The sequence below is a fragment of the Streptomyces sp. WMMB303 genome, from assembly GCF_029351045.1.
Lineage (GTDB): Bacteria > Actinomycetota > Actinomycetes > Streptomycetales > Streptomycetaceae > Streptomyces.
On sequence record NZ_JARKIN010000001.1, the window covers coordinates 3,839,113 to 3,896,783 of the forward strand.

At 72.2% G+C, this 57,671-nt stretch carries 48 protein-coding genes and 2 pseudogenes (2 of these 50 only partly in view); 17 read left to right on the forward strand and 33 right to left on the reverse strand.

Going from position 1 to position 57,671, the window contains the following annotated elements; translation table 11 throughout:
• Positions 1–1,090 carry the 3' portion of a BadF/BadG/BcrA/BcrD ATPase family protein gene (locus tag P2424_RS17095; RefSeq protein ID WP_276476603.1) on the forward strand. It extends 56 nt beyond the left edge of the window, so the window shows 1,090 of its 1,146 coding nt (coding positions 57–1,146); the start codon falls outside the window, past its left edge; its stop codon occupies positions 1,088–1,090.
• Between the two features lie 194 nt (positions 1,091–1,284).
• Positions 1,285–2,256 (forward strand): hypothetical protein, encoded by a 972-nt coding sequence (locus tag P2424_RS17100; RefSeq protein ID WP_276476604.1) that lies wholly within the window; start codon positions 1,285–1,287, stop codon positions 2,254–2,256.
• 100 nt (positions 2,257–2,356) lie between these two features.
• On the opposite strand, the gene P2424_RS17105 is transcribed toward P2424_RS17100, so the two are convergent.
• Both P2424_RS17105 and P2424_RS17110 read right to left on the reverse strand, forming a co-directional pair.
• Positions 2,357–3,484: a lactonase family protein gene (locus P2424_RS17105; RefSeq protein WP_276476605.1), complete on the reverse strand. Its 1,128-nt coding sequence runs from the start codon at positions 3,482–3,484 to the stop codon at positions 2,357–2,359.
• 159 nt (positions 3,485–3,643) lie between these two features.
• Positions 3,644–5,209: an FUSC family protein gene (locus tag P2424_RS17110; protein ID WP_276476606.1), complete on the reverse strand. Its 1,566-nt coding sequence runs from the start codon at positions 5,207–5,209 to the stop codon at positions 3,644–3,646.
• 113 nt (positions 5,210–5,322) lie between these two features.
• Between P2424_RS17110 and P2424_RS17115 the strand changes: the two genes are divergently transcribed.
• On the forward strand, positions 5,323–6,051 hold the full coding sequence (locus P2424_RS17115; RefSeq protein ID WP_276476607.1) for an HAD family phosphatase: 729 nt from the start codon (positions 5,323–5,325) through the stop codon (positions 6,049–6,051).
• Positions 6,052–6,292: 241 nt separating this feature from the next.
• Here P2424_RS17115 and P2424_RS17120 read toward each other — a convergent pair whose 3' ends face one another.
• Positions 6,293–7,126 carry a hypothetical protein gene (locus P2424_RS17120; RefSeq protein ID WP_276476608.1) on the reverse strand — a complete coding sequence of 278 codons (834 nt, stop codon included), beginning with the start codon at positions 7,124–7,126 and terminating at the stop codon, positions 6,293–6,295.
• Between the two features lie 293 nt (positions 7,127–7,419).
• On the opposite strand from P2424_RS17120, the gene P2424_RS17125 reads away from it, so the two are divergent.
• The 3 genes from P2424_RS17125 (at position 7,420) to P2424_RS17135 (ending at position 10,864) form a co-directional block, all read left to right on the forward strand.
• The gene (locus P2424_RS17125) at positions 7,420–8,685 is read left to right on the forward strand and encodes a VWA domain-containing protein (RefSeq protein WP_276476609.1); all 1,266 of its coding nucleotides are present in this window, start codon (positions 7,420–7,422) and stop codon (positions 8,683–8,685) included.
• Positions 8,685–9,530, forward strand: a complete 846-nt coding sequence (locus tag P2424_RS17130; protein WP_276476610.1) for a hypothetical protein — start codon at positions 8,685–8,687, stop codon at positions 9,528–9,530. Before P2424_RS17125 ends, P2424_RS17130 begins: the two co-directional genes overlap by 1 nt.
• Before the next feature lie 653 nt (positions 9,531–10,183).
• Positions 10,184–10,864: a phosphatase PAP2 family protein gene (locus tag P2424_RS17135; protein ID WP_276476611.1), complete on the forward strand. Its 681-nt coding sequence runs from the start codon at positions 10,184–10,186 to the stop codon at positions 10,862–10,864.
• Positions 10,865–10,871: 7 nt separating this feature from the next.
• On the opposite strand, the gene P2424_RS17140 is transcribed toward P2424_RS17135, so the two are convergent.
• The 21 genes from P2424_RS17140 to P2424_RS17240 all read right to left on the reverse strand — a co-directional run bounded on the left by P2424_RS17140 (position 10,872) and on the right by P2424_RS17240 (position 38,443).
• The gene (locus P2424_RS17140) at positions 10,872–12,197 is read right to left on the reverse strand and encodes a glutamate-1-semialdehyde 2,1-aminomutase (RefSeq protein ID WP_276476612.1); all 1,326 of its coding nucleotides are present in this window, start codon (positions 12,195–12,197) and stop codon (positions 10,872–10,874) included.
• Between the two features lie 7 nt (positions 12,198–12,204).
• Complete coding sequence (rfbC, locus tag P2424_RS17145; RefSeq protein WP_276476613.1) at positions 12,205–12,756, reverse strand: dTDP-4-dehydrorhamnose 3,5-epimerase; 552 nt, start codon at positions 12,754–12,756, stop codon at positions 12,205–12,207.
• Positions 12,753–13,982, reverse strand: coding sequence for a polysaccharide pyruvyl transferase family protein (locus P2424_RS17150; protein WP_276476614.1), 1,230 nt, complete (start codon positions 13,980–13,982; stop codon positions 12,753–12,755). The genes rfbC and P2424_RS17150 overlap by 4 nt, the downstream gene beginning before the upstream one ends.
• The gene (locus tag P2424_RS17155) at positions 13,979–14,926 is read right to left on the reverse strand and encodes a glycosyltransferase family 2 protein (protein WP_276476615.1); all 948 of its coding nucleotides are present in this window, start codon (positions 14,924–14,926) and stop codon (positions 13,979–13,981) included. The genes P2424_RS17150 and P2424_RS17155 overlap by 4 nt, the downstream gene beginning before the upstream one ends.
• A complete protein-coding gene (locus P2424_RS17160; RefSeq protein ID WP_276476616.1) occupies positions 14,923–16,242 on the reverse strand; it encodes a hypothetical protein in 1,320 nt (439 codons plus the stop codon). Before P2424_RS17160 ends, P2424_RS17155 begins: the two co-directional genes overlap by 4 nt.
• Positions 16,239–17,549, reverse strand: coding sequence for a DUF4910 domain-containing protein (locus P2424_RS17165; protein WP_276476617.1), 1,311 nt, complete (start codon positions 17,547–17,549; stop codon positions 16,239–16,241). Before P2424_RS17165 ends, P2424_RS17160 begins: the two co-directional genes overlap by 4 nt.
• The gene (locus tag P2424_RS17170) at positions 17,546–18,577 is read right to left on the reverse strand and encodes an SDR family oxidoreductase (protein WP_276476618.1); all 1,032 of its coding nucleotides are present in this window, start codon (positions 18,575–18,577) and stop codon (positions 17,546–17,548) included. The genes P2424_RS17165 and P2424_RS17170 overlap by 4 nt, the downstream gene beginning before the upstream one ends.
• 3 nt (positions 18,578–18,580) lie before the next feature.
• Positions 18,581–19,228: a PIG-L family deacetylase gene (locus P2424_RS17175; protein ID WP_276476619.1), complete on the reverse strand. Its 648-nt coding sequence runs from the start codon at positions 19,226–19,228 to the stop codon at positions 18,581–18,583.
• Positions 19,225–20,058 (reverse strand): glucose-1-phosphate cytidylyltransferase, encoded by an 834-nt coding sequence (locus tag P2424_RS17180; protein WP_276476620.1) that lies wholly within the window; start codon positions 20,056–20,058, stop codon positions 19,225–19,227. Before P2424_RS17180 ends, P2424_RS17175 begins: the two co-directional genes overlap by 4 nt.
• Positions 20,055–21,299, reverse strand: a complete 1,245-nt coding sequence (locus tag P2424_RS17185; protein WP_276479008.1) for a class I SAM-dependent methyltransferase — start codon at positions 21,297–21,299, stop codon at positions 20,055–20,057. The genes P2424_RS17180 and P2424_RS17185 overlap by 4 nt, the downstream gene beginning before the upstream one ends.
• A complete protein-coding gene (locus P2424_RS17190; protein ID WP_276479009.1) occupies positions 21,296–22,543 on the reverse strand; it encodes a glycosyltransferase in 1,248 nt (415 codons plus the stop codon). The genes P2424_RS17185 and P2424_RS17190 overlap by 4 nt, the downstream gene beginning before the upstream one ends.
• Positions 22,544–22,545: 2 nt before the next feature.
• Positions 22,546–23,781, reverse strand: coding sequence for an O-antigen ligase domain-containing protein (locus P2424_RS17195; RefSeq protein ID WP_276476621.1), 1,236 nt, complete (start codon positions 23,779–23,781; stop codon positions 22,546–22,548).
• Between the two features lies 1 nt (position 23,782).
• The gene (locus P2424_RS17200) at positions 23,783–25,315 is read right to left on the reverse strand and encodes a right-handed parallel beta-helix repeat-containing protein (protein ID WP_276476622.1); all 1,533 of its coding nucleotides are present in this window, start codon (positions 25,313–25,315) and stop codon (positions 23,783–23,785) included.
• An 8-nt stretch (positions 25,316–25,323) separates the two neighbouring features.
• Positions 25,324–27,267: an alginate lyase family protein gene (locus P2424_RS17205; RefSeq protein WP_276476623.1), complete on the reverse strand. Its 1,944-nt coding sequence runs from the start codon at positions 27,265–27,267 to the stop codon at positions 25,324–25,326.
• Positions 27,264–29,465 (reverse strand): bi-domain-containing oxidoreductase, encoded by a 2,202-nt coding sequence (locus tag P2424_RS17210; RefSeq protein WP_276476624.1) that lies wholly within the window; start codon positions 29,463–29,465, stop codon positions 27,264–27,266. Before P2424_RS17210 ends, P2424_RS17205 begins: the two co-directional genes overlap by 4 nt.
• Before the next feature lie 17 nt (positions 29,466–29,482).
• Complete coding sequence (gene asnB / locus P2424_RS17215; RefSeq protein WP_276476625.1) at positions 29,483–31,417, reverse strand: asparagine synthase (glutamine-hydrolyzing); 1,935 nt, start codon at positions 31,415–31,417, stop codon at positions 29,483–29,485.
• A 3-nt stretch (positions 31,418–31,420) separates the two neighbouring features.
• On the reverse strand, positions 31,421–32,944 hold the full coding sequence (locus P2424_RS17220; RefSeq protein ID WP_276476626.1) for a Wzz/FepE/Etk N-terminal domain-containing protein: 1,524 nt from the start codon (positions 32,942–32,944) through the stop codon (positions 31,421–31,423).
• Positions 32,941–34,311: a Wzz/FepE/Etk N-terminal domain-containing protein gene (locus P2424_RS17225; protein WP_276476627.1), complete on the reverse strand. Its 1,371-nt coding sequence runs from the start codon at positions 34,309–34,311 to the stop codon at positions 32,941–32,943. Before P2424_RS17225 ends, P2424_RS17220 begins: the two co-directional genes overlap by 4 nt.
• Positions 34,308–35,573: a glycosyltransferase family 4 protein gene (locus tag P2424_RS17230; protein ID WP_276476628.1), complete on the reverse strand. Its 1,266-nt coding sequence runs from the start codon at positions 35,571–35,573 to the stop codon at positions 34,308–34,310. Before P2424_RS17230 ends, P2424_RS17225 begins: the two co-directional genes overlap by 4 nt.
• Entirely contained in the window at positions 35,563–36,891 is a 1,329-nt protein-coding gene (locus tag P2424_RS17235; protein WP_276476629.1) for a nucleotide sugar dehydrogenase, read from the reverse strand. The genes P2424_RS17230 and P2424_RS17235 overlap by 11 nt, the downstream gene beginning before the upstream one ends.
• A gap of 73 nt (positions 36,892–36,964) precedes the next feature.
• Positions 36,965–38,443: a sugar transferase gene (locus P2424_RS17240; protein WP_276476630.1), complete on the reverse strand. Its 1,479-nt coding sequence runs from the start codon at positions 38,441–38,443 to the stop codon at positions 36,965–36,967.
• Positions 38,444–39,301: 858 nt separating this feature from the next.
• Between P2424_RS17240 and P2424_RS17245 the strand changes: the two genes are divergently transcribed.
• The 7 genes from P2424_RS17245 (at position 39,302) to P2424_RS17275 (ending at position 45,663) form a co-directional block, all read left to right on the forward strand.
• Positions 39,302–40,849, forward strand: coding sequence for a sodium:solute symporter (locus tag P2424_RS17245; protein ID WP_276476631.1), 1,548 nt, complete (start codon positions 39,302–39,304; stop codon positions 40,847–40,849).
• Entirely contained in the window at positions 40,846–41,424 is a 579-nt protein-coding gene (locus P2424_RS17250) for a sigma-70 family RNA polymerase sigma factor (RefSeq protein ID WP_276476632.1), read from the forward strand. The genes P2424_RS17245 and P2424_RS17250 overlap by 4 nt, the downstream gene beginning before the upstream one ends.
• On the forward strand, positions 41,421–41,744 hold the full coding sequence (locus P2424_RS17255) for a hypothetical protein (RefSeq protein WP_276476633.1): 324 nt from the start codon (positions 41,421–41,423) through the stop codon (positions 41,742–41,744). Before P2424_RS17250 ends, P2424_RS17255 begins: the two co-directional genes overlap by 4 nt.
• Positions 41,745–41,921: 177 nt before the next feature.
• Positions 41,922–42,179, forward strand: a complete 258-nt coding sequence (locus tag P2424_RS17260; protein WP_276476634.1) for a DUF3311 domain-containing protein — start codon at positions 41,922–41,924, stop codon at positions 42,177–42,179.
• A 549-nt stretch (positions 42,180–42,728) separates the two neighbouring features.
• On the forward strand, positions 42,729–44,429 hold the full coding sequence (locus P2424_RS17265; protein WP_276476635.1) for a carbon starvation protein A: 1,701 nt from the start codon (positions 42,729–42,731) through the stop codon (positions 44,427–44,429).
• Entirely contained in the window at positions 44,426–44,683 is a 258-nt protein-coding gene (locus tag P2424_RS17270; RefSeq protein ID WP_276476636.1) for a cory-CC-star protein, read from the forward strand. The genes P2424_RS17265 and P2424_RS17270 overlap by 4 nt, the downstream gene beginning before the upstream one ends.
• On the forward strand, positions 44,674–45,663 hold the full coding sequence (locus tag P2424_RS17275) for an ArsA family ATPase (RefSeq protein ID WP_276476637.1): 990 nt from the start codon (positions 44,674–44,676) through the stop codon (positions 45,661–45,663). The genes P2424_RS17270 and P2424_RS17275 overlap by 10 nt, the downstream gene beginning before the upstream one ends.
• A 58-nt stretch (positions 45,664–45,721) precedes the next feature.
• Here the strand turns inward: P2424_RS17275 and P2424_RS17280 are convergent, their stop codons facing one another.
• The 5 genes from P2424_RS17280 to P2424_RS17300 form a co-directional block, all read right to left on the reverse strand.
• On the reverse strand, positions 45,722–46,651 hold the full coding sequence (locus P2424_RS17280) for a hypothetical protein (protein ID WP_276476638.1): 930 nt from the start codon (positions 46,649–46,651) through the stop codon (positions 45,722–45,724).
• Between the two features lie 83 nt (positions 46,652–46,734).
• Complete coding sequence (locus tag P2424_RS17285) at positions 46,735–47,364, reverse strand: hypothetical protein (RefSeq protein WP_276476639.1); 630 nt, start codon at positions 47,362–47,364, stop codon at positions 46,735–46,737.
• Positions 47,365–47,560: 196 nt separating this feature from the next.
• Positions 47,561–49,222 (reverse strand): tetratricopeptide repeat protein, encoded by a 1,662-nt coding sequence (locus tag P2424_RS17290; RefSeq protein WP_276476640.1) that lies wholly within the window; start codon positions 49,220–49,222, stop codon positions 47,561–47,563.
• 338 nt (positions 49,223–49,560) lie between these two features.
• Positions 49,561–49,968, reverse strand: coding sequence for a PGPGW domain-containing protein (locus P2424_RS17295; RefSeq protein WP_276476641.1), 408 nt, complete (start codon positions 49,966–49,968; stop codon positions 49,561–49,563).
• 319 nt (positions 49,969–50,287) lie between these two features.
• Positions 50,288–50,830 (reverse strand): class I SAM-dependent methyltransferase, encoded by a 543-nt coding sequence (locus P2424_RS17300; protein WP_276476642.1) that lies wholly within the window; start codon positions 50,828–50,830, stop codon positions 50,288–50,290.
• 266 nt (positions 50,831–51,096) lie between these two features.
• Here P2424_RS17300 and P2424_RS17305 point away from each other — a divergent pair, with 266 nt between their 5' ends.
• Entirely contained in the window at positions 51,097–51,687 is a 591-nt protein-coding gene (locus tag P2424_RS17305) for a hypothetical protein (protein WP_276476643.1), read from the forward strand.
• A gap of 291 nt (positions 51,688–51,978) precedes the next feature.
• Here P2424_RS17305 and P2424_RS17310 read toward each other — a convergent pair whose 3' ends face one another.
• Entirely contained in the window at positions 51,979–52,401 is a 423-nt protein-coding gene (locus P2424_RS17310) for a YjbQ family protein (RefSeq protein WP_276476644.1), read from the reverse strand.
• Positions 52,402–52,519: 118 nt separating this feature from the next.
• On the opposite strand from P2424_RS17310, the gene P2424_RS17315 reads away from it, so the two are divergent.
• Entirely contained in the window at positions 52,520–53,620 is a 1,101-nt protein-coding gene (locus P2424_RS17315) for an NAD(P)-binding domain-containing protein (RefSeq protein WP_276476645.1), read from the forward strand.
• 23 nt (positions 53,621–53,643) lie between these two features.
• Here the strand turns inward: P2424_RS17315 and P2424_RS17320 are convergent.
• From P2424_RS17320 to P2424_RS17330, 3 genes and pseudogenes are all read right to left on the reverse strand, one after another.
• Positions 53,644–53,992 (reverse strand): annotated as a pseudogene (locus P2424_RS17320) (LacI family DNA-binding transcriptional regulator); the annotation flags it as partial.
• Positions 53,993–54,121: 129 nt separating this feature from the next.
• Positions 54,122–55,192, reverse strand: a complete 1,071-nt coding sequence (gene rhaS / locus P2424_RS17325; protein WP_276476646.1) for a rhamnose ABC transporter substrate-binding protein — start codon at positions 55,190–55,192, stop codon at positions 54,122–54,124.
• Between the two features lie 115 nt (positions 55,193–55,307).
• Positions 55,308–55,472 (reverse strand): annotated as a pseudogene (locus tag P2424_RS17330) (ABC transporter permease); the annotation flags it as partial.
• A 207-nt stretch (positions 55,473–55,679) separates the two neighbouring features.
• On the opposite strand from P2424_RS17330, the gene P2424_RS17335 reads away from it, so the two are divergent.
• Together P2424_RS17335 and P2424_RS17340 are read left to right on the forward strand one after the other, a co-directional pair.
• Positions 55,680–56,432, forward strand: coding sequence for a (Fe-S)-binding protein (locus tag P2424_RS17335; RefSeq protein ID WP_276476647.1), 753 nt, complete (start codon positions 55,680–55,682; stop codon positions 56,430–56,432).
• A gap of 70 nt (positions 56,433–56,502) precedes the next feature.
• Positions 56,503–57,671, forward strand: the 5' portion of a protein-coding gene (locus tag P2424_RS17340) for a lactate utilization protein B (RefSeq protein ID WP_276476648.1). Its footprint extends 394 nt past the window's final position; 1,169 of the gene's 1,563 nt are visible here — the first part of the coding sequence; it begins with the start codon at positions 56,503–56,505; its stop codon lies off the right edge, out of view.

Below are 57,671 nucleotides of genomic sequence, written 5' to 3' on the forward strand. Positions count from 1 at the left end.
GCTGGGCGTGGACTCGGGCGGCTCCGGTCTCCGGGTCGCGCTGGCGCGGCTCCCCGCCGACGGGCACGCGGACGGCGGGCCGCCGGAAGCCGTCGGTACCGTCACCTGCCCGGAACCCGTGCGCACCGGACCGGCCGGGATCGACGCGGCGCACCTGTCCGGCCAGCTGGTGCCCGCGGTGCGCGCGCTACTGGCGGACGCGGGCGCCGCGCACCTCGCGGCGGCCTGCGTGGGTGCCGCGGGGATGGCGACCCTCGGCACGGGGCTGCGGGCCGAGCTGCCGGGCGTGTTCGCGGCGGAGTTCGGAGTGCGGCGCTTGGCGCTGGCCGCCGACGCGGTGACCGGGTACGCCGGTGCCCTGGGCGAACGACCCGGTGCCGTGGTGGCGGCCGGGACCGGGATGATCGCCATGGGCACCGATCTGACGACGTGGCGGCGCGCCGACGGCTGGGGTCATCTGCTGGGCGACTGCGGCAGCGGCGCGTGGATCGGGCGTGCCGGGCTGGAGGCGGCGCTGCGCGCCTTCGACGGCCGGACGGGAGGTTCGCGAGCGCTGCGGAGGCGCGCCGAGGCGGTGTTCGGTACCCCGCTGAGCGCACTGCCCGGGCACCTGTATCCGCGTACGGACCGGGCGGCCGTCCTCGCCTCGTTCGCGCCCGAGGTCGCCCGGTGCGCGGCGGAGGACGCCGTCGCGGCGGAGATCGTGCGAGCAGCGGCCCGGGAGATCGCCGCCGCGGCCGAGGCCGTGTGCCCGGTCCGGGAGGGTACGCCCCGGCCCGCGGGGGCTCCGGCCGCTGCCCGCGAGCCGGCGGAGCCCCGCGGGCGGGCGGTGCGGGTCGCTTTCACCGGGGGGCTGTTCAAGCTGGGCGAGGCCCTGCAGGGCCCGCTGCGCACCGAGTTGGCCGAGCGGCTTCCGGAAGCCCGGATCGTGGAGGCGGCAGGCGGCCCGCTTGAAGGCGCGCTGCTGGTCGCCGCGCGGCTGGCGGGCGGCGCCCTGGCACTCCCGAGGGACCCCGCGCTGCTGTCGGTGGCGGCCCCGGACGCCCACGGCTCCCAGGCGCCCCTCCGTGGCGCGGGCGGCGCGGGCTGAGGCGAGCGGGCAGCGCGGGACTCGGCCCGGGCCTGGAGCACGGGTCGTCGCTGTGTGCACCGTATCCTCTGCAAGGGGCCGCACTCCAGAATGCCCGGAGAAGCAGCCGTCTCGCTCGGATGAATCGGTACATAAGCCCATCGGTCTGCCCCGGCCGAACAGCCAAGCCCATGAAGGCATTAGCATGCGGGCGCATGAGCTCCCCCACAGGACCGGACAATGGCCTGCCCGTACGAATGCCACGTCCCCGCCAGCCCGGACGGCACCGCCGGCCGGAGCCCGTCGTCGCCCCCGAGGGCGCGCCGGCACTGGTTCTGGCCGTCCCCGGCGCCCCCTCCGGTGCCACGCGCAGTCTCGCCGAGGAGACGCTGAGCATCGCGCGCTCGGAGCTGCCCGGCCTCGACGCGCGCATCGGTTTCACCGAGGGCGACGACGGGGAGTTCCCGACCATTCGCTCGGCTCTCGCCCAGGCGGTCGAGGACCGGGCGACGCGCCGCCGGTACGCGCGCGAGGCGGCGGCCATGGCGGAGGAGGCCGGTTCTCCCGAGCAGGAGGCAGCGGTCGCGGCCCCGCCGGCCGACACCGCCGACGACGGGCTGCCGGCGGTGGTGGTGCCGCTGCTGGCCGGCCCGGATGCCGCGCAGCTGCGCCACATCCGCCAGGAGGTGCTCAACAGCGGCTCCGGCGCCGAGCTGACCGACGTACTGGGTCCGCACCCGCTGCTCGCGGAAGGCGTGCATGTGCGCCTCTCCGAGGCGGGGCTGGCACGTGCCGACCGGGCACGGCTGTTCACCGTCGCGACGGCGGCCGACGGCATCATCCTGGCGACCATAGGCGGGGAAGAGGCAGTGCAGGCGGCCGGTATCACCGGCATGCTGCTGGCCGCCCGGCTCGCGGTGCCGGTGCTCGCCGCGGCGCTCGACGACGAGGGCGCCGTCCAGCAGATCGCCGAGCAGCTCCGCAACTCCGGTTCCCAGCAGTTGGCCGTCGCGCCGTGCCTGATCGGCCCGGAGATCGCCGAGGGCCTGCTGGAGGCCGCGGCGGAGGAGGCGGGCTGCTCGGCCGCGGAACCGCTGGGCGCTTACCCGGCGCTGGGGAAGCTCGTGGCCTCCACGTACGCCGCCAAGGCGGGTATCGCGCAGCCGCAGGGGGCGTCGGCGCGCTGAGCGCCCGCCCGGCCTCCCAGGGCGCCCGCGGGGGCGGGCCGCCCGGCGCCCCCGCCGGCCGGGCTGAGCCACCCCTTCCGGTGCGCCACCGCTGGGCACCTCATGCTCTGGCGTCCGGGTCGATGACGACGCAGGAGGCCGACGGCGCGGACAAGGAGCCCGCCGGTCGCGGGGTCCCGGTGACCGGGTCGATCTCGAACCAGGTGACGTCGCCCGAGCGCTCGTTGGCGGCATAGAGCCAGCGGCCTGCCGGGTGCACCGCCAGGTCGCGGGGCCAGCGGCCACCGCAGGGCACGGTGGCGACGCGCTCGGGCAGTGCGGAGGCGGCCAGGTCCAGGACGGCGATGCTGTCCTCGCCCCGGTTCGCGGCCCAGGCGAAGCGCCCGTCGGGTGCGAGGACGAACGCGGAGGGGTGGTTGACCGCCGCGCCCTCCGGCGCCACGAGCCGGGTCTCGCCGAGCGGCTCCAGCGCGCCTCGGGTGGGGTCCCAACTGCAGGTCGTCACCGTCGAGTCCAGCTCGTTGACTACATACGCCCGCCGGGCGCCGGTCCGCCCGCCCCCGGACGTGGGCCCGAACGCCAGGTGGCGGGGGCCGGTTCCGGGCCGGAGCGGGACCTCGCGGTGGAGCCGCAGGCCGGCATCGGTGTTCCGCAGGCCGTAGATCCACACCGAGTCGGTTCCCAGGTCGGTGCAGAGCAGCCAGCGACCTGACGGGTCGGGGGTGACGCCGTGCGCGTGCGGCCCCTCCTGCCGCTCCCCGACCGGGCCCCGGCCGCGGTGCTGGTGCGTGCGCGCCGGCGCACCGGGGGTGCCGTCGGCGTGCAGGGGCAGCATGCTGACGCTGCCGGAGGTGTAGTTCGCGGTGCAGAGGCCGCCCCCGGTCACCGCCAGATGCGTGGGACCGGCGCCTCCGACGGCGACCGTGTCCAGCAGCACGGGGACAGTGCCGAGGGAGGGGCCGCCCGTGGGGGGACTTCCGGCCGGGCCGGTGCCGTCGAGGCACAGCGCCGCGACCGCTCCGCGGTCGGTCTCACTGACGGCGTAGAGGAGGCCGCCCGCGGGCGCCAGAGCGAGAAACGAGGGATTCGTGACGGCGTCGTCCGTGTGGTGCAGGGCGCTCAGCGCGCCGGTGCGGGGGTCGAGGGCCGCGGTGGTGATACCCCGGCCCCCGGCCGAGGTGAACGATCCGATGTACGCCCGTGGGTACCGCCGCGTACTGCTGTTCATCGCACAGCCCCTTCGCCGCTCCGCCTGGAGGGCACGACGGTAACAGGCGGGCCACGCTTGGTCTGGACCAATTGGGTCGCCTTGCTCCGCACAGAGCGCGCGGTCGACCTGCTCCGCCCCGAGCGGACCGGCGCCGCGGCCCGGCCCTGCGGTGCACCCTCAGGCCGCCGCTCTCGGGTGGGTGTGCAGCGGCGCGGCGAGCTGGTGGAGCGCGTCCTCCAAAGCGTGCAGATGCACCAGTGCACGATCACCGGACGCGGGCGACTCCGCGGCCGCAGCCATCGGGACGGCGCTGCCGCGGGCCGGGACGATCCGGGCCCCCGCCGGAGCCGCCAACCGGTGCACCGCGGCCTCGACGCGCTCACAGGCCGCGGTGAGCCGGGCGTCGTGCGAGGCGGCGGGGTCGGCCGCGGCCTCGGCCAGACCGCGGATCCGGCGGGCGCAGTCGTCCAGCAGAGCCAGCACCTGACGGGCCCTGGCCTTGCGTGCGCGCAGCGGGCTGAGGGGATGGACGAGCGGCGCAACCGACAGCCGCACGCGCCCCAGCAGCAGTTCCAGCTCCGCGACCCGCGGTTCGGGGCCGTCGCCGCCGCCGCCCGCGAGGCGGTCCGCCGCCTCCCTGGCGCATTCGTGCACGCAGTGCACCGCACGCCGTATCCACACCTCGGTCGCGGCGTGAGTGGTGACGGGCAGCACGAGGGCGACCGCGAGTACCGCACCCAGCGCGCCCACCGCGGTCTCCTGCAGCCGCAGCCCGAGCAGGCCGGGGTGGAGGACGCCGAGCAGACCGTAGAGCATGCCGACCATGAGCGTGACGAAGAACATCATCCACGAGTAGGACAACGGTGCGGTGTAGAAGATCCCGAAGACGCAGCAGGCCACGACGGCGAGCGTGGGCGTGACGGCGCCGTCCGCGGGCACCGCGACCAGCAGGCCGGCGGCCAGTCCCGTGACGGTGCCCAGCACCCGGCGGAAGCCGCGGACGAGCGTCTCGCCCCGGGAAGCGGTGTTCACGAAGATCCACCAGGCGGCACCGACCGCCCAGTACCAGCGGTCCAGGGACAGCACCTGCCCCGCGGCCAGGGCGAATCCGCAGGCGGTGAGCGCCTGGAACGCCTGCCGGGTGGTGGGCCGGGCCAATCCCCGGCCGCCGACGGGCGCGACGGCGGGCTGCGGCACCGCACCGCGCTCGAGCGGCCACAGCACGAACCGGGTGAGCGAGGCCGCCGCGAGCGCCAGCAGCCCGGCGGCGAACGTCTCCAGAAGCCGGTCGGGCTCCGTACGCAGGAACTGCGCGGCGAAGAACTGCATGAAGGCGAAGATGCCCAGCGCGTTGCCGCGCGGCCCCCAGCGGCGTGCGTACACCCCGGCGAAGACCACCGCGAGGAACGCGACATCCCGGGCGAGCGGCTGCTCATGCAGGAACGCGGCCAGCGCCAGCACGGGGAAGCCGGCCGCGGGCAGCAGCGCCGTGGTGCGGCCCTGCGCCCGCACGGTCGAGTCCGCGACGGTGAACAGCGCGAGGAGCGCCACCAGCCCGCCCGCGACGGTGGCCTGCAGCGGCAGACCGGCGCCCGCGCAGCCGGCGACCGCGAGTCCGATGCCGATGACAGCGCGTGCCGAGACGCGCGCCCGGTGTGAGCGTTCGGGACCGAGTGCCGCGACGGTGCGACGGAGGAGATGTGCTGGGGTACTTCCCCCGGGCTTCCGAAGCGACGTGTCCAAAACCCCTCCAATCCGGGCTGACCTGGTAGACCACGCGTCCACATGCTGGTACGAAGAGGAAAGCACCCCTTCCCACCTGCTACCAAATCGCACGCGTTTGACATGCTGGGCTCGTGATCAGTTCTGCCGCCGCACCCGCGGTCGTCTTCGACCTGGACGGCACTCTCGTCGACAGCGAGCCGCACTACTACGAGGCGGGCAGGCGTCTGCTCGCCGCCCACGGCGTTCCGGGCTTCAGCTGGGCCGAGCACGCGCGGTTCATCGGAATCGGGACGCGGGAGACCCTCGCCGCCCTCCGCCGCGAACACGGGCTCACCGCGTCCGTGGACACCCTGCTGGCGGAGAAGAACCGCCTCTACCTCCAGTCGGTGCGCTCCGGCCCCGAGGTGTTCCCCGAGATGCGAAAGCTCGTGGAGCACCTGCATGCCGGCGGGCATCCGCTGGCGGTGGCCTCCGGATCGTCGCGCGGCGCCATCGACGCGGTACTCGGAGCGACCAGCCTGGATGAGCTGCTTCCGCTCCGAGTGTCGGCGGAGGAGGTGCCGCATGGCAAGCCCCGGCCGGATGTCTTCCTGGAGGCGGCCCGCAGGCTCGGTGTCTCCCCCGCGGACTGTGTGGCCGTCGAGGACGCCCCGGCGGGGGCCGAGGCTGCCCGGCGCGCGGGAATGCGGTGCGTCGCCCTGCCGTACCTGGCCGAGCAGGCCGCCGATCCGGGGTTCGCGGGCGCGGGCCTGCTGTTCCCCGGGGGTCAGCGCGCGTGCGACGCGCAGCAGATCTACGACTGGATGACCGGCCGCCCGGCCGCTGACCCGCCGCCCTCCGGCGGCCCGCAGCGGGCGTGAGGGCGCGGATCCGGAACGCCCGAGGCCGGGAGGTCGGGTCCGGGACGCACGGCACGAAGAGCGCCGGCCCGGGCCACATGGACTGAAGGGGCTGAACCGGAACGCACGGGAGTGGGAGCGCCGCGCCGGAGCGCGGACGAAAGGGCGCGGACGGCGGTCGGGGTTCCCGCCGTCCGTGGGTCCGCCGCCTCCGGCACCGGGCGCGAGGAAGCCGGTCCGTGCGGGACCGGCCGCGCGGGCATCAGCCGCCCGTGGGCCGGACCGTGTTCATGATCTTCTTCATGTCGTCGGCGGTCAGCGCATCGGGCACGCCCTGGTCCGCGTAGATCACCCAGCCGTGCATGGTCCCGTCGGGGAGCTTCTGCGCGATGCTGTGCACCACGGCCTTCGGCGGCACGCACGCGCTCGGCCGGTTGGTGACGGTGACCTGGGCGGTCGCCGTGTAACCCTCGATGCCGCCGTGCTTCCAGGGCTTCGCCTGGCTGACCTTGATCTTGGGCTTGTGCTCCTTGCCGCCGTACGCGGCGAAGCCCCAGTTGCCGGCCCAGTTGCGGGCGTTCTCCTGAAGGGAGCCCTCCTTGCCGCCGCCGGTGGTACCGACGGTGGCGAGCTGGCCCTTGCCCGCCTCGCCGATCGTATCGGGATTGGGGTTGGAGCTGCAGCCGCCCTCGCGGTAGTTGGCCGCCGCGGTCATGACGACGATCGGCTTGCCGTCCTTGTCCGTGTAGGAGAGGGCCGTCCCCTTGTCCAGGACCTTCCACTTCTCGGCCTTGGCGGGCACGTCGTAGCGGAAGTGGTGCTTCTGCGAGGTCTGGGTCTGCCATCCCTCGACCATCGGCTCGTCGCCGGCGGGGGCCGTCGGGCCGGAGGACTGCGAGGCCTGCTCCGAGGGGCTCTTCGAGGCGGCGGACTCCTTGTCACTGCCCTTGCCGGTGTCGTCGTTGCACCCGCTCAACGCGACGGCCAGTCCCATTCCGAGAGCCGCGACCAGGGTCCTCTTTCTCCGGTGGGCCGGCGCCGCCGGGGTGGGCTGCGGGTGTCGAGTGGTGCGCTGTGGGACATTTGACTGATACATGATCAACACTCTAGGCGAATCCCACCGCTGCTCCGACACCGGACGGGCCTCCCTTACGAGACGCATACCGGCCCGTGACACGGCGCGCAAAACCGTCCCCGGACAAGAACGCGGGCCCCGGGCGACCACAGCGCCCGCCAGATTCCGGAAACCGTTACCGAACACCGGACCGGCGGACCGCGAAGAGGCCCGGAGGCCGAGCCCGGGCAGCGCCAACCACCCGCGCACGGCCCTCCGTCGCCGCCACCCGCAGCCGTTTTGGATCACCTCCGGATCCTCAATACGATCTGGCGATGATCATCAGAAGACGGCTCGTGACCGGGGCGTGCGCCCTGCTCATGGCCCTGCCCCTCGGGCTTCTCCCGACCGGCACCGCGAGCGCCGAGCCCGCGTCGGACGAGGACGCCCCCAAAGTCGAATTGACGCTCGACGTCAGCGGCTCCATGCGGAAGCGCGACATCGACGGCAGGTCCCGGATGGCCGCGGCCAAGCAGGCGTTCAACGAAGTCATCGACGCGGTACCGGACGAGGTACAGCTCGGGATCCGGACACTGGGCGCCCGCTACCGCGGTGACGACCGGAAGGAAGGCTGCAAGGACACCCACCAGCTCTACCGGGTCGGCCCGCTGGACCGCACCGAGGCGAAGACGTCCGTGGCAACGCTCGCCCCCACCGGCTGGACGCCCATCGGCCCGGCGCTGCGCGCCGCCGCCGACGACCTCGAGGGCGGCGAGGGTTCCCGCCGCATCGTCCTCATCACCGACGGTGAGGACACCTGCGCACCGCTCGACCCCTGCGTGGTGGCGCGCGAGATCGCCGCGAAGGGCATCCACCTGACCGTGGACACGCTCGGTCTGGTCCCCGACGCCAAGACCCGCGAACAGCTCAGCTGCATCGCGGAGGCCACCGGAGGCACCTACACCTCCGTCCGGCACACCGAGGAACTCACCGACCGGGTCAACCAGTTGGTCGACCGCACGGCCGACCCGGTCGCCGTCCCCGAGCCGGCCGAAGGCGCCCGGACGTGCTCCCGGGCGCCGAAACTGCGCCCGGGCCTGTACAGCGACCGGGAGAAATTCGGTCAGCACCGCTTCTACCGGGTCGAGGTTCCGCCCGGAAAAGAGCTGCGCGCCTCGGTGAGCATCGGGGCCGACCGGACCGTCCACCACGACTACGGCGTTCTGCTCCGCGCCGTGACGGTCCACGGCCGCGAGATCGTCCGCGGCTCCGAGGCCGGCGACGGGCGCACCGACCTGATATCCACCGGCCTGCGCTACCCCAAGGCTCCGGCCGACGAGGACGAGGCGCCTGCGGAAACCGTGTGCCTCCAGGTCAGCAACTCCTTCTCGGCGCCCGACTCGGTCAAGACCGAGCCCGGTCTGCCCCTGGAGCTGACGGTCGACCTGGTGGAGGCTCCGCACGAGGCGGCCGACGTCGCCTCCTTCGGCCTGGGCCGCGGCTGGTGGATGCTGGGCGTCCTCACGCTCTCCGGTCTGCTGGCCGGCCTGCTGTGGGGCTGGCTCTCCCGCTGGCGCAACCCCGTCAGGAGGGGCAACTGATGCGTATGATCCGCACCCTGGCAAGCACGACGCTGGCCTGCGCGGCGCTGTTCGCGGGAACGGGCGGCGCGGCGGCGGACAGCCCCTCACCCGACGCCGAGGACGGCAAGTCCGGACCGACCCGGGCCGGTACCGGCTTCCGCGATGCCGCAGCCGTTCCCCCGGGCCGCTCGGCCACCGCGAACGCGTCCAGCGGCGACTACCTGTACTGGGTCTTCCCTCTCGACACCGGGCAGCGCGCCACCTTCAAGGCCGAGGTCGAGCTGCCCGAGCAGTCCGCCCGGCACGGCGACTCGACCTGGCGCATCGACGTGTACGACGGGCTCCGCCGCCGGCAGCCCTGCATGTACGGCATGCAGAGCAGAGTGGCCACCGAGGACACCGCATCGGTCGAGCTGTCCTGCACCCTGCGTCCGGTGCGTTCGCTGACCGATCCGTGGTCGGCGCACCCGCTGCCGGGCAGCTACTACCTGCGGCTGACCGCCGTGGACGCCCCCGAGAAGGATCTCGGACTGCCGGTTCGGGCGCAGGTCGAGGCCGTCACCACGGACGCCGGCGGCGCACACGCGGTCGACGGGGCCCTGGCCGCCCCCCTGACCCCGGGGGTATCCGCGACAGACGGCAAGGACGCGGAAGACGGCGAGGACGGCGAGGAAAACGCGAGCCCCGAAGCGCAACAGGGCCCGGCAGCCGTCGAGCCGGAGGACGGCTGGTCCTCCGGCCGCTGGTCCGACCGCTGGATCTGGACCGTCGCGGGAGGAGTCCTGGCCGCCCTCGGCACCCTGGGCGGCTACGCCCTCGCCCGCGGTCCGAGGCGCCCCTCCCGGATGCCACCGGGCGCCTGACCGAGCGGGCCCGATACGTGGTCCGGGCGGCGGATGCACCCCCGCCGCCCGGAGCACGTCGGTGGGGCGCGGGCGCGGCCGGGCCCCCGCACGCCCAAGGCTGTCCTGCGCCTCTGGACTCGGCGCCGCCGAGCCGGTGGAACATACCCCCCCCCACGCCCGGTTGCCGCGCCCGGGGTGCTCATTAAGGTATGTGCGGCGGCCGACCCCGCGGCCGTCGGGCAGCACGAGCCGCGCGAGCGCACGGGGGCGCGTCCGGGAGGCCACGGATCGAGAGGCGCGCGGCGGAGTGCCGGCCAGGAGGGGATACCGGGGGCGGTTGCGGTCGCCCGGTCGCCGGGGAAGAGCCGGGCCGGCGGGGCGCAGACGAGGGGCCCGGCACCACGGCCGGGCCGACAGAGTGTGGGGGCGACGATGCATCGGCTGGACGGAGCAGGCCCGGCACCCGGCCCGGCCCGGTACGGGCCCACCGGATCCGGAGTCCGGCTCGGCCCGTCCGCGCGGCCCGCGGAGGCCGGCGGTCCGGACCGTGTGTGCGGGCGGACGGTTCGGGCGGTGCCTGGTCGCCGCCGCGCGGCGCGGCACGGGGGAGAGCCAGGCGTCTCGACGGACAGGCAGGTCGCCGCCGCGGGCCGGACCGGCGCGGTGGGCGGGTGACCGGGCGGGCGGCGCCCGCGCTGCTGGCTTCCCCGCTGCGCGCGGCGTTCGGGCCTGTCGCGGCTCTCGCCGCGTTGGTGGTCGCCGTGCTCGGATTCCGGTACGCCGGGGAGAGCGGGCCCGGCGAGGTGGAGGCGCGGGTCCGGGCGGAGTTCGAAGGGGCGGGGTCGCCGTGGCGACAACTCGCCGTGGCCACGGACTTCCTGGGAGAGCCCGCGGGGGCGGCGGCGCTGATCGCGGCAGCGGTGACGGGCTGCCTGCTGCTCCGGTGGTTTCGCGCGGCGGTGCTCACGGTGGCCGGGACCGGGCTGGCCGTGGGGGCGACGACGCTGCTCAAGCATCTGGTGGGACGCACCATCAACGGCGGGTATCTGTCCTACCCGAGCGGGCACACCGCCTTCGCCACCGCACTGGCCCTGGCCGTGACGCTGCCGGCAGCCGGCCGGCTCGGCCTGGGCAGGACGGCCGGCCCGCTCCTGGTGTTCGCCGCGGCGCTGGCCGGCGGTGCTGCCATGGGCTGGGCACAGGTCGCCCTGGGGGCGCACTACCCGACCGACGCGCTCGGCGGCTGGTGCACCGCGCTGGCGGTGACACCGGCGACCGCCCTGCTGATCGACCGTGCGGCCGGCCGACGGGCCATCCGCACGGACCGGGCCGCTCCGCCGGGGCCGAGGTGACGCTACGTCAAGACGAGCGGCGGAACACAGGCTGCACGGGCCGTCCGCCCAGCCAGGGGGTGGGGTCGGCGACGTCGAGCGCCTTCCGGTACACCGCGCAGGCCCCGGCCACCACTTCGACGGTGCGGTCGATGTCGGCCTCGTCGAGCGCACTGCTCACCACGAACGACGGAGCCAGCACCCCACCCGCGAGCAGGTGGCGCAGGAAGAGGGTGCGGTACTCCTGGGAGGGCTGCCCGTTCTCGTCCAGGGTGGCGAACACCAGGTTGCTGGCCCGGCCTCGGACGACGAGGTGGTCCCCCACACCCGTGCTCACGGCGGCCTCGCGGACACCGGCGGCCAACTGCGCACCGAGGGCGTGCAGCTGTGCGGTGATGCCTTCTTCGACGTAGGTGGTGAGCACGGCCTGCGCGGCGGACAGGGAATGCGTCTCCGCACCGTGCGTGGTGGACAGCAGGAACACGCGGTCGCCGGGGTGCCGCAGCCCGCCCTGCTCCATCAGCTCTCGGCGCCCGGCCAGCGCCGAGACCGCGAACCCGTTGCCCAGCGCCTTGCCGAACGTGGAGAGGTCGGGGACCACGCCGTACAGGCCCTGGGCTCCCGCCTCGGACCAGCGGAAGCCGGTGATCATCTCGTCGAAGACCAGGACGCAGCCGTGCCGGTCGGCCAGCTCGCGCAGACCTGCGAGGTATCCGGGCGGCGGCTCGCTGTGGGAGGCGGGTTCGAGGATCAGGCAGGCGACCTCGTCCCGGTACCGGGTGAGCAACTCCTGGGTGGCGGCCAGGTCGCCGTAGGGGAACGTCAGGGTGAGTTCGGCGGTCGCCGCCGGAACACCGGCGGACATCGGCGTCGTGCCGATGAACCAGTCGTCGACGGAGAAGAACGGGTGGTCGCCGCAGCGGGCCACCCGCGAGCGCCCGGTGGCGGCGCGGGCGAGGCGGACCGCGGCCGTGGTGGCGTCGGAGCCGTTCTTGGCGAACTTCACCATCTCGGCGGTCGGCACCGTGGCCAGGAAGCGCTCCGCCGCTTCGATTTCCACGACGGAGGGCCGGGCGAAGTTGCTTCCGCGGTCGAGTTCCCGCCGCACCGCCTCCAGCACGCGCGGATGAGTATGACCGAGGCTGACCGAGCGCAGGCCGGAGCCGTACTCGATGTAGCGATTGCCGTCCAGGTCCCACACGTGGGCACCGCGACCGTGGCTGATGACCGGGGCCAGGCCGGCGGGGTACTGGTCGTCGCCCTTGGCGTAGGTGTGCGCGCCGCCGGGGATCAGGGCGTGCAGCCGCTCGTTCGCCGCCCGCGACCGGGGGAGGAAGAACCCTTCGGTATCCACGTTCACTTCACCTCCCGAGCTGCTTCAGGACCTCGGCGAGGCTCGGCGCCTCCCGGTCCCGCCGGGACATCGATGTGACCGGCAGCGGCCAGCCGATGGCGAGTTCCGGATCGTCGAAGGCGATCGTCACGTCCTCCGCCGGATCGTGCAGGCGGTCGATCCGGTAGGTGGTGTCGGCGGTGCCGGTCAGTGCCTGGAAGCCGTGCGCGCATCCCGCCGGGATGTAGAGGGTCGTCTGCGTCTCACCCGACAACTCGAAGGAGGCCACGTTGCGGTAGGTCGGCGAGTGCGGCCGCAGGTCCACGACGACGTCGAAGATCTGCCCGTACGAGCACCGCACCAGCTTGGCCTCGCCGTCGCCGGAGCGCAGGTGCAGGCCGCGCAGCACGCCCCGCGCCGAGCGGGACACGCTGTCCTGGACGAAGGCGCCCGGGTCGAGGCCGACCGAGCCGATCACATCGGCGTCGAAGGTGCGGCAGAAGAAGCCGCGTTCGTCGGCGTACGGCGTGGGCTCGAACAGGTATGCGCCGGCGAGCGTCGGGATCTGGGTCGCCTTCATGGAGTCTCCTGCCGGGTGCGGGCGTGCGGGTGGTGGTCGTCCGCCGGGAACAGGGCGGCCGTCAGGGCACCGAACTGGTCCTGCAGTTGCCGGGCTGCGAGCCGGTTGCGTTCGGCGAGGATCCGGCGCAGCGGCGCCGATCGCTGCTCCAGCGCGCGGAACTGCTCCAGCAGCCGGTCGACGTCGATTTCGCGGGCCGGGTGGCAGTATGGGCCCAGCCCCATTCGTGCCATGAGCGCGTCACTCTTGGCCGCATAGCTGAGAGCGAGCGTCGGGGTGCCGGCCTTCAGCGCGCAGACCAGGTTGTGGTACCGGGTCGCCACCACGGTGTCGGCGGCCGCGGCTTCCTCCATCAGGTCGGCCAGCGACGTCGCCTCCGCGGCACTGACCAGCGGCGAGTCCACCGCTTCGAGGATCGTATCGACCACGCGGGCGTCGCACCCGTCGCCGGTGAGCAGCCGGACCGGCCTGCCCTCCTCGACGAGCGTGCGCACGAACCGGGTTGTTCCGTCGAGGTAGCGGCGGTGGATCTCCCCGGCACGGGCGCGGTCGTCGTTGCCGCCGTGGAAGTCCATGACACCGACGCAGACCGGGCCGGGCGGGCCGGAGTCCCGCCCGGCCGGTGGGGCCGGGAGGGCGAACGCGAGGTCCGGGTGGACCGCGTCGCGCGCGGTGTCCACGCCCATCTCCCGCATCGCGTCACGGGACAGCGGATCCCGGTAGGACCGGTAGGCGGCCAGCCGCGCGGAGCGGCGCACCAGAATGCGGGTCGCCCGGTCGCCGATCGCGGCGGCGCCGACACCGACCAGCGCGACCTTGGTGCCGAACAGCCGGCCGGAGGCGCAGAGCAGGAAGAGCGCATAGGGGAAGCCCCACGGCCGCAGCGGCAGCGTGGCCTCAAGAACGCCCATGCCCGGCACGATCACCACGTCGTGCCGGCGTACCCAGGCGGCGGTGCGGACCGCGTCGACGAGCTTGCCCACTCCCTTGCCGGCGATCGAGCCCACCCGGGACGCGGTCCGGTACTCCCCGCGGTACCAGTGCAGCCGCGTCGCGGGAATCCCGTACCGGGCCGCGACGGCCTCCGGCCCGCCGCACAGCGCGTCCACGACCGCCCCCTGATGTTCGGCGCGCAGGTAGCCGAGCACGGCCTCCAGCGATCCGTCGTTGCCCAGGTTGCCGGAGCCGAGCAGCCCGAACAGCCCGACACGTGGGGGAAATGTCATCTCCGTCGTCCCTCGCGGCCCGCGACGAGGTCGTCGACGGAGACGGTGAGACCGGCCGGGTCGACCGGGGCGCGGTCCTCGATCCGCTCGCCGGCGCCCGGCCGTACCCGGTCGGCCAGCCACGCGGCCAGGTGCCGGTAACAGGCGCGTCGGTCGGCCGCGGACAGCGGCGCCCGCCGGATCGCCGAGGCGAAGCCCCCGACGTACTCGGCAAGCAGCCGTGGCGTCGGATGCAGCCGGCCCGCCCGGCGCGGGTCCAGGTTGACGCACCGGGAGCGCTTGGAGGGGTTCGCGCGCTCGGCGCGGGTGGGGTGGTCGCGGCGGAAGTAGAGGAGTTCCGGCACCTGGTGGAAGGGGCCGTGCAGGACGATCTCGGCGACGAACGTCCGGTCCGCGTGGTGATAGCTGTCGTGCGGCTTGACGCGGCGCAGCATGGCGGTGCGCATCACTCCGTAGAAGTCGTCGCCACCGGGTTCGAACAGGAAACTGCGGAAGCGCTCCGGTGCGTGGGGCGAGTCGGTGGCGAGCCCGTACTCGTAGGGGACCTTCACCTGTCCTTCGCCGTCGATGACCGCCTGACCGGAGTGCGCGAGGACCACGTCCGGCCGCGCGTCCAACGCCTCGACACAACGCCGCAGCAGGTCACGGCCATAGAGGTCGTCGTGCGAGGCCCACTTGAACAGCTCGCCGCGGCACTCGGTGAAGACGTGGTTGTGGTTCGGCGCGGCACCGATGTTCCGGCGCAGCCGGAGGTAGCGGATGCGTGAGTCCTGCGCGGCGTACTTGCGGCAGATGTGCTCGGTCCCGTCGGTCGAGGCATTGTCGGAGACGACCAGTTCGAAGTCCTCAAAGGTCTGGCCGAGCAGCGCGTCGAGCGCTTCGGCGAGGTATTCCTCGCCGTTGTACACGGGCAGGCCGATACTCAGTCGGGGATGCGCGGTCATGGCGTCCTCACTTCGCGGATGGAGTGGTGGTGGCGCTCGCGCAGGGCGGACCGCAGCTGCAGCCACCACACAGCCGAGCCCAGGCAGGTCGCCGCTGCCACGCCCCAGGCGGAGCCGACCGTGCCGGCCGCTGCGGCCCCGCCGAGGCCGCAGCCGACATAGCAGGCGGAGGCGAGCAGTTGGCTGCGCAGGCTGCGCCGGGCCGCGGCGAGCGCGCGCAGCCCGGCGGCCGCGCCGGTGCCGAGGCCGGCGCCCGCGACGCCGAGAGTGGCGGGCACGATGAGTTCCGCCGCGGCATGCCAGACGTCGCCGAGCACGAGTGCCCCGGCCCGGTCCGGCAGCAGCAGCAGCGCCCCGCCCCACAGCAGCGCGGCGGCGGCCTGCCCGCCGCCCAGCAGAAGGCAGAACGGGCCGAGCCGGTGCGGGGCCCGCCGCAGCACCCGTGCCGCCTCCGCGACGGTGACCAGCGAGAGTCCCATCAGCACGGCGAGGAACGGGCCGAGCAGGAGCTCGGCGCCGCGGATCACCCCCACGGCGCCGACCCCGGCGATCGCGCCGAGCCCGTACGCCCGCAACTGGCTCGCGCCGCTGACGCAGGTGTTCTCGACCAGGTACCGGTAGCCGAGGTCGCGGTGCTCGCGCAGCCACGGGCGCGCTCCGGTGGGCCGGGGCAGGATGCCGGACTGGAGGCAACCGTAGGCCGCGGCGACCGCGGCGGACGCGCCCCAGGCGGCCACGAAGGCGGCGACACTGCCCACTCGGGCCGCGCAGAGCATGGCCGGGACGAGCGCGATGCCCCACACCAGGTCGTTGACGAACGCCTTGCGGCCGATGCCCGCGGCGAAGAACGAGTACCGCCAGGCGTCCTGCAGCAGCAGCCCCGGCAGCAGCACGCCGAGGCAGGAGAACGCGGACCCCACCTGCCCGCCGAGCGCCGGTCCGAGTGCCAGGCACGCCGCGCCGACGGCGGCACCGACGCCGAGCGCGGTACCCGACGCGCGGGCCACGGAGCCGCGCCAGGCCGCGTCCGGCACACCGCTGAAGCGCACCACGAGCGGGTCGGTGGCCATCCCGCGGGAGACGCTGAGCACCACTCCGTAGGTCACCCAGGCCAGGCTGAACGCGCCGAACGCGGCCAGCCCCAGTGAGCGCGCCACGTAGACGCCCACCGCGAAGTTGGCCATGCTGGAGGCCGCCTGGTCGGCCAGCCCCCAGGAGAGCCGGCCGACCACGGCCCGCCGGGCGGCCGGCTCGGAGCGCCCGGCCGGGGCCGCCGACGGCGCTGTCCGCTCTCCCTCGGTGCTCATCGGCGTCATGCTGTGATCAGCCCTGCGTCGCGCAGTGCGTCGGCCGCGGCGGCGAGGGTGTCGAACGGCAGCCCGGACCGCTCGGTGATGTCCAGCAGGTCGTGCTCGCCGTCGGAGAGGCTGAGCACCCAGAGCATGGCGAGCTGGGCCTGCTTGGCGTCGCTGCGGCCGCCGAGCGAGTCGTACAGCCCCCGGCGGCCCAGTTGGGGTTCGCCGTAGGGGCTGAGGTTGACGTAGCGCCGGTTGCGGTCCAGCACGCCGCATGCCTCGCGGCAGACGGCGAGCGTGTCGGCCATCGCCTCCGGGGTGACGAAGTCCAGGTTGTCCGCCGAGGTGTGGTACTCGGGATACCCGGCGTACGGGGTCCGGCAGAGCGAGCCCACGCCGAGGTCGAATCCGGGTGAACAGAACTGCCGCTCGTCGTAGCCGTAGGGGGTGAACTCCACGATCCGGTGGGGGCGCTCGGAGGTGCGCAGCACGTGCCGCAGCACCCGGTCGATCTCCGCGTCCCCGCGCCTGCTCTGCTTGTACGTCAGTCCGCCCCGGTCGCCCGCGCAGGCCAGCACCAGCCCGTGCTCGACCCGTCCCCCGGCTCCCGGCTCGGCTCGGGCGGCGGGCTCCCCCGTCACCCGGCCGGGGTTGCGGGCCAGCCAGGTGAGCGCACCGATGGTGCCGGGCGCGAACAGGAACCGGTAGGTGTACCACGGCGTGCGCTCCGCCAGTGCGCGGGCCAGGAACGTCGCCACCGCGATGCCGGCCAGGTTGTCGTTGGCCAGCGACGGGTGGCAGGCGTGACAGGAGACGAGCACCTCGTCGGCGACCTGCCCCGGGACGACGTGCTCGGCGTAGGTGAGGTGGCCGTCGGTGAGTGCGGAGTCGATGCGCACCTCGTACATGCCGTCCGGCAGGGCGTCCAAGGTGTCCTGGGCCAGGCAGAACCCCCATTCGGGCGCGTAGTAGCTGGTGCGGTAGGGCACCCAGGACGGGTGGTCGGGCAGCGTGTGCAGGTGTGCGCGCAGTTCGGCCAGCGGCATGGTCGCCGACACCGGCACGCTGTAGCCGAGCACGTGCAGGCTGGAGTCGGCGAAGTCGACGACCCGGCGGCCCGTGCTGTCGGCGATGTACGCCTCCCGGATGTTCCACTCCTGCGGCACCGTCCAGTCCAGGACCCGGGTCCCGGTCGGCACCTCGTGCACCTGCAGCGGGAGGTACTCGCCGACGATCTCCAGGGTGGCGCGCACGCCGTCGCCCGTGATGCTCCGGCAGAGCGGGTACAGCCGCTCCACCAGGGCGTACATCGCCTCGCCGGCGGTCATCGGCGCCTCCGGAGGGTCTCGTCGACGACTCCGGCCTCGGACGCGGCACGCAGCACGGCCAGCCGGGTGAAGCGGTTCTCGAAGTCCTGACGGGTCAGCCCGTGCTCCCGGTAGGCGTCGGCGAGTTCGAGCGCGCCCCGCTGCACCGTCCAGGCGCAGTCGAAGCCGGGCACCGCGGCGCGGAAGCGCGAGAAGTCCACCCGGTAGGACCGCGGGTCGGCGCCCGTCTCTCCGGTGATCACCACGCGCGAGCCGGGCACCGCGGCGGCGACCTCCTCGGCGATCTCGGCGACCGTGACGTTGTTGGTCTCGCTGCCGATGTTGAAGGCCCGGTCGTGCATCGCCTCCCGCGGCGCGGTCAGTGCCGCCGCGAAGGCCCGGGCGATGTCGGCGGCGTGCACGAGCGGGCGCCAGGGCGTGCCGTCGGAGAGCACCAGTACCTCGCCGGACAGCAGCGCGTGGCCCACCAGGTTGTTGAGCACGATGTCGGCGCGCAGCCGGGGCGAGTAGCCGAAGGCGGTGGCGTTGCGCATGTACACCGGGCTGAAGTCGTCGTCGGCCAGCGCGTGCAGGTCGTCCTCCACCCGCACCTTGGACTCGGCGTAGGGGGTCACCGGGCGCAGCGGGGCGTCCTCGGCCACCAGTTCGCCGCCGCCGGCGGCGCCGTAGACCGAGCAGGTCGACGCGTACAGGAAGCGCCGCACCCCGGCCTCGCGGGCCAGCCGGGCCAGCCGCACCGCAGCACAGTGGTTGATGTCGTAGGTCAGCTCCGGCGCCAGCGCGCCCAGCGGATCGTTGGACAGCGCGGCCAGATGGATCACCGCATCGACCCCGGCCACGTGTTCGGCCGTGACATCGCGCAGGTCGACCTCTCCCCCGGCCCCCGGCGGATCGGCGGGCGGTGGGCCCAGCACGCAGTCGGCGAACAGGGCGGCGTCGAGACCGACGACCTCGTGCCCGGCGTCGGCGAGGACCGGGGCCATCACGGTGCCCAGGTAGCCCTGGTGTCCGGTCAGCAGCACACGCAAGGTTCAGTCCCCCAGGTCGAGAGTGAGTTTGGTGACGGCGAACGCCTCGGCGTAGCGCGCGTGGCATTCGATTCCGCGGATCCGCGCGAGGCCCAGGAAGGCTTCGCGGTCGTACCAGGGCCGGCGCCGCTGCGAGGGGTAGTGCTCCTGCAGCAGCCGCACCTTGTCTTCGGCGTGTTCCTGCGACAGCGGCTGGTAGGCGGCCGGGCGGCCGAGGTCGCCGTCCCACTTGACGATCTCGTAGCCGAGCACGAGGTGATCGCGGAACGCGGTGGTCATCAGCTTCGCCAGGCATCGGTGGTCCTGGTGCGCGTCGTCGGTCCGCGGAGCCAGCACGAGGTCCGGGTCGGTCTCCGCGCGCAGTTCCTCGACCGCTGCCTTGGCCTCCTCCCATCGCGACGGCAGCCGGCCGTCCGGCAGCTCGAGCACGGTCAGCCGCAGCTCGGCGTCCGGGCAGAAGGCGGCGAGCGCGGCCCGTTCCTCCTGCTCCCGCTCGCCGCCTCCGCCGGAGAGCACCAGCGCGTCGACGCGGATGCCCGGCCTCGCCCGGCACATCGCCAGCAGCGTGCCGCCGGCGCCGATGGCGATGTCGTCGCAATGCGCGCCGACCGCGGCGATCCGCTCCAGGCGCCGGGCACCGAGCCGGATCACGCTCCGGCTCCGACGCCGAGCCTGCTGCCGGACGGGTACGCTTCCGCTCCCGCTCCGTCCCGTTCCCACACGGCCCACGGGCGGTCGCCCCGGGCGTAGGCGGTGTCGAGTGCGGCCCGCTCCTTGACGGTGTCGGTCGGTTTCCAGAACCCGCGGTGCTGGTGCGCCACCAGCCGGCCGTGCTTGGCCAGTCCGGCGCATCCGTCGGCGACCAGGTCGCCGTTCTCGGGTATGTGGTCGAAGACCTCCTGACGGAGCACGAAGTAGCCGCCGTTCTCCCACAGCGGCAGTTCGCTCACCGCGGTGATGCCCCCGACCAGCCCGTCCTCGCCCAGTTCGACGCAGTGGAACGAGGACTGCGGGGGCACCACCATCATCGACGCGCCGGCGTCGCGCCGCGTGAACCGCTCGATCATCTGCGGGAGCGGAGCGTCGGTGAGCACGTCGGCGTAGTTGGCCAGGAACATCTCGTCGCCGTCCAGGTGCTCGCGCACCCGGCGCAGCCGCTCCCCGATCGGAGAGGCGATGCCGGTCTGCGCGAACGTGATGGTCCAGTCGGCGATGTCGGTGGACAGCAGTTCGGTCCGACCGTTGCGCAGTACGAAGTCGTTGGAGGCGGTCTCCTCGTAGGTGAGGAAGAAGTTCTTGATGTGGTGGGCCCCGTATCCGAGGCACAGGATGAACTCCGTGTGCCCGTAGTGCGCGTAGTAGCGCATGACGTGCCAGATCAGCGGCCGCGGGCCGACCATCGCCATCGGCTTGGGGATGTCGTCGGAGGCTCCGCTGCGCATCCGCAGCCCGTAGCCGCCGCAGAACAGTACGACCTTCATGATGTGACCTCGACGATGCTCAGTTCCGGGATGGGAAAGACCAGTCGGCCGCCCCAGGCGTGCACGTAGGACAGCTGCTCGATCAGTTCGGTGCGCAGGTTCCAGGGGAGGATCAGCACGTAGTCCGGCCGGTCGGTGCCGATCTGCTCGGGCGGCAGGATCGGGATCCGGGTGCCCGGGGTGAACCTGCCGTGCTTGTAGGGGTTGCGGTCGACGGTGTACGGGAGCAGGTCCGGCCGGATGCCGCAGTGGTTCAGCAGGGTGTTGCCCTTGCCGGGGGCGCCGTAGCCGACGACCGTCTCACCGCGCTCGGCCGCCTCGATCAGGAACCGCAGGAGGTCCCTGCGCACCTTCGCCACCCGCGCGGAGAACTCGGTGTAGCCGCTCAGCTCGTGCAGCCCGGCGGCCTTCTCCCGGTCCAGCAGCTCGGCCACCCGTGGAGTCGGCTCCCCGGCTGCGCCGGTCGGCCGGGCCCACAGTCGGATGGAGCCGCCGTGTGTGGGCAGCAGTTCGACGTCCACGAGCGCCAGCCCGCCGGTGGCCAGCGCCCGGGCCGCGGAAGCGACCGTGTAGTACTGGAAGTGCTCGTGGTAGATCGTGTCGTACTGGTTCTGCTCGATCAGGGTCAGCAGGTGCTGCACCTCGATCGAGACCCAGCCGTCGTCCGCGACCAGCGCGCGCAGCCCCCGGGTGAACCCGACCACGTCGGGGATGTGCGCGTACACATTGTTCGCCACGACCAGGTCCGCCGCTCCGTGCTCGGCGCGGACGGCCGAACCGGTGGCCGGGTCGAGGAACTCCGTGCGGGTCGGAACGCCCGCGTCCCGCGCCGCGACGCCGACGTTGACCGACGGCTCGATGCCCAGGCAGCGGATTCCCCGGTCCACCAGGTGCCGCAGCAGGTACCCGTCGTTGCTCGCGACCTCGACCACGAAGGCGTCTCTCTCCGCGGAGTCGAGGGCGAGCCTGCGCACGGCGTCGGCGACGAACGTGCGCGCGTGCTCCACCCAGGACGTCGAGAAGGAGGAGAAGTAGGCGTACTGGGTGAACGTGTCCTCCGGAGTGATCAGCGGAGGGATCTGCGCGAGCCGGCAGTCGGTGCACACCCGCAGATGCAGCGGGTACGTCGGCTCGGGCTGGTCGAGTTGGTCGGCGGCCAGGAAGCTCTCGCACGGTGGCGTCGCGCCGAGGTCGACCACGCTCGTCAACGCTTCCGAGCCGCAGAGCCGGCATCGTGTCATCTGCATCTGCTGTTCCCATCCCCCCTGCGCGCCGGGCCGTCCCCGGCGCGATCCGGTGCTGACCGACCCGCGATCGCGGTGCGGTACTCCTCCACCAGACGGTCCAGCCCGACAGCCGGGCTGAAGTCCTGCTCGTATCGGTGCCGGGCCGCTCGGCCCAGCTCACCGTTGCGGGCCGGTCCGGCCACGATCCGGCGGATGCAGGAGGCGAGCGAGGCCGCGTCCCCCGGCCGGTGCAGCAGCCCGCTCACCCCGTCCTCGACGAGTTCGACGAAGGCGCCGTGCCCGGCGGCGACCGCCGGCACCCCCGCCGCCATGGCCTCCACGACCACCAGGCCGAACGCCTCCAGCCACGTCGAGGGGGCCACCACCGCGACCGACCGCGCGACCGCCTGCCGGCACTGCTCCGAGTCGTACAGGCCCACGTACCGCACGTCGTCCCGGCCTGCCGCCCAGGCGCTCGCCTCGCCCTCCAGCGGCCCCGTTCCGGCGATCACCAGAGGCACACCCACACCGCCGGCCGCGGCGATCGCATCCCACGCGGCCATGAGCAGCCGGACGCCCTTGGTCTCCGCGAGCCGGCCGAGATAGAGCAGATGTTCGCCGGGGCCCGCTCGGCGGCCGCCCGGGTCGGGCACGAAGTTGTGCTTCACCGCCAGCCGCTCGGGGGGCATGCCGGCCCGCACCAGGACGTCACGCTGCGCCGCGGAGATGCACAGGAACCGCTCGACTCCGGACCACCAGCGCCGCCGGTTGACCGACAGACTGACCGCGAGGGGCACCGTCGCCAGCCGGGAGCCGCGGTAGCAGCCGTGCCGGACGGCGGGCAGCGGTGCCGCGCCCACACACTCCGCGCACGGCCGGCCGTCGCGCTGCAACGTGCCGGGCGGGCAGATCTGGGTGTAGTTGTGCAGGGTGGCCACGGCGGGCACGCCGGCATCGGCGCAGGCGGCCAGCACCGCGGGCGACAGCAGCGGGAAGACGTTGTGGACGTGCACCACGTCCGGCCGCTCGGCGCGGAGCCGGGCGGTGAGCTCGGCGCGGACCCGCGGGTTCCACGGGACCAGCAGCGGCAGCGCGGCCTTGCCCGGCAGGGAGCGGGCGGCGATGTCGTCGCTGCGCCGCTCGAAGACCCCGACCCGGTGTCCGGCCGCGCGCAGCAGCCCGACCTCCTGGTCGACGACCTTGTTCTCCCCGCTCGGCTGCGCCGAGGCGTAGCGGTTGTGCACCACGAGGACATGCATGCTCAAGTCACCTCCCGGTTCGGATTCAGGGCGTGCGGCCGGCCGCGGCGTCCGGAGGCGTCGGGAAGCGGGGAAGGAGCGGTCTCGGCGGGCGGGGCCAGCAGCGAGGCGGCGACGGCCAGATGCAGCAGATAGGGCGAGGCGTCGCCCAACCCGGCCTCGGTGTAGGAGGCGAGGGCGCAGTAGCTGATCAGGAAGATCGCGCAGGCCCGGGACAGCGACGGGGGCCGCAGCAGCGCGCCGCCGCCCAGCACCACGAACAGCGCGGCCACCAGGGCGATGCCGATCAGGCCCTGCTCCTGGTAGACGGCCAGCCAGCTGTTGTCGATCGGCAGCCCGTCGAACGACTTGTCGCCCAGGCCCGCGCCGAACAGCTTCTCGACGGCCGTGCGGGGTGCCTCCAGCAGAGCGTCCCAGACCTTGGCCCGGCCGGTGAGGCTGGTGAAGTTCTCCTGGCTCTGCCCGCGCAGGAACCACGCCCGCAGCGCGGGGCCGAACCCCACCGCGGCCACCGCGGCGCACAGCACGGTCCACACGAAGCAGCGGCGCGCCGCGGCGCTGGTCAGGACGAGCGAGCCGATCGCCAGCGCCAGCCCTGCGAACAGGCCGAGGGTGGCCGTCCGGGTGTGGGTCAGCGCGAGGAGAACGGCCGACGGCACGATGACAGCGGCCGCGCTGCCCTTGTCGGTCCGGTGGCCCAGCAGGAGCAGCACGGTGAGCCCGATGAGCACCGCGGCGTACTGCCCGATCTGCGGCGGAGTGAGCGGCCACAGCGCGCCGACCAGCCGGCCGCCGTAGAGGTCGGGCAGTGCGGCGCCCGGCGAGAGGAGCGCGCCCGCTGCCACCGAGCCGAGCACCGCCAGATACATCCGGATGTGGTGTCTGACGAACGTCGCGCTGCCGTCCCACCAGCGGCTGAGCAGCCACAGCGTGCTGACGAAGAGAGCCAGCCGGGCGCAGCGGAACAGCGCGCCGAGCCCGGATTCCGGATGCGCGCTGGAGATCACGCTCGGCACCAGCAGCAGCGTGAGCAGGAGCAGATAGCCACCGGGCCGGATGGACGGCCGGGGATTGAGCACGAGCGCCAGCGCGAACGCGGCCACCAGCGCGCCCATGGTGACCAGTTGGATGAGGGAGCGGGGCAGCGGGATGATGGTCCTCGCCCCGGCGGAGCCGAGCGTGTTGAGGATCAGCAGTCCCCAGACGACTCCGACGGTCCTCGGTGTGTGCTGTCCCATCTCACCCACCGCCCAGGGGCCGGAAGGTGCTGCCCGCGTCCTGCCGGTAGGGCGCGGCCTGCCACTGACCCGAGTCGAGGACCCGGCTCGGGTCGTGGGCGACGAAGCTCCACGGCCCCATGTAGACGTTGTCATGCCAGCGGTTGTGCTGCTTGTGGGTGATCGCCTCGGCCACCCGGTCGCCCTGGTAGGGCGACCAGTCCGGGTAGGTGCCGTAGTTGGCCAGCAGCGCCATGCGGCCGCACGTGACCGTGCACTCGACGACGGAGGTGTCCAGCACGAAGCGGTTGTCGTGGATGTCCACGCGCTGGGTCTTCCACCGGCAGTCGCTGTGGAGCGGCGGGTCGGCGATCGCCGGGCGCGTGCAGCGGTCGGTGTCCTTCACCAGCAGGGTGCAGGAGCCGGTGGAGGTGTTGGCCGGGCTGTTGCAGAACCGGTCGGCGTTCTCCCACAGGGTGATACCGGACCAGTTGTTCTCCAGCACGTTGCGGTAGATCTCGATCCTGTCCGTGCGGGCCGGGATCCGCGGTTCGCCGCCGGCTTCGGACAGGTAGACGGTCCCGAACGGGAAGCTGTCCCCGCGGTCGGCGTATCTGCGTCCCTCGACCCAGTTGTTGCGCCGGATGGTGTTCTCGCGGACGACCGCGTTGTAGCCGGCCTCGTAGATCAGCGCGGCACCGTCATTGGCCTCCAGGACATTGTCCTCGACGCGGAAGTCGTTGTTGTTGGTATCCGCCCACAACCCGGCTCCGCGGTTGTCGTGCACCCAGTTGCCGCGGATGTCGGCACCGTCGACGGCCCAGAACTTGACGCCGCCGGTGCAGCCGCAGCCGGGCCGCCGCCGCTCCCAGTCGTCGCGGTTGTTGTCCGCGATCTCGTTGTCCTCGACCACCAGACCGCTGATACCGCCGGACGCCTTGTAGGCGTTCATCCCGTACTGTCCGTTGCCGCGCAGGCAACTGGCGCGGACCCGTTGGCGGGCACCGGCCATCAGCCCGGCGCCGGAGTTGTACTGGATCCTGGCGTGCTCGATCACCCATCCGTCGGCCGAGTCGTGGTTGACCACGCCCTCGTCGTGCGGCGCGACGAAGCCCTGCACGGTCAGGTGCCGGATGGTGACGTCGCGGGCGCTGCCACCGAACGCGTACTGGTTGGTCTTCCGGCCGTCGAGCACCGCGCCCGGCGCACCGAGGTAGCTGTCGCCCTTCTTCGGGACGACCTGGGCGTGGCGGCCCGGCTCGAGCCGGTGCTCGCCGGGCCGGAGCCAGAAGACGGTGTTCGGAGGGCTGCTCCGGGTCTTCGCGGCCAGGTCACCGACCACCGCGGGGTCGACCCGCACCGCGCCCGCGGGCGGCTTCGCCGGGCCGGCCGCGGGCTCGGCGCACATCCGGGCCGCGGGACGGGCCGCGGACGAGGGCGGCGCCGCGCTCGGCTCCGCCGGGCCGCCGGTTGTGCCCACACAGCCGGTCGCCGCCACCAGGGCCAGTACCGGCGCCGCCACCGGTAACGCCCGGTGCCGCCGTTCGATCCCCACGCCTCCCCCTAACCGCGGAACCTGAGTACGGTGACGAACCCCTCGGAGCTGTCGGTGAATCCGCTGCCGACCAGCGTCGTGGCGGGTTCCTTGCGCCCGAACCCGGCGGAGTACCAGCCCAGTGGCGGGTCGGTCTCGCCGCGATGCGCCCGCCAGGTCAGCCGCCCGGGCAGCTCGAGGACCGCGGAGCGGTCCTCGCCGTCCCGGGTCCAGCGGAGCACGGCCCGGTTCCCGACGAGCTCCGCGCTGACCGCCGGGCCGAGGTGGAACGCCAGGCGTGCGGCCCGGCGCGGTCCGCGCACCTCGTCCACCACCCGCAGCTCCCGGTTCGTGGCGGTCAGCTCCACCCGGCGACGGTGCACGGCGTGCCGGTAGCCGTCGTGCTCGGCGCACCAGCGGGCCGCGCCCTCCGCGGACGGGTCCGCGACCAGGACACGGCTGCGGGCGTGCCGGGTCCACAGGAACGGGCCGCCGGAGGCGGACTGGTCGGCGCCGTCCAGTTGCAGGGTGTTGTGGCCCAGGGTGGAACGGAAGTACTGCCGCCATCCGGGCTGCCCGTGGTAGCAGTACGTTCCCGGGTCGGCGAGGACGTCCACCCCGTCGTGCCGGACCTCCACGGACAGCGCGTCCGCGTGGGCGTGCGCGGCGATGGACAGGAACCCGTGCGGGCCGCCGTCGCAGCGGCACCAGATCTCCCCCGGGCCGCGCAGGATGGTCATGCCCGCGTCGGCGAAGTGGGCCGGACGGAGGGACGGACGGGTCACCGCCGGTGCGGTGGGCCGGATGAGCGCGGTCAGCAGCGGAGTGCGCGCATCGGTCCCGGTCACCGCCGGCCACCAGGCGAGTCGGCCGAACACGGCATCCCCGGTGGCCAGCAGCGAGGCCCAGCGGTCGGTGCCGTCGCCGTCCAGGACCAGCCCGTGCCCGTCGTCAGCGTCGCCCTGACGTGGCGGCCGCAGGCGGCTGTCCAGCACGGCCGCGAGCGCGTCGGTCATCCGCAGCAGCACCAGCCGGATCGAGGCGGGGACGGGGACACCGGCGGCATCCGCCTCGGCCACCGCGGCCAGGCCGAGCTCCAGTACGAGTCCGTGGTACTCGGTGGCCGACTCGCGGTTCAGGCCGGAGGCGAAGGTGTTGCTGTGCAACTGCCGCTCCAGCGACCGCAGGGCCTCGGCACGCCACCGCGCGGAAGACGGGAACCACCCGAACGCGCAGGCCGCCGCAAACTGCCCGGCGGTCTCGGCGATGACGTGGTTGTTCGCCGACGAACCGCGGCTGGGGAAGGCGGCCAGCCAGCGCTGGTGGTGCCATATCTGGGCCAGCGCCACCGGATTGTCCTCGAACAGCCCCGCCGCGCCCGGCCAGCCCTCCAGCAGCCGACGGATCCACACCCAGGAGAGCAGTCGGATGCCCAGCTCGATGCCGCTGACCCAGTGCACGCCGCACAGCGGCGGGTTGCCCCGCCACCACGACCGCAGATGCCCGGCAGTCCGCTCCGCGTACCGCTCGTCGCCGGTGAGCGCGTAGGCGGCGGCGAGCACGGTGAGGTACTGGTGCCGGGAGAGTTCCCAGATCTGCTTGATGTCCCCGACCGCGTCCTCGTCCCGGTAGGGCACGTCGAAGGCATAACCGCGCGGAGCACGGAGCCCGGTCTTCGGGTCGTACCACCAGTCCGGGTCGGCCAGGTCAGCGCGCTCCACGCCGAAGTACGCGACGTGCCCCTCCAGCAGCCGGTCCGCCTCGGCGACGAGCCGTTTCGCGGCGTCAGGGGGCACCGCGGCGAGTGCCCCGGCCGGCAGTACGGCGGTGAACCGGGCGCCGGTCACCCGCGGGCAGTCCGGCCGTGCGGACCGCCGGCGACGCCTGCGCACCGCGTCGCCGGCGCGGCCGAGTGCCTCTCCGGGGCCCATCCGGGACAGCCGCCGCAGGTACCAGCCCGCGCTCATCGTCATCGCGGCCCCGCCAGGGTCACCGGCGCCCCGCCGGCCAGCGCGGTGCGCACGGCGAGAGTGGCCGACGTGGTGGCGACCAGCGACTCCAGCGGTACCGGCATCGGCCCGCCGGTCCGCACCGCCCTGAGGAACGCGGCCAGTTCGGCGCGCTGCCCCTTGTCCCGGGTCCTGGACAGCCGCGGCGAGGTCCACCGCTCGGGGCCGTGCACCGTGGCCCGCACGAAGTCGTCGAACCGCAGCACCTTGCCGTCCGCGACGAGGTCGAGCGTCTCCTTGGGAAAGCCGGGCGAGCCGGTGGTGACGTAGCCGAGGGTGGCGGTCGATCCGTCCGGGTAGCGCAGCACGACCTGCAGGTCCTCGTTGCCGGGCGTGGCCACCGCGTACACCGCAACCGGGTCGCCTCCGAGCAGCCAGCTCACCGTGTCGATGAAGTGCCCGCCCTCCCCGGCGAACCGGGAGCCCTCAGTACCCTGCCGGAGGTACCAGCTGCCGTGCTCCAGCCGGCCGGCGTTGACCAGGTAGCGGACGCTCGCCGGACCGGTCCGGGCACCGAACCGCTTCCTGGCCTGACGCAGCAGCGGTGCGAACCTGCGGTTGAAGCCCACCTGCAGCCGGTCGTTGCCGGACTCCTCCACCGCCGCGAGCACACCGGCCAACTCGTCCTCGGTGAGGGCCAGCGGCTTCTCCACGAAGACCGCCTTCCCGGCCAGCAGTGCCCTGCGGGTCAGTTCGGCGTGCGAACTGTGCCGGGTGACCACGAACACCGCGTCGACGGCCGGGTCGCCGAGCACGGCGTCCAGATCGGTGGTCGCCTCGGCGAAGCCGAACTTCCGCTTCGCGTTGGCGGCGGAGAGCGCCGTCGTGGTCACGACCGTCGACAGTGCGACACCGTCCCGCCGGGCCAGGTGCGGGAGCAGCATCGAGGACGCGTAGTTGCCCGCGCCGACGAACGCCAGCCGCACCGGTGCGGCGGCGGCCCGGGCGGGAACGGACGCCGCTGCGCCGCGGCGCCGCACCGCCGGTACGGCCACCTCGGGAGCCGCCGGTGCCGCCGCGTCCGCCGGATGTCCGGCGGGGCCCGGGTACCGGAACAGCACGGCCACGGCCTTCAGGTCGCCGTCCGCCAGTCGCCGGTAGGTCCCGACGGCGTCGTCGAAGTCGGCGACATGGGAGACGAGGGGCTCCGCGTCGACGGAGCCGCGGGCCAGGAGGTCGAGGAAGCAGGCCAGGTTGCGGCGTTCGGTCCAGCGCACGTAGCCGATCGGATAGTCCCGCCCGGCCAGCTCGTACTCCGGGTCGTAGCGCCCGGGGCCGTAGCTGCGGGAGAACCGGACGTCGAGCTCCTTCTCGTAGTACGCGTTCCACGGCAGGTCCAAGCGGCACTTGCCGATGTCGACGACCCGGCCGCGGTCCCGGCTCAGCCGCGCGGCCAGCTCGACGGGCTCGTTGCTGCCGCCGCCGGCGGCCAGATACACCTGATCCACGCCGTGCCCGCCGCTGAGTTCGACGACGGCCGCCTCCACGGCGGCGGATGCGGGATCACCGCAGGCCACCGCGCCCAGCCGGGCGCCGAGCTCGCAGCGCGCCGGGTCCGGGTCCGCCCCCACGACGCGGACTCCCGAGGCGGCCAGCAGCTGCACCACCAACTGCCCGATCAGCCCCAGGCCGACGACCAGCGCCACGTCGCCCAGCTGCGGCTCGCCACGGCGGACGCCCTGCAGCGCGATCGCCCCCACCGTGCCGAACGCCGCGTACCGCGGCGCGAGGCCGTCCGGCACCCGGGCGTAGAGGTTCTTCGGCACCCAGTTCAGCTCGGCGTGCAGCGCGTGCTCGTTGCCGGCGCAGGCCACCAGGTCCCCCACCGCGACGTCGTCGATCCCCGTGCCGACCTGCTCGACCACCCCGCACAGCGAGTAGCCCAGCGGCGTCCAGGAGTCCAGCTTGCCCATCACCTTGCGGTAGGTGGCGGGCACCCCGTTGGTGGCCACGCTCTGCATGACCTTGGCCACCTGGTCCGGGCGGGAGCGGGCCTTGCCCAGCATCGACATCCCGGCCTCGGAGACCTTCATCAACTCGGTCCCGGTGGATATCAGCGAATAGGCGCTGCGGACCAGTACACCTCCCGGCTTGCACCCCGGTACCGGCACGTCGAGCACTGTCAGCTCGCCGCTCTTGTAGTTCTGCACAACCTGTTTCACCCGAAGTCCTCTTGTCTCTACGCCGTCAGCTGAGAGTTGTGGCCGACTCCCGAGGTCGCGCCGCGATACCAGTACTCGAGGGTCAGCACGTGCCACAGATGCTTGGCGTGGTCCCGCTGACCGGCGGCGTCCTCGGCGACGAGCCGCTCCAGCGCGTCGCGGCGCAGGAACCCGGATTCGACGAGCACGCCGTCGTGCAGCACCTCGCGGACCAGCGGCGCCAGATCGCGGCTCATCCAGGCCCGCAGCGGGGCGCTGAACAGGCCCTTGGGCCGATGGACGATCTCCTCGGGCAGGATCGAGGCGGCCGCCTCCTTGAGGACGGCCTTGCCCTGCCGTCCGGCGATCTTGCGCTCTCCCGGCACGGCGAACGCCGCCCTGACCACCTCGACGTCCACGTACGGCACCCGCACCTCGGTCGAGGCGGCCATGCTCGACCGGTCGGTATAGGTGAGGTTCAGGCCCGGCAGGAACATCCGTGCGTCGGCCAGGCACATGCGGTTGACGAAGTCGTCGAGTTCGTTGTCCCGGTAGAGGTCCGCGTGCTCGGTCAGCACGTCCTCGACCGTTTCGGCCAGGTCCGGATCGACCAGGGCGAGCAGCTCGTCCCGGTCGTACATGGTGTAGCTGCGCCGGAACGCGGTCTCCTCCGGCAGGTCGGCGAAGGAGAGGAACCGCTTGGCGAAGCGCACCGACCGGTATCCCCGGCGAGCCGTGGCGACCGGCAGCCGGTCCACGGCCCTGGACAGACCGCGTCGCAGCGGCCGCGGAACGCGCCGATAGCGCACCGCGAGCAGGTTGGCCAGGTGTTTGCGGTATCCGGCGAACAGCTCGTCCGCGCCCATCCCCGAGAGCAGCACCTTCACCCCGGCCTCCCGGGCGGCCGAGCAGATCAGGAAGGTGTTGATCGCGGCCGGATCGCCGATCGGCTCGTCCAGGTGGTACGTCATCCGCGGCAGCAGATCGAGCACGTCCGGAGCGATCTCGATCTCCCGCAGGTCGACGCCGAACCGCTCGGCGACCCGCCGGGCGTGGCGCAGGTCGTCCGGCATCGCCTCGAACCTGGCGTCCTCGGCGCGGAACCCGATCGTGTAGGCGGAGATCCCGGGCAGGTCGCGGGCCGCCAGCGCGGTCAGATAGCTGGAGTCCAGCCCGCCGGAGAGGAAAGTCGCCACGGGTACGTCGGACAGCAGGTGGCGGCGGGTCGACTCCTCGACGATGGCGGCGAGTTCCGGCCGCTCGCCGGACCGAGCGCGCTCCCGTCCCTCGGCCGCGACCTGACGCAGATCCCAGTACCGGCCGCGCTCCACCCGCCCGTCGGGTCGGCACCTCAGCCAGCCGCCCGGCGGCAGTTTCTCCGCCCCGCGCAGCGCACACCGCGAATCCGGCACCCAGTAGTACAGCAGCGAGGCCACCATCGCCGCGGGGTCCACCTGCATCGACCCGCCGGTGGCGGCGGCCAGGGCCTTGAGCTCGGAGGCGAACACCAGGCCCGAGCCCCGCCGGAGCAGGAACAGCGGCTTGATGCCGAGCTGGTCGCGGGCGAGCACCAGTTCTCCGGTGCGCTCGTCGAAGACGCCGAAGGCGAACATGCCGCGCAACCGGGGCAGGCAGTCCGTGCCCCAGCGCCGCCACGCCTCCAGCAGTACCTCGGTGTCGGAGGTGCCGCGGAAGCGCACCCCGCAGGCCGCCAGTTCGGCGCGCAGTTCGGGCGCGTTGTACAGCTCGCCGTTGTAGGTCAGGACGAGGCCGTCCGCTGCCATCGGCTGGGCGCCGGTCCCGGACAGATCGATGACGGCCAGCCGGCGGTGCCCCAGCTGCACTTCCCCGTCGCCGAGCGAGTGGCTGTAGCGTCCCGCCCCGTCCGGGCCGCGGTGGGCGAGGGTGTCGGTCATCCGGTCGGTGACGCCCTTCCCGTCCGGCCATCGGTACGTGCCCGCGATACCGCACATGTCCTATCTCGCCTCCTGGTCGCTGTCCGGGACCCGAGCGGCCCGTACGGGTAGCCGTTCCGTCTGCGGGGCGCCCGTCCCGTTCCGCCGGTCCGGGCGTTCGTTCCGGCCGCGCGCCGCAGTGTGCGGGCCGTCCCAGAGCGTGCCGTCGGTCCGGTCCCGCGGATCGGGGTCGGTCAGCACCACGCCGAGCACCGGGATGTGCTGGTCCGCGAGCTGCCGCGTCACCGTGTGCAGCCAGGCGGCGCTGCCGTGCCCGGCGCGTACGACCAGGACGGTCCGGGTTCCCAGGTGCCTCAGGTCGGTCCAGGCCGTGCCGGGCGCGACCGAGCCGACGCCGAGCCGGCGTTCCGGGGGCTCCGCGTCAGCGGTCCGCTCGCCGCCGACCACCACGACCGGGTCGTCCGGCTGCCTGCGGCTGCCGGCGAGGTGCGGGCCGGGCAGGCCGTCGACGACCGTCACCGGACCGTCCGCCGTGAGGGCCCGTGCGAGAGCCAGGGCGAGCACGCTCGTGCGGCGCGCGCACCCCAGCTCCAGCAGCGACAGCGGTTCGGCGGAGCCGCGCACGGTGCGGGCCAGGGCCGCCGCGAGCTGTTCATGTGCCGCCCGCTTCCGCCTCGGCTGCCACAGCCTGCCCGTCCGCAGGGGCAGTTCCGCGACAACCGAGGCACCCAGGTTCGCCGCGATCTCCCGGCGCAGCACGGGGCGGTCCGCCACCACCGCGCCGACCGCGGCCACCGCGAGCCCGAGGGCGAGCCCCAGGACGAGCCCGATCGCGGCGTCGGTGGCGGCGGCCGCGGGCAGCGAGTGGTGCACCGCGCGCGGGGCGTCAACGATCTGCGTCCCGGCGACGATCCGGGGCGTGCCGGTGCGCGCCTCCGCTGCCCGCTGGTCGAAGTCGGCGATCCGCGAGTTGAGTTCGGCCCGGCGGGCGAAGAGCGACTCGATCCGCGCCGACGCCTGAGGGTCGCTTCCCGGTGAACGGCCGCCGATCGACTTGTTGACCTGGGCGAGTTCGTCCCGCATCCGGTCACGCTGGTCGAGCAGGGCCTCGGTCTGGGCTTGGGCGGTCTCGCGCATCCGCCGCACATGGTCGGCGACGAACGCGTCGGCCAGCGCGCCGGCCCGGGCCACCGCCTGGGCTTCGTCCGCACCCGTCACATCGATCCGCAGCAGGTTGTTGGTCACGCCGGTGCCCCGGTAGTCCCGCAGGAAGTCCTCGGGGTCCTCGGGGGAGTGGAGGGACCGCAGGGCCCGGCCCGCGATCCGCGTGGTGCCCAGCAGCTCGACGTCGGTACGGATCAGGGTTCCGGTGTCGTTGGGCTGGTCCTCCTGGTGCGCGACCAACACCGTGGTCACCGCTGCCGGCGGCGGGGGCAGCAGGATCGCCACGCCTGCGCCGACCAGCAGCCCCAGCAGCGCCATGGAACACCAGAGGCGGCGGCGCCTGCGCACCGCCACGACCAGCGACTGCAGGTCCAGCAGCGGGGCGGCGCCCGGGGCGCCCGCGGTACGGCTCGTCGTCATGCCGGGCCTCCCCTCGCGGTGCCGCCGACCGGGACCGGCTGCTCCTGATGCTGCGCGGGGCGGTCGGCCGCCCGCTCCGGACGGGCAGCCCGGACCGGTTCGGCGACGACGACTCCGACGACCCGGTGCCCCGCGTCCGCACATGCCCCGGCGATGCCGCCGAGTTCCTCCGCGGTCCAGTTGCCCGCGCCGAGCACGACCAGGGCACCGGACTCGGTGTCGCGATCCGGCACCAGCGGGCGGGACACGGACACGTCCACCGCCGGCAGCAGCGGATCGGTCCCGGCCTCGGCGGCGAGCTCGTCGGCGGCCCGGCGGCCGAGCACGTCGCCCGCCGGTACGAGCGCCAGCACCCGCCGCGGGCCCGCGGGCAGCTCCTCCCGGAGGCGGGCACACACCCGCCGGCAGCGGATCCGCCTGTCGGCCTCGCCGCCGGACGCTCGCGGCACGGGTCGGTGCCATCGGGTGTCCAGGCCCAGCAGCCGGCGGATCCGGGCCCGGCCGCGGCCCGGACGGCGGTGCGCGAGCTGTTCGCCGGGGACCTCGACAGTGCCCAGCGGAGCCGAGCCCAGTGCGGCGGCGATCTCCCCTTCGGTGTCCAGCCGGCGGCTCATCCGCACGGCGGCGAGCTGCCCGACGATGCCGAGCAGGAAGGACAGCAGCGCCCCGGCGCCCACCCGTTGCAGCGTCGTCGGCGGTGCCTCGCCGGTGGGCCGGGCCGCCGGACCCATGACGACCAGGCCGGTCCTGCTGCTCGCCGGGGCGGCGTCGTCCAGCTTCTTCATGGCTTCCTGCAGCGCGGTGCGCAGCTTCTCCAGCTCGGTGCGGGCCTGCACGCTCTCCACGGTCCGTCCCGGATCGGACGACTCGGCCAGTTCGGTGATCCGGCGGTCGGTCTCCCGGACCTTCTGCCGCAGTGCCTCGGTTCCCGCTGCCTCGTCTGCGTCGGTACCCTCGCCGGCGAGCCGCGCGGTGAACGTGACGAACTGCTGGGCCGTCCGGTCGGAGAGCTGCTGCGCGCGCCCCGGCGTCCCGGCCGTACCCGAGATCGTGATGATGTTTCCGTCCGCCGCCTCGGCGCGTACTCGGCCCCGCAGCCCGGTGCCGCTGACCCCCGGCCAGCCGAGCGTGGCGGCCGCGCGGTCGAGCACGGCCGAACTGGTCGCGATCTCCACCTGGGTCAGCAGCTCGCGCTCCTCCCACTGCCCCGGCAGCAGTACCGAGGCCGACGCCGTGTAGCGGGGCGGGAACAGCGCCGAGGTGCCGTAGCCGACGAGCGCGCCCGCCACGGCGAGGACGGCGAGCAGGCGCCAGCGCCGACGGAGCAGCCGCCCGATCGTGACCAGGCGTATCGTGTCGTCGCTCAACGGCGTCGCCTCTTGCCCGCCTGGACCGGGGCGCCCGTCGCGACCGGAGCATGGTCGCGGCAGGCCGCGGCGTAGGCGGCGAGCAGCGACTGCTGGGAGTTGCGCCAGGAGAGCTTCCCGCCGATCCGTTCCCGGCCGATCCTGCCCATCCGGGCCCGCTTCTGCGGATCGTCCAGCAGCTGTGCGACGGCCTCGGCGAACCCTGCCTCGTCGTCGGCGGGCGCGTAGACGGCGGCCTCTCCGGCCGACACCCGGGCCTCCCGCAGGTCGAAGGAGACGATCGGCCGGCCCATCACCATGTACTCCAGGACCTTGTTCATGGTCGACACGTCGTTGAGCGGATTGTGCGGGTCAGGAGAGAGGCACACGTCGGCGGTGGACAGGTAGCGCACCAGGTCGGCGTCCGGGATCCGCCCGGTGAACTGCACCTGCTCGCAGAGCCCGAGCTGCCGGGAGAGCTCCACCATCGCGTCGAAGGTGTCGCCGGCACCGACGAACACCGCGTGCCAGTCGGTCCGCCCCAGGTCGTCGCGCAGCTTCGCGAGGGCGCGCAGGGCGTAGTCGACGCCGTCCTGCGGGCCCATGACGCCGAGGTAGCACAGCAGGTACGGCTTGCCCCGCTTCAGCTCCGGCTCCGGCGGTACGGCGCGGAACCGGTCGGTGTCGGGCGCGCTGCGCACCACGAAGACGTCCGCCGCGCTCCGGCCGCCGCGGCGCAGCGCGACTTCCCGGTAGCTCTCGTTCGTGGCGATCACGATGTCCGCGGCTCGGTAGGTCATCCGCTCCAGCGCGCATACGGCACGGTGGAGCAGGTCCTCGCCGCGGTCGAACCGGGAGAGGTACAGCTCGGGCACCAGGTCGTGCTGGTCGAAGACGAACCGCGCGCCGCGCCGCTTCAGCCACAGCGCCGGGAGGAACAGCAGGTCGGGCGGATTACAGGCGTGGACGACATCGACCGGGCCGACCCTGCGTGCCAGCCGGACCGTGTGCCACAGCGCCGCTCCGTACTCCCGCAGATATCCGGCCGGCCCTCCGGTGGCCGCGCGCAGCGGGTAGCGGTGGATCCGTATCCCGTCGATCTCGGTCTCCGGCTCGGTGTCCCGCTTCCCTCCCCGGGGGCAGATGACGTGCACCTCCCAGCCCGCGTCGTGCAGCGTCCTGCACTCCTGCCACACCCGCCGGTCGAAGGGCACCGACAGGTTCTCCACGAGGATCAGCGCGCGCCGGCCCGGCCGGCCGCCGGCGGCCGTGTCACCAGGCAAGGCCCAGATACCCCTGTTCGGCCCGGCGCGCCTCGGCGTCGGGGAGGTGGACGAGATCGATCAGCTCCGGTCCTTCGCCGGCGGGCGGCAGCGCCGAGAGGACGGCCGGGTCCCTGGTCCCGACCAGGCACACCTCGGCGTGCTCGAGCACCTCGGAGACGGAGTCGGCCAGGAGCTGGGCGAGGTGCGGCAGCCGGGTCTCGATGTACTCGCGGTTGGCGCCCAGCAGTCGGGAGAGGCTCACGTTGGCGTCGTGGATCCGCAGGTCGTACCCCCTGCCGTAGAGCCGTTCCGCCAGCTCGACGAGCGGACTCTCGCGCAGGTCGTCGGTACCGGGTTTGAAGGACAGCCCGAGCAGTCCGGCGCGGCGCTTGCCGGTGCGCTCGACCAGGTCCACCGCACGCTGCAGATGGTCGGAGTTGGAGGGCAGCACGTGGGCGAGGATGGGTACCGAGACATCGGCCCGCCGGGCCGCGTGGACCAGGCTGCGCAGGTCCTTGGGCAGGCAGGAGCCGCCGAAGGCGAAGCCGGGCCGCAGGTAGGCCGGGCTGACGTTCAGCTTGCGGTCGGCCAGGAAGACGTCCATCACCTGGTGCGAGTCGACTCCGAGCGCCTGGCACACCGCGCCCAACTCGTTCGCGAAACCGATCTTGAGGCCGTGGAAGGCGTTGTCGGCGTACTTGATCGCTTCCGCGGTCGGGACCGGTACCCGGAAGACTTCTCCGGGCAAGCCGTCGTAGAGCGCCGCCACCGCTTCGCCGCTCGCCGGATCGAGCTCGCCGATGACGGTCTTGGGCGGATCGAAGAAGTCCCGCACGCTCGTGCCCTCGCGCAGGAACTCCGGGTTGACCACGACTCCGAAGTCCACCCCGGCGGTGCCGCCGACGTACTTCTCCAGAATCGGAACCAGCAGGTTCAGGCAGGTCCCGGGGAGCATGGTGCTGCGGTACACGACGGTCTGCCGCCCGCCCCGCCCGTCGCGCTCCGCCAGCGCGGCACCGATCTGCTCGGTGACCCTTTCCAGATACGTGGTGCACAGGCTGCCGTTGGGCTCCGAGGGCGTACCCACGCAGACGAGCGTCACCTCGCTGTCCAGGACCGCCTCGCGGACGTCGGCGGTGGCGCGTAACGCTCCGCTCCGCACGACCTCGCCGACGAGTTCGCCGATCCGCGCCTCGACCACCGGGGCTCTGCCCGCGTTGACCAGGTCGACCTTCGCCTGGTTCACGTCCACTCCGACGACCTGATGGCCCCGGCGGGCCAGGCACGCGGCCGATACGCAGCCCACGTAGCCGAGCCCCAGAACACTGACCCTCATGACGCGTTCCTCCCCCAGAGCAGGCCCCTGCGGCCTGCGTGCCGCACGGGGGCCGGACACCGGCCGCCGCGCATCAGTAGGCCCCCTGCCCGTGGAGCACCACGCGCAGGGTCTTCCACAAGATCACCGTGTCCAGGGCCAGCGACCAGTCCTCCACATACCGCAGGTCGAGGCGGACCGCCTCCTCCCACGGCAGGTCGCTGCGTCCGCTGATCTGCCACAGGCCGGTGAGCCCGGGCTTGACCAGCAGCCGCCGCCGGATGTCCGGGTCGTAGGCGGCGGACTCCTCCGGCAGCGGAGGCCGCGGACCGACGAGCGACATGGATCCGGCCAGTACATTGAACAGCTGCGGGAGTTCGTCGATCGAGTAGCGGCGCAGCACCGCTCCCACCCGGGTCACCCGCGGATCCCGGCGGAGTTTGAACAGCAGTCCGGCGCCCTCGTTGCGGTCGGCCAGCTCGGCGCGTGCCCGGTCGGCCCCGGCGACCATGGTGCGGAACTTCAGTATGGTGAACTCCCGGCCGTCCTTGCCGACCCTGCGCTGCCGGTAGAACACGCCGCCGCGGCTGTCCGACAGCACGAGGAGTCCGGCGAGCGCCATCAGTGGCGCGCAGAGCACCAGCAGGAGCGTCGCGCCCACCTTGTCGACGACCTCTTTGACGGCCCGACGGCCCCCGGTGAAGGTCGGCATGCTGACCCGTAACAGCGGGATCCCGAGCACCGCGTCGACGTGCAGCCGCGGGCCTGCCACCTCCATCAGCACGGGGGCGACGACCATCTCGGCGTCGCTGCCCTCGAGGTTCCAGGCCAGCCGCTGCAACTGCTCCGGTGACCAGTGCGGGTCCGGTGTGACCGCGACCACGCGGTAGCCGTCCCGGCGGACGTGGCCCGCGAGGTCGGCCAGCCGGCCGACGACGGGCACGCCGTCCAGGTGGTCACCGTGCAGCCCGAGTCCGTCCGGCGTGCACACCGCCTCCACCCGCCAGCCGAGGTGCGGGAACTTGCGGACCCGGGATATCAGGTCGTGCACGGTGGCCGGGCTCCCGGCGGCCAGCACCGGCCGCAGACATCGTCCGGCCATCCGCTGCCGGTGCAGCGAGAGCCGCAGCAGATACCGCGCGATCATGGTGAGCAGCGCGATCGCGGGAATCGCGACGAAGATCCAGAGTTTGATGTTTCGCGAGGTCAGGGCTATTCCGCCGAGCGCCAGTACGACGGCCGCAGTGAACAGCGAGCGTCCCAGCCGGCGGAATTCCTCGGCGCCCTGGCCGAGCACGGCCGGAGCCCACGCCCGGCTCACCGCGAACGCTCCCAGCACCAGCAGCTCGGTGCCGAGCGCGAGGATGCTCCATTTCTCGTGCCAGTTGGCCGCGTCCCGGGCCCCGAAGAAGATGCCGATCGCCGCCACCACGAAGGCGGTCACCACGGTGTCGCTGGTGATCACGGTACGGCGGTATCGCTGCTCCCAGTCGCTCGCGGACCGGCTGACTGCCCCCTCCGCCGGACGCCCGAGCGCCGACGGTAACGGGTCGACCAATTCCCCCTGCCGCACAGAATCCCCCAGCTCGCCAGTGGTTCGACCTGTTCGCCCATCACTGTTCCCCGGGAGGCACCTGCCCCCGCGCCGCGCTGTTCCCTACCCCGGGGCGGCTTCCGCCCGGCCGTACGTACTCCCGCCGTCGGCGGCCGTACCTGACCACCACGCCGAGCGGTGTGGCACCCCCCGTCTCCCACCGGCTCCCTGCTTGCACAGGCCCCGCGGAACGCCCGGGTGCTCCCCGCACCCGCGGTCCCGGTCCGGACCCCCGGAGCCGAGTGCCCCTGGTGGCCGGCGCCGGGATACGGCTAACGACTGCCCGAAACATCGGACCGATAGATCACCATTTGTCGCCCTGTGTCCAAACATCTGAAGCACCGTCAATGTAGACCATCACGGGCCACCTGAAGAGGGGGTGTGTGCAATTTGTGCGCAAGCTTTGGAGTTTGAGTACCGGCCGGAGCCGGCCCGCAGGCCCCGCGACTGCGAAAGCACGCCATGCGACCTGCCACAACACAGCCGCACTGCTGCGCCGGACCCTCACCTCCGAGGTGTTCGGCTGTGCGGATTGCCTCACTCGGGGATCACCGGAGATCCGTGAACCGGTTCGCATGTGCCAGTGGTCTGGCCCGGCGGAAGGGAAGCGGAAGGTCCCCCTGAAGCAGACCGGTGATCGCGGCGCACGGTAACCAGTGACGCACGGTTCGTGCTATGGCCTACGATCCTCTCCTGGCCGCCGTAGGCCCGTTCAGGAGCTTCCACCCGTCAGCAGGGTTGACAGTACGTATCCGGCGGATTTCGGCCCCTGTCCTCCGGCCCGGCGGCCCGTGCAACTCTTGCGCAAGGGAACAGGCACACCAAGGACGGTGACCCATGGCCGGTACAGCCATGACTGCGACGTTTCTCGCGGTGCTCGCCGGGGCGTCGCTGCTCGCGGTCACCGCGCGTCGCCTGCGTCCCAACGACCGGCTTCCGTCCCTGGAGGGCTGGGCACTGGCCGACCGGAGCCTCGGCCCCTGGTGGACCTGGGTGCTGCTCGGCGGCACGATCTTCACGGCGTACACCTTCACCGCTGTACCAGGACTGGCGTACGGCAACGGCGCGCCCGCGTTCTTCGCAGTGCCCTACACGGTACTCGTCTGCCCTCTCGTCTTCGTCCTGCTGGCCCGGCTGTGGACGGTGGCCCGCCGACACGGCTACATCACCGTCGCCGACTTCGTGCGCGGACGGTACGGATCCGCGCCACTGGCCCTGGTGGTCGCGCTGACCGGGATCCTCGCGACGATGCCGTATCTGGCGCTGCAGCTGCTGGGCATACGCGCGGTGCTGACAGCCGGCGGCATGTACCCGGCGGGCGCGACCGGCGATCTGGTGATGGTGGCGCTGTTCGCCGGGCTCGCGGTGGCGACCTACCGGCACGGGCTGCGGGCGCCGACCGTCATCTCCGCGCTCAAAGCGGTAGCCGTTTTCGTCTCACTGACCGCCGTGACCTGGTTGGTCCTGGTGCGGCTCGGTGGTCCGGGTGCGGTCTTCGAGGGCGCCGCCCAGCGGCTGGGTTCTCCCGCACTGCTCCTCAGCCCCGCTCATCAGCCCGCCTACGCCACCCTCGCCCTGGGCTCCGCGCTCGCCCTGCTGATGTACCCACATGTGCTCACGGCGGGCTTCGCCTCCGACGGCTCACGCACTCTGCGCAAGACCGCCGTGGCGCTGCCCGCGTGGACCGGGCTGCTCGCGCTCTTCGGGTTCCTGGGGATCGCTGCGCTCGCGGTGGGGGTGCGGGCGCCGGAGGGCGCGGCCGAGGCGGCCGTGCCGATGCTGGTGGACCGGCTGATGCCGGGACCGCTGGCCGGGCTGGTATTCGGAGCGATCACCGTGGGGGCGCTTGTCCCGGCTGCGGTGATGTCGATCGCGGCCGCGACCAGCTTCGTCCGCAATGTCTATGTCGAGTACGTCCATCCGACGGCCACGCCCAAGCGGCAGGTACGCATAGCCAAGTCGGTGTCGCTCACCGCGAAGGTGGGCGCGGTGGCGTTCGTGTTCGGGCTGCGCGATCAGGACGCCGTCAACCTCCAGTTGCTCGGCGGGGTCTGGATCCTGCAGATCTTCCCGGCCGTGGCTGTGGGGCTGTACACCCGATGGCTGCACCCCCGGGCCCTCCTTGCCGGGTGGGGCGTGGGCATGGTGGCCGGGACACTCCTCGTGGTGCGGGAAGGATTCTCGCCCATCGTGCCGCTCGGCACGGGCGCCGGACCGCTGGAGATATACGTCGGACTCCTCGCGCTGCTGCTCAATCTGACTGTCGCAGTGGCCGGGAGCGTCGCTCTCGAACGTCTCCGCGTCCCGCGCGGCGCCGACCTCACCGACCTGCCCCCGCGTCTGACCGTCAGGCGGCGCCCCGAGACGGGAGCGAACAACCCATGAGACACAGATCCGGCATCCCTGTGCCCGTGCCGCAGCCCGCAGTTCCAGCCGAGGCCCTCGCCCCCACGATCAACGACCCCGCCGACGAGGAGAGGGAGGCCGGTGTGGCTCGACTGTTCGAACTGCACTACACCCCGATGCTGCGACTCGCCGTACTGCTGGGAGCCGACGATCCGGAGAACGTGGTGGCCGAGGCGTACTACCAGATCTACCGCAGATGGCGGCGACTGCGGGACACTGCGGCGGCTGAGGCCTACCTGCGCTCCACGGTCTGCAACCTGACGCGGATGCGGATACGCCATCTGCAGATGGCACGCAAACACGCGGTGAGATCGCCCGACGAGATGGTCGCCTCGGCCGAGAGCACCGCGCTGCTGCGCGACGACCAGCGTGTGCTGATCGACACGCTGCGGCAGCTCCCGGCCCGGCAGCGTGAGGCGCTGGTGCTGCGGCACTGGCTCGGGCTGAAGGAGAGTGAGATCGCCGCTGCGATGGGAATCTCCGCCGGATCCGTCAAGACGCATACGGCGCGCGGTATCGGAGCGCTGACCCAGGCGATGGAGGCCCGGAAATGAACGACACCAGTCCCGACCGGACGGAGAGGGAACTGGGCGAGGCCCTGGCCGCGCTCGCGGACGGAGTGCGGGGGGCCCCCGACGCATACAGCACTGCGCGCGGCGACTGGCTGCGCCGCGAGCGTCGGCGCAGACTCGTCCTCGCCGCGCTCATCGCGGTCGTCTTCACCCTGGCCACGCTGATCGGCCTGTGGGTGCTGAACCGGACTCCCTCGGACCGGGGGGTCGTCTTTTCCGGTGCGGGGCCCACCAGCGGCGCTCTCGCGTCACTCCCGCGAACCCTTCCCGACTGCCTCGTGCCCTGCGCCTCAACCGGGTGACCGCTCGGCCGGTTCCGACGGCGGGGCGACTCCCCCATCAGGACGCCGCCTACGGCGCCGACCACACACCGTACGGACGCGGGGAATGCCTCGTCCGCCGAAGAGGTTCGCCGGGGCGGAACCGTCACTTCGATGTCCTGCTGTATTCGCGTAGTCGGCGAAGAATGGAGCCGCCGTATGCCGGGGAGACCTCGAACGAGACCGGCGGTGATCACGCCGGCCCGGGTGGTGATCGCCCTGTGTCTTATCGCCCCGTTCGTGGCGATGCTGTGGGTCGGCTCCTACGCCAGAACCGGCCCAGCCCTGATGGGCATCCCGTTCTTCTACTGGTACCAGCTGCTGTGGGTGCCGCTCTCCGCAGCGCTGACGATGATCGCCTACCAGCTGTGGCGGCGTGACCAGCGGGCACATCGCAGCGGGGGCGCCGCGGAGTGAAACGGGGGCAGTGGCGTCCGGAGTGTGCGTCGCGCTGCTTGCAACCGGGCCCGTCGAGGGGGTTCTCCGGCCGGGGCACAACGGTCGCCGGCCGGGACAGCGGGGCCTGTCCGTGACCTCATGCCCCGCCACCTGAAACTCGGGGAAATCTCCTGTCAACCGAATCGGAACCCCCGGCAACTCCTGAGCAGACCGCCGGGCGGCCGGCCCGCGGCATCCGAGCAGGAGGTCAGGGGGCACCGTTGGCAGACAGCGGGTACGGACTCACGCCGAGCCGGGCGTCGACCGACGGCTTCGAACAGGCGTGTGTGGCCGTGACGGGAGAGCTCCGCCACCGCCGCGGCACAGTCGCCGCCCAGGCGCAGCACCCCGTGGCCGGTACACCGCCGAGCCAGGCAGAGCGGGCGCAGGTGCCCGATTCCCCCCTCCGGTCGCCGGCCTCCCTCGGTCGAGGAGGACCACGCTCCACCGTCCACGCTGTCTGCCTGCCAGGTGCACATGCCGTGCAGGGCAACGGCTCAATTTCCCAGAACCCAGAGAGCGTCTCGCATGAACGCACTTCCGCTGCTGTTGATCGGCCTTGCGATATTCGCGGGCGGATACGTCTTCTACTCGAAATTCCTGGGCACCCGGGTCTACAAACTTGACGCGTCCTTCAAGACGCCAGCGCACGAACTGCAGGACGGCGTGGACTACGTCCCGACCAACAAGTTCGTGCTGTGGGGTCACCACTTCACCTCGGTCGCGGGGGCAGCGCCGATCGTCGGCCCCGCAGTCGCCGTGATCTGGGGCTGGGTGCCCGCCTTCCTGTGGGTCACCCTCGGCACGGTCTTCTTCGCGGGCATGCACGACCTGGGTGCTCTGTGGGCCTCGGCGCGCAACAAGGGCCGCTCGATGGGCACGCTCTCCGGCCGCTACATCGGCGCCCGGGGCGCGAACCTCTTCCTCGTCGTGATCTTCCTGCTGCTCCTGATGGTGATCGCGGCCTTCGCGGTGGTCATCAAGGACCTGCTGATCTCCACTCCCTCGGCGGTGATCCCCGCCTGGGGCGCGGTCGCGGTGGCACTGCTGGTCGGCCAGGCGGTCTACCGCTACAGGATGAGCCTCGGCCTGGTCACCGTGGTGGGGGTCGCGGCGCTCTACGGCCTGATCCTCCTCGGTGACGCCGTCCCCGTGGAACTGCCCGACCCGATCCTGGGCATGTCCCCGGCGACCTTCTGGATCGTCGCCCTCTTCGTCTACGCCGGCATAGCCTCCCTGTTGCCCGTGTGGGTGCTGCTCCAGCCGCGTGACTACATCAACGGCGTCCAGCTCTTCGTCGGGCTCGGCATCCTGTTCGTCGCAGTGCTGCTGAGCGCCCCGACGGTCGTCGCACCGGCCTTCAACGACGCCGTGCCCGCGGGCACCCCGGACCTTCTGCCGCTGCTCTTCGTGACCATCGCGTGCGGCGCGATCTCCGGCTTCCACGGCATGGTCTCCTCGGGCACCACCTCGAAGCAGTTGGACAAGGAGACCGACGCCCGCTTCGTCGGCTACTTCGGCGCGGTCGGCGAGGGCATGCTCGCACTCGGCGCGATCATCGCCGCCATCGCGGGCTACCGCACCATGGCCGACTGGAAGGCCGTCTACACCGCCTTCGGCGAGGGCGGCGTCGGGGCGTTCGTCGAGGGCGGCGGCGAGATCGTCAACAGCGGCCTGGGCCTGTCGGCTTCGCTGAGCTCGACGGTCCTGGCCACCATGGCGATCCTGTTCGCCGCTACCACCATGGACACCGGAATGCGCCTGCTGCGCTTCGTCGTCCAGGAGGCCGGCGAGGTCGCAAAGTTGAAGATCAGCAATGGCGTCGGCACCCTCATCGCGCTCGCCGCCGGTATGGGACTCACCTTCAGCCAGGGCGCCGATGGCGCCGGCGGCCTCCGGATCTGGCCGCTGTTCGGCACCAGCAACCAGTTGCTGGCCTCCCTGACCCTGTCCATCGTCGCGGTCATGCTGATCCGCAAGCGCCGCAACCCGGCTCCTGCCCTGGTGCCGCTCGCAGTCGTGTTCGTGATGGCGTTCTGGGCCGCGCTCGCCCAGCTCGGCGACCTCTACGACGCCCGGGACTGGCTGCTGCTGACCATCGACGTCGTCATCATCGTCGCCGCCGTGTGGGTCGCCTTCGAGGCGATCGTCGCGATGCGGCGGGCGTCCCAGGAACCGCCGGAGGCCCCTGACGCCGATATGGCGGAGAAATCCGAGGTGACGGGGTGACGTCCCGCTGGGCCTCCTTCCGGGCCGGGCTGGAGGAGTTCTACGCCGGCCCCTACCGGCGTACCTTCGCCCGCGCCCGGCGCGAGGAGGACGACCTCTTCCGGATGGTCGTCCTCGCGGAGGCACTGGGCGTGCCTGACCCGGCGGCGTACTACACCGTCGAGCTGATGCCCGCCCTCTATGAGGACTTCCACGCCTGGCACCGCCGGATGGGCATGGACCGCTCGCCACTGGAGCATGTCGCGTGCTGCTAGATCTCGTCGCCTCACGCAGGGTCGTCTTCGCCGGCGGCAAGGGCGGCGTGGGCAAGACGTCCATCGCCGCGGCGCTCGCCCTCGGCCGTGCCAGGGCGGGCGCCCGCGTGCTGCTGGCATCCACCGATCCCGCCCACAACCTCGGCCACCTCTGGGACCGCCCCGTGGGCGACGAGCCCACGCGCCTCGCCGGCCCCGGGGACCTCGCCCCCGGGGCCGGAACGGCGGGTTACGTCGACGGGCTGGAGATCGACCCCGAGCGCACGGTCGAGCAGCACCTGTCCGCAGTCGCCGGGACGATGCGGCGGCTGCTGCCCGAGCGGATGCACGCACCGGCCGCCCGGCACCTTGAGCTGGCCCGGCTGGCACCCGGCACCCACGAGTCGGCGGTGCTGGAGCGGATCGCCGAGGCGGTGGAGCTCGGGGAGGAGGCGTACGACCTGGTCGTCTTCGACACCGCCCCGTCCGGCCACACGCTGCGGCTGCTCGCGCTGCCCGAACAGCTCACCTCCTGGACCGAGTCCCTGCTCGCCAACCGTGACCGGTCCGAGCGGTTCGGCGCCGCGGTGCGCGGCCTCGGCGGCGGCGAGCAGTCGGACCGCGACGCCGACCTGCGCCGGATCCTGCTGCGCCGACGCAACCGGTTCTCCCGGCTGCGCGAGGTGGTGACGGACCCGGCGCAGTCGGGGTTCGTGATCGTGCTGACCGCCGAGCTGCTCCCGATTGCCGAGACCACGGAGGTGTATGAGAAGCTCACCGGCCTCGGCGTCGAGGTGGCAGCACTCGTCGCCAACCGCCGTTCCCCCGCGGACGCCGGTGAGATGCTCGCCCGGCGCCGGAGACAGGAGGACCAGCACCTCGTCCGACTGCGGCAGCAGGTTGACGTACCGCTGCTCGACGTACCGCTGCTGCCGGGGGATCTGGTGGGCACTCAGGCGCTTGCCGCGCTGGCCGACCTGCTCGGACCCTCCTCTTCCTGAGGTTCCGGATGATTCCGGCTCGACGAGCGCGCGGACCTTCGCATGCGACAGGTTTCTCTCAGTCCCGGACGATGGACTGTATTTCCTTGACAGTGACGGCTTGTTCGTAGACGGAGTTGCCGTCGGGCAGGGCGGGCTCAGCTACCGGCTGACCGTCCGGGTCGGCGGAGTCGGTCCAGGTGACCTCCCACACGACAGAGGCGGAGAAGGTGTAGGTGCCGCCCTTGCCGGAGGAGCGCTTGTACGTGATGTTGCAGTCCGCGTCCGTGGAGTCGACCTGGTAGCCCCCATGGGCTTTGGACAGGTTGTATGTGCACGACTTCGGTTCGGCGTGGTCCGTACCCGCTTTCACGGTGAGTGCCTTGGGAGTGGCCACCGTGGTCGCCGCAATATTGACACCGAGGTGATCGATGCCGGCGGTCACCCACACCCGGTTCAGCGGCTTCTTGAAGACAATCCGGGTCTCCAGATTCACCACCTGGCGGCCCGGGCCGGGGCTCAGCTTCACCGGGGGCGTGGGGAGCTTGGTGTTGTCGTACGCGATTCCGGCGAGCATCTGCGGATCGATGGCTGCCGGGTCTTCCGGGGGGTTACCCTTGGGTACCCAGATTTCGCGTTCCTTGGCCAAGCATTCTGCGTCGTCCTTGCCTGTCTCATAGTGCAAGGACCACCACAGGCCCTTCTTGCCGATGTTGTAGTTCTGCTTCTCCCGCTTCTTCTGGTACGCCTGGTATTCCTCCGCGTAGTCGCCCAGCACCTGCGGGGTGGGGCTCTCCGTCCGCAGTGCCTCTTTGTACGCCTTCGGCTTCCACATCGGTTCGTACCAGCACGCCGGAGGCTTCCAGTTCGCTGCGGGGGCGGGCGCCATCGGCGTGCCGGAGGCGGGAGCGTTGCCGTGCACGGCGATGTGCATGCCCACGGTGTCACTGCCGTCGCTCTCCGGGGTGGGCCTCTCCTCCACCACCGTGCCGCCCTGCCCGTCTCCCACGCCCGCATGTGCCGGGGACGCCACGGCCAGCAGAAGGACTGTGGTTCCCGCGGTCGCTATGCACGTGCGTCCTGTACGTCTGCTCACGGTTGGCATTCCGCGGCCCCCTTGGTCGCTTGCGTCTGCGATACCAGCCATCGCTCGCCGTCACTCTTGACCAGCCCGGCCTTCCAGGCGACGAAGTCGTCCTTGCTGGGCTCCGTCTTGAGTGTCTTCCCCGACTTCTTGTCCTTGGCGAAGGCGTTGCGCTGCGACTCGCAGTACCGCACCCATGCGCCCTTCTTCGTCAGGTCGGTGACCTCGAAGTCGTAGTAGCGGAGGGAGCCGGTGAAGGTCCTGTTGTCCTCCGCGAACCTCGTGATGTCCTTGCCCCAGTACTGAAGCGCGGGATGCTTCCAGTACCTGACCATGTTCTTCGTCGCCGGATCCGCCTTGGTGTACGCCTCGACACGTGCCTTCGCGGCATACTCCGTGGCTTGCAGGACCTCGTCTTTGCCGGGGTCCTCCGACCGCACGTCCTCGAAGTCCAGCTTGAGATCGTCGGGAAAGTCGAACTTCGGCGCCTGAGCGCCCGGCGAATCCTCAGCAGGGGAAGACTCCACCCCTTTCTCTCCCCCGTCCGCGCCCGCGATCTTCTCATCCTCGCCCTTGTGTCCTCCGTCGCCGCCGCAACCGGTCACGAAGAGCGCACACGCGAACCCCAGAGCGGCCATCGATCTCGTGGCTCGGCGCGGAAGATGGCGACGACGATGCACGATGCGCTCCCTGGGAAGGTCTGGCGACAGGTACAACCCTCGATCGTAACAGTGTTAGTCACGTGAACATGACATCCGGCTGCTCACGGTGACGGGCTGTTTCATGTCTATCGAACGCTGGTCATGTTCTGGGGTCCTCGTTCTGTACCCATCGTCACAGGGATTCGCTGACAGCCGACAGTCGGCAGAAGCACGAGGCGTCGACCGGGATGTCGGCCCTGGCTTGGGCGAGGCGCAACTGCTGTTCGATGATGGCGGCCTCTCCCGTGCGCTCCTGCCGAGCCAGACACTCGTGGTAGCCACGCAGGCTCCAGACGTTTCCCGGGTGCTGTTGGGACCGTGGGATGGTGCCGTCCAGGCCCAAGTCGGCCCGATACACCGCCTCGGCTTCCTCGACGTGACCCTGCTCCAGCAGCAGCGCCCCGTAGGCGTGCCGAGTCGGCTGCATCCACCCCCAGGGTTCGTCGTAGGGAAGGCTGTCATCGAGTTCGATCGACCGCCGCAGCGCGGCGAAGGCCTCTTCGGTGTTCCCCTTGCGGTACTCCACCTCGCCCTCCAGCATCGCGGCCGCCACTGCGAGGATGTCCCGACAGGTGTTGTTGAAGAGCATGCGCGACTCCGGAACACGCTCCACCGCCTCCCTGAAGAGCACCCGCTGCGTCTCGGCCACCCCCACCTGGCCGGCGGCGGCGTGGGCGATTGCCTTCGCATAGAGCATCATCGCCGTGGTCACGCAGTAGAGCTCGGAGTCCCTCGGCAGTTCTGCGTCGATGATTTCCTGCCACATGCCGAAGCGGATCAGCACGTGCATGCGCAGGGGAAGGAGGCCCTCGAGCCAGTCCGCCATCGGGGGCGTCTCGACGCGGAGGAGTTCCTCAGGAACCGCCGCCTCCAGTTCACTGCACGTCTGCAACGCGACGGCCCGTTGCCCGAGGAACATCGAGCCGTAGATCTTGAAGTGATAGTTGTGGCAGCGGTAGAGCGTGTAGAAGTTGATCGGGCCGGACCGCCTCACGAACTTCTCGTCCGCCTCGACAGCACGTGTGTTGGAGGAGACCACGCGCGAGTAGTCACCGCAAAGGACGTCCAGGTGCGTGGGCATGTGCTGCAGATGACCGGCATCGGGGACGAGATCGCGCAGTCGATCGGCCACTGTCAGGGCCTGCTCCGGCGCGGACGACATCTCCATCAGGTGGATGAACATGTGCAGCACGCCCGGGTGATCCCGCCCGCCCGGCAGTTCCAGCGCCTGCTCGAGCACGGAACGCGCCTCCACGGCGAATGACCCCGGGGCCGGCTGACCGGTGCGCTGGTCCCACATCTGCCACGGCGTGAGGTTCATCAGCGCGTCGGCGAACAGCGTGCTCACGTCGAGGTCCTCGGAATGTTCCGCGTACACCGTCCGCATCGCCTCGGCGTAACGGTGACTCCATACCGAGAGGTCCGACGCCGGTTCCGGCTGAGGACAGCGATGCCGGAGCGCGCCGATGAGCGCCCGCTCGACAGGCGTGGACCCGCCCACGAGACGTTCCGCCTCGGCAGTCGCCTCGAACGCCCGGGAAACGCTCGCCTCGAGATCGGCCGGGTCGAAACGTTCCCAGGGCTTGTTGTAGTTGGGCCCCACGGCGTAGGCGATGCCCCAGGAAGCCATGGCGCACTCCGGGTCGAGCTCGCGGGCCCGCTCGAAGCAGTCGATCGCTTCCTCGTGGTTGAAGGCATAGCTCCACAACAGGCCGCGGTCGAACCAGGTCTGCGCCTCTCTCGTCCCGGTCGAGACCGGCCGGGTGTAGCGGCCGAGATCGTAGTAGTCCGTCATCGGGAGTCTCTCCTGGGAACATCGTCCGGCGTCGCGTGACGTCGGGCATCATTGACGACCTCGGGCGCTGTCTGCACGGGCACCCCGCCCCCGCGTCGAGGAGCTTGAGTGCAGCGCCCGGTGTGCACCCGACCGCCGGTGCACAGGCTGCGGCCAGGAGCGTCGCTCGGCGATCTGCTCCTTGCCCACGCCCGTCATCTTCGCAGGATGACGTGATCCTCGATGCCGTACACACGCCGGGGGACGGCGAACGGCCGTGCAGCCACCCGGGTGCATGCACGCACCACACGCGTCCGGGCCGCACCTACGGCCACCCGCTCTCGGGGGCAGCGTGGCGCTCACACGACCGGACGCCGCAGCCGACGGTAGCTCCAGACGAGGAGCACGAAGAGCACGACGCCGGAAACGATCAGGCTTCCTCCGGTGCTCCAGCCACCGAACGGCAGTTGCGGCACCAGCCCCCAGGCGACGCCCGCACCGATCAGCCCGAGGCCGGCCAGCGTCGAGCCGGCGATCCGCCAGCCGGACGACACACTCTCCTCGGCGGCCCGCATGGCGCGGACCCGCACCGGTTCCAAGTGGCGGTGCAGGGCGGGGACGGCGCGGGCGAGCAGCACCATGCCGGCGAACACCAGCAGCAGTCCGGGACCGGGAAGGACGAGCAGGACGAGACCCACGGCGACCAGCACACCGCCGGCGATGGCGGATACGGCCCGCAGCACAGGATGCAAATTGTTGTCCGCCACGTCGTCTCCCGCTTCTGTCGCCGTGCGGCCTCTTCGGCCCTGGTCCGCGTCTCGGCGCGCGGCAGGCTCATGGTCCCGGTGGAGCCTCCAGATGCAGGGCCGCTCTCTCGTCCCGCTGCGGTCGGCCTCGCACCGCGGCGCAGCCGAGTGCTCGCCGGACCAGGGTTGGCCGCTGCACGGGCCGAGTACCGGTACCACGCCAACGGGTCACCCGCATGGCGGCAGGTGAACCATCGCAGTGCTGACAGGCCCGGTCCACATCCCGGGCTCCACGAGCCGGCTCCCTACGAGGCGGCGGGCTCGGGAGCGCGACCGGCCGTCAGGGCCTGCGGTGGACCGAGACCGCGTACGCCCCACCGTCGTAGGGCTCGCGGGACCATGTCGCACAGCGCCTCTCGAGAGTGAGGCCCGCCGCGGCACAGTGTGCGTCGTAAGCGTCCAGCGTGTACCCACGGTCCAGGGAGAACCCTGCCACCAGACGGCCTCCCGGGCGGACGTGTGCAGCCACTCCGGCGACCAGGGCCGGTTCCGTTCCGGGCGGCGTGAACAGGGGGACGTTGCCCGCCATCACCACCACGTCGAAGGACCTCCCGAGGTCCAGATAGGCCAGGTCGCCCAGGTGCCAGGTGATCTCGGGGGCGAGCTGCCGGGCCGTGGCCAGCATCGAGGGATCGAGGTCCGCTCCCACCACGTCGATCCCGTGCCGCGCCAGTTCGATCGCCACCCTGCCCGTGCCGCATCCCGCGTCGAGGACACTGGACGGCTTCAGAGCACGCACCAACACGGCTTCGCCGTGCACATCCCCGCCCTCGGCTGCGATCCGGTCGAACCGGGCCTGGTACTCCTCACCATTCCACGCCATACCGGCACTTTGGCACATCAGGTCTCCCCCATGGCACTCTCCCCCGGCCCGCGCGTTCGAGGTCCTCAAGTCGACGCCGGCGTGGATCAGCCACCCGGATGTCGGACGGGGCGATCAGGCCGGTCATCGTCAGGCGCGGCGCGGACTGCGGCTCACTGTGACTCCGCACACCGGGGCATCGCCGGGACGATGCTCGGGACCGACCGGCCGCAGGGCGCATGAGGGGCAGCGTCGATGTGGCGATACGGGCTGGATACCGTTCCGCCATGACAGATGAGGACCCGATCGCCGAACACGTCGCCGTCTGCCCCGTCACGCCCCTCCTGGTGCAGCAGATCGTCGGCCTGACGGAACTGCCGTGGGACGACCGAGCGGCCACCGAGGCGGCAGTGCGGCATCTGGGCTGGCAGGAGAACGAGGAGTTGCCCCTGGAGGACACTCTCGTCACCGCCGATGGGCATCTCGCCTGTCTCGGGGATCACTTGTCGCTGTCGTTCGCCAATTTCTACTGGGTCGGCGGCGAGGAGTGGAGAGAGGACTTCTGGGGCACGTTGCCCGGCTGGTCCAGCCAGGCGAACGCCGACCGGGAGGTGTTCGATGCGCAGATCGACGCCGCCATCGCCACATTCACCGCATGCCTCGGCCCCCCGGAGCGCGACCTCAGAACCGAAGGAGGCACCCTGGCCATGGGGGCCGGCGACTGGCGGCACGCCGCCTGGCGCCGCGGAAGCACTCTGCTCGTCATCGGCCCACGCCACGAAGGGCTCTCCTACTTCCAGTTCGAGGAGGCCGTGGTCCACATCGCAGCTGTCGAGCCGACGGCGGCTCTGCCCGCCCTCCACGACTTCGTCTCCTGAGCACCCGGCGCCACCACATCGCCGGTCCCTGGGCCACCCCCATACGCGCGGGGACTCACGCGAACCGTTCTCAGGCGAATCCAGTCGGCCCGGGCATCAGCTGTCACCCGTCCTGCCGCCGTCACGCAAGCGAGCCGGAACCGGTTCCCGGATTCTGGCTCAGCCTGTGCTTGCCCCCTCGTGGCTCCGCTCCTGTGGCGGAACAGTGAACGGCGGCGGGACGGTCGGGGTGCTGCGAACGCACTGGTCCTGTTCGCGAAGAAGGCCGGACGGCTCCCGGTCAGCCCAGGCTCACCCCAGGAAACTCAGTCGCACCTTCCGCTCCGGATTATCCACATTCGTGTCCACGAGGCACACGGACTGCCAGGTGCCCAGGGCCAGCCGGCCGGCGACGACGGGCAGGGTGGCGTGCGGGGGGACGAGGGCGGGGAGCACGTGGTCGCGGCCGTGGCCGGGGGTGCCGTGGCGGTGGCTCCAGCGGTCGTCGGCGGGGAGGAGGTCGCGGAGGGCTGCCAGCAGGTCGTCGTCGCTGCCGGCTCCGGTCTCCAGCAGTGCCACACCCGCGGTGGCGTGGGGTGTGAAGACGTTCAGCAGCCCGTCGCGGCCCTCGGTGACGTCCCGCAGGAAGGAGCCGCACTGCTGCGTCAGGTCCTGGACCACTTCCTGCGAGCCGGTCCGGACAGCGATCTCGCGTGTCGTGAAGCGCTCAGCCATGAGTCGATCCTCTCAAAGCGGATCGCCCTCGTAGCCGTCGGCGCGCTTCCCGGGCAGGCGGGTCGGGCCCGCACGCGCGTGCGGGAAGGTTTCGGGGTGCCGGATGGTTCGCAGAGGCATGAATGACGTGGCGGTCGTGGTCGTCGGGGCCGGGCAGGCGGGGCTCTCCAGCGCCTACCACCTGCGGCGGGCCGGGTTCGAGCCCGGTGCGGACTTCGTCGTGCTGGATCACTCGCCCGCGCCGGGCGGGGCGTGGCAGTTCCGGTGGCCGACGCTGACGTACGGCCGGGTCCACGGCTTGCACGCGCTGCCCGGCCGGGAGCTGACCGGCGCCGACCCGGGGCGTCCGTCCTCGGAGGTGATCGGGGAGTACTTCGCCGCCTACGAGCGGACCTTCGGGCTCCGGGTGCGGCGCCCGGTGGATGTCCGCGAGGTGCGGGACGCGGGGTGGGGCGGACGGCTGCTGGTCCGGACCTCACAAGGTGACTGGACGGCACGGGCTGTCATCAACGCCACCGGCACCTGGGACCGCCCCTTCTGGCCCCGGGTGCCGGGGCAGGAGCTGTTCCGGGGCCGCCAGTTGCACACCGCGCAGTACCCGGGCCCGGGGTCGGACGCCTTCGCGGACCGCCGGGTGGTCGTCGTCGGCGGCGGGACCTCCGCGGTGCAGCATCTGCTGGAGATCGCCGAGGTCGCGCGGGAGACGCTGTGGGTGACCCGGCGGCCGCCCCGCTTCCGCTCCGGCTCCTTCGGTGAGGAGGCGGGCCGGGCCACCGTGGCGCTGGTCGAGGAGCGGGTACGGGAGGGCCTGCCGCCGCGCAGCGTGGTGTCGGTGACGGGGCTGCCGATGACCGAGCAGGTGCGCCGTGCGCGGGAGAGCGGCGTGCTGGAGCGGCACCCGATGTTCGCCCGGCTGACCGAGGACGGAGTCGCCTGGGCGGACGGCAGCCGGGCGCCCGCGGACACGGTCCTGTGGGCCACCGGATTCCGTCCGGTCATCGATCATCTCGCTCCGCTGCGGCTGCGCGAGCCCGGTGGCGGCATCCGGCTGGAGGGGACGCGAGTCTCCCGGGATCGGCGGGTCCACCTGGTCGGCTACGGTCCCTCCGCCAGTACGATCGGCGCCAACCGGGCCGGCCGGGCGGCCGTGCGGGACGTCCGGGCCCTGTTGGCGGAGGCGGCTCGGGAGGCTCCGGCTGTCAGCCCCGTCGCCGGGTGAGACCTTCTGCGGAGCCGTCGCCGCCGTGATCCGCTCTCCAGCAGATGGCGTACGGCCAGTCCGGCGCCCCGGACGTCGTCGACCGAGACCGAGCAGCCCTCGGCGCTGGGCGTCACACGGACGACGGAGACGTACGGATGCCGTGCCGCTGGAAGGCGGTCAGGTTCTCTCCCGTCGTCCCGGTGGGGGTGACCAGGACACCGCGCACCCGCTGCTCGGCGAAGAGGGCCGGGTACTCGGCCTCCTCCGCGGGGCTCTGGGCGGGCGGGTCTCCTCGGCCACCATCGCGGGCCGGTTGATGACGTGGGAGACCGTGCCGACGGAGACCCCGGCCGCGCGGGCGACCTCCTAGATCCCGACCGTCCGGCTCACTCGGGCACTCCGGTGCCCCCGGCCGCGCGCCCTGCTTTTGCCGCACCGGCCTCAGCTCTCCCCGCCGGTCCGGCCGGCTGCTCGCGGGTCGGACGCTCCGCTGTCCGGCGTCCCCTCGGCCCGATCTTCTCAGAAGTCGAAGTCGTCGATGTTTCCGCTGTCGAAGACGGTCGGGGGCCCGAGGACCACCTCGCCGTCCTTGCCGATGGTGTACTCACCCAACTTCCCCGCGGTGAACTTCTCGCCCTCTTTCCCGGTGATCTGTCCGGAGGAGAGGGCGGCGGCGTAGGCACCCAGGTAGCCGAGCTTGGAGGCGTCCCACAGGGAGAACTGCTCGAGGGTGCCGTTCTTGATGTACTCGCGCATCTGGTTGGGCGTGCCCAGGCCTCCGAGGGTGACCTTGCCCTTGTACTCGGATCCGCTGACGTAGCGGGCCGCGGCCGCCAGGCCGACCGTGGTGGGGGAGATGATGCCCTTCAGGTCCGGGTAGGCCGTCAGGAGGCCCTGGGTCTCCTGGAAGGACTTCTGGTCGACGTCGTCGCCGTAGGCGGTCTTGACGAGCCTCATGTCCTGGTACTCGGGCTTGCTCAGCTCGTCCTTCATGATCTTGATCCAGGTGTTCTGGTTGGTGGCGTTCCGGGTCGCCGAGAGGATCGCGATGTCGCCCCTGTAGTTGAGCTGTTCGGCCATGTCCTTGATCAGGCCCCGGCCGATGTCCTCGGAGCCGGCCTGGTTGATGAACAGGTGGCGGCAGTCCTCACCCGCGTCCGAGTCGTACGTGACGATCTTGACGTCCTGCTTCATGGCGGCCTTCAGCGGCCCGCACACCGCGTCGGGGTCGTTGGCAGCGAGAAGGATGGCGTCCTGGCGCTGCCTGGTGAGCGTATTGATGTAGCTCACCTGCGAGGACGCCTTCGCGTCGGAGGGGCCCACCTCCTTGCCCTCGCCGCCGAACTCCTCGGCCGCCTCGATGCCGCCCTTGTCGACCACCGTCATGTAGGGGTTGTTGATCTGCTTGGGCAGGAAGGCGAGCTTGAGCCCCTTCTTCAGCGGCGCGTCCGGAACCGCCTCGGCGTTCCGCGCCGTGTCCTTCACGTCGTCCTCCGCGTCGCTCTTGGCCGTACCGGAGCAGCCCGCGACCGTGACGGTCAGGGCGCAGGCCGCCGCGGTGAGGGCGCGGGAGCGGGGGTGCGAGCGCATGGGCGTGGCCTTTCGGGAGACTGCGGGACCTGCGGTACGGCTGCGGAGGCCGGCGGGGCGGGGGTGGTGCCGCTGCGGTGTCCGGCGCTGCGTCGGCCGCCGCAGCGGGAGGTCCGGCGGCGGCCGTACGGCGTTGTCTGGGGGCGGTGAGCACCGAGACCGCGCGCGGGGTGAGCACAGAGATGATCAACAGTGCGCCAGTGACGATAACTCGGATCTCGTGCGAGACGTCGTTCAGGGTCAGCAGGTTGCGCAGGACGATGAGCAGCACGCCCGCCACCGGCGTACGGGAACCTGCTGGTCCGGGCCCGGGCGGCCGGAGCGGTGACGGGTGCGCTGCCCGCGCTGCGCGCCCTGGTGCGCGACAGCGTGCGGCTGCGACAGTATGACCCCGGAGGTGATCGCCCGGCGTGGGAGCGGCTGCCGCGCGTCGTGCCGCGGGCACGCATCCCACCGGCCGGCAGAGCCAGGACGGAAGGGAGTCGCCGTGCGCGTAGCGCTCTTCGTCACCTGCGTCAACGACGCGCTCTACCCGCGTACGGGGCGGGCTGTGGTGACGCTGCTGGAGCGGCTCGGCGTCCGGGTGGACTTCCCCGAGGCGCAGTCGTGCTGCGGCCAGCCCCAGTTCAACACCGGCTACCGGCACGCGACCGAGCCCTTGGTGCACCGGTACGCCTCCGTCTTCGCGGACTACGACCACATCGTGGTCCCCTCGGGGTCCTGCGCGGCCATGGTGCGGGAGAACCACCCGCGCATCGGTGCCAGAGCGGCGGCGGAGGGGCGGGGCGGCAGACTGGCCGCGGCGGCCCAGCAGGTCGTGCCGCGCACCTACGAGCTGACGGAGTTCCTCGTGGACGTCCTGGGGGTCACCGATGTCGGTGCGTACTACCCCCACACCGTCACCTACCATCCGACCTGCCACGGGTTGCGGGTGCTCGGCCTGGGCGGGCGGCCGCGCGCCCTGCTGGAGCAGGTCAGGGGGCTGGAGCTGCGCGAGCTGGCGAGTGCCGAGGAGTGCTGCGGCTTCGGCGGTACGTTCGCGGTCAAGAACCCGGCGGTCTCCTCCGCCATGGGAGCGGACAAGGCGCACCACATCCGGGAGAGCGGTGCGGCGTCGGTGTGCACGGTGGACAACTCCTGTCTGATGCACATCGGCGGCCTGCTCTCCCGGGCACGCTCGCGGGTGCGTCCCGTCCACCTCGCGGAGATCCTGGCGAGCACCGCGGAGTCCCCGTGGTGAGCGGCGCACGCGCGGCCGCTCGGCCCGGGCCCGCCGCCGTCGCCGGTGGGGCGAAGGGCGGAGGGGGCCGGTGAGCGTCACCTACCTGGGCATGCCGCCGTTCCCGGAGGCTGCCGCAGCGGCCACCGGGGACGAACGGCTGCGCGGCAACCTCCGGCACGCCACTCGCACGATCCGCGGCAAGCGCGCCGGCGCCGTGGCGGAACTGGCCGACTGGTCCGCACTGCGGACGGCCGGGGCGCAGATCAAGGACCGCACGCTCCGTCACCTGGGCCACTATCTGGAACAGTTGGAGGCCGCGGTCACCGCCGCGGGCGGCACGGTGCACTGGGCCACCGACGCACAGGAGGCCAACGAGATCGTCACGCGTCTCGTGCGGGAGACCGGAGAGCGCGAGGTCGTCAAGGTCAAGTCCATGGCCACGCAGGAGATCGGCCTCAACGAGGCACTGGAGCAGGCGGGCATCTCGGCCTACGAGACGGATCTGGCGGAGCTGATCGTCCAGTTGGGCGACGACCGCCCCTCGCACCTCCTCGTGCCCGCCATTCACCGGAACCGCTCCGAGATCCGCGAGATCTTCCAGGAGCGGATGGGGCGTTGGGGCCGGCCCGCGCCGGACGGGCTGAGCGACCGTCCCGGCGACCTGGCGGAGGCCGCCCGGCTGCACCTGCGGGAGAAGTTCCTGAGAGCCAAGGTGGGCGTCTCCGGGGCGAATTTCCTGGTCGCCGAGACCGGCACCCTGGTCGTCGTCGAGTCCGAGGGCAACGGCCGGATGTGCCTGACACTGCCCGAGACGCTGATCTCGGTGGCCGGCATCGAGAAGGTCGTCCCCACCTGGCGGGACCTGGAGGTCTACCTGCAACTTCTGCCGCGCTCCAGCACGGCGGAGCGGATGAACCCCTACACCTCCACCTGGACGGGCATCACGCCCGGCGACGGGCCCTCCGCCTGCCATCTGGTGCTGCTGGACAACGGGCGTACCGACACGCTGGCCGACCAGGTGGGCCGGCAGGCGCTGCGCTGCATCCGGTGCTCGGCCTGCCTCAACGTGTGCCCGGTCTACGAGCGCGCGGGCGGACACGCCTACGGCTCCCCCTACCCGGGGCCCATCGGCGCGATCCTGACGCCGCAGCTCGACAGCCTGGAGACCGGGCTGGACGCCTCCTTGCCGTACGCGTCGTCGCTGTGCGGCGCGTGCTACGAGGTGTGCCCGGTGGCCATCGACATCCCCGAGGTGCT

What these genes read in the sequence shown, in the direction of transcription:
- P2424_RS17160 (WP_276476616.1), bottom strand. Translation starts at nt 16,242, where the DNA reads ATGACGCCGATGAGCACCGAGGGAGAGCGGACAGCGCCGTCGGCGGCC.
- P2424_RS17105 (WP_276476605.1), bottom strand. Translation starts at nt 3,484, where the DNA reads ATGAACAGCAGTACGCGGCGGTACCCACGGGCGTACATCGGATCGTTC.
- P2424_RS17285 (WP_276476639.1), bottom strand. Translation starts at nt 47,364, where the DNA reads ATGGCCGCTCTGGGGTTCGCGTGTGCGCTCTTCGTGACCGGTTGCGGC.
- P2424_RS17150 (WP_276476614.1), bottom strand. Translation starts at nt 13,982, where the DNA reads ATGACATTTCCCCCACGTGTCGGGCTGTTCGGGCTGCTCGGCTCCGGC.
- P2424_RS17290 (WP_276476640.1), bottom strand. Translation starts at nt 49,222, where the DNA reads ATGACGGACTACTACGATCTCGGCCGCTACACCCGGCCGGTCTCGACC.
- P2424_RS17250 (WP_276476632.1), top strand. Translation starts at nt 40,846, where the DNA reads ATGAGACACAGATCCGGCATCCCTGTGCCCGTGCCGCAGCCCGCAGTT.
- P2424_RS17255 (WP_276476633.1), top strand. Translation starts at nt 41,421, where the DNA reads ATGAACGACACCAGTCCCGACCGGACGGAGAGGGAACTGGGCGAGGCC.
- P2424_RS17165 (WP_276476617.1), bottom strand. Translation starts at nt 17,549, where the DNA reads ATGACCGCCGGCGAGGCGATGTACGCCCTGGTGGAGCGGCTGTACCCG.
- asnB (WP_276476625.1), bottom strand. Translation starts at nt 31,417, where the DNA reads ATGTGCGGTATCGCGGGCACGTACCGATGGCCGGACGGGAAGGGCGTC.
- P2424_RS17245 (WP_276476631.1), top strand. Translation starts at nt 39,302, where the DNA reads ATGGCCGGTACAGCCATGACTGCGACGTTTCTCGCGGTGCTCGCCGGG.
- P2424_RS17220 (WP_276476626.1), bottom strand. Translation starts at nt 32,944, where the DNA reads ATGACGACGAGCCGTACCGCGGGCGCCCCGGGCGCCGCCCCGCTGCTG.
- P2424_RS17235 (WP_276476629.1), bottom strand. Translation starts at nt 36,891, where the DNA reads ATGAGGGTCAGTGTTCTGGGGCTCGGCTACGTGGGCTGCGTATCGGCC.
- P2424_RS17125 (WP_276476609.1), top strand. Translation starts at nt 7,420, where the DNA reads ATGATCATCAGAAGACGGCTCGTGACCGGGGCGTGCGCCCTGCTCATG.
- P2424_RS17315 (WP_276476645.1), top strand. Translation starts at nt 52,520, where the DNA reads ATGAATGACGTGGCGGTCGTGGTCGTCGGGGCCGGGCAGGCGGGGCTC.
- P2424_RS17195 (WP_276476621.1), bottom strand. Translation starts at nt 23,781, where the DNA reads ATGGGACAGCACACACCGAGGACCGTCGGAGTCGTCTGGGGACTGCTG.
- P2424_RS17265 (WP_276476635.1), top strand. Translation starts at nt 42,729, where the DNA reads ATGAACGCACTTCCGCTGCTGTTGATCGGCCTTGCGATATTCGCGGGC.
- P2424_RS17120 (WP_276476608.1), bottom strand. Translation starts at nt 7,126, where the DNA reads ATGTATCAGTCAAATGTCCCACAGCGCACCACTCGACACCCGCAGCCC.
- P2424_RS17310 (WP_276476644.1), bottom strand. Translation starts at nt 52,401, where the DNA reads ATGGCTGAGCGCTTCACGACACGCGAGATCGCTGTCCGGACCGGCTCG.
- P2424_RS17205 (WP_276476623.1), bottom strand. Translation starts at nt 27,267, where the DNA reads ATGACGATGAGCGCGGGCTGGTACCTGCGGCGGCTGTCCCGGATGGGC.
- P2424_RS17100 (WP_276476604.1), top strand. Translation starts at nt 1,285, where the DNA reads ATGAGCTCCCCCACAGGACCGGACAATGGCCTGCCCGTACGAATGCCA.
- P2424_RS17300 (WP_276476642.1), bottom strand. Translation starts at nt 50,830, where the DNA reads ATGGCGTGGAATGGTGAGGAGTACCAGGCCCGGTTCGACCGGATCGCA.
- P2424_RS17130 (WP_276476610.1), top strand. Translation starts at nt 8,685, where the DNA reads ATGCGTATGATCCGCACCCTGGCAAGCACGACGCTGGCCTGCGCGGCG.
- P2424_RS17185 (WP_276479008.1), bottom strand. Translation starts at nt 21,299, where the DNA reads ATGACACGATGCCGGCTCTGCGGCTCGGAAGCGTTGACGAGCGTGGTC.
- rhaS (WP_276476646.1), bottom strand. Translation starts at nt 55,192, where the DNA reads ATGCGCTCGCACCCCCGCTCCCGCGCCCTCACCGCGGCGGCCTGCGCC.
- rfbC (WP_276476613.1), bottom strand. Translation starts at nt 12,756, where the DNA reads ATGAAGGCGACCCAGATCCCGACGCTCGCCGGCGCATACCTGTTCGAG.
- P2424_RS17155 (WP_276476615.1), bottom strand. Translation starts at nt 14,926, where the DNA reads ATGACCGCGCATCCCCGACTGAGTATCGGCCTGCCCGTGTACAACGGC.
- P2424_RS17260 (WP_276476634.1), top strand. Translation starts at nt 41,922, where the DNA reads ATGCCGGGGAGACCTCGAACGAGACCGGCGGTGATCACGCCGGCCCGG.
- P2424_RS17190 (WP_276479009.1), bottom strand. Translation starts at nt 22,543, where the DNA reads ATGCATGTCCTCGTGGTGCACAACCGCTACGCCTCGGCGCAGCCGAGC.
- P2424_RS17305 (WP_276476643.1), top strand. Translation starts at nt 51,097, where the DNA reads ATGACAGATGAGGACCCGATCGCCGAACACGTCGCCGTCTGCCCCGTC.
- P2424_RS17180 (WP_276476620.1), bottom strand. Translation starts at nt 20,058, where the DNA reads ATGAAGGTCGTACTGTTCTGCGGCGGCTACGGGCTGCGGATGCGCAGC.